Origin of the sequence: Acidovorax sp. DW039, assembly GCF_037101375.1 — a bacterium.
Taxonomy (GTDB): Bacteria; Pseudomonadota; Gammaproteobacteria; order Burkholderiales; family Burkholderiaceae_C; genus Acidovorax.
The window spans coordinates 2,070,922-2,128,033 of sequence record NZ_AP029019.1 but is presented as its reverse complement, the minus strand read 5'-3'; the positions used below and the strand labels follow the sequence as shown (position 1 = coordinate 2,128,033).

Genomic DNA, 57,112 nt, shown 5'->3' with positions numbered 1-57,112 from the left:
TGTGGATCGGTGTGTATGAGTTCATGCACTGCATGGATGTGCCATGGCGTGTGGTCCTCAACGAGTGCATCGAGCTTGCCAAGGAGTTTGGTGGCACCGATGGTCACAAGTACGTGAACGCCGTGCTCAATGGCCTGGCACCCCGACTGCGCGCCGCGGAGGTGGCGGCAGACAAGGCCGGTGGCAAGCCTCAGGCAGATACAGGCCCTGCATCCGGCAACGAAGCCTGACTGACTGACAACCAGGCCCCACGGGCCACTTGATTGCTCACCAGAGGAAGCCGACCACCCATGCGGTGGAAGGCACAAGCGCTCAGGTCCCGCCTGCTCGCAGTAGCTCTGCATGGACTTGCTCTCCCTCTCGGTCCACTCCCCCGCCGCGATGCGGCTACAGGATTCCCCAGCATGAAGTTCTCCAGCCGCGCCGAGCGCATTGAACCGTTTTACGTGATGGAGGTGGCCAAGGCTGCCCAGGCTTTGGCCCGAGAGGTGGCGGGCAGCCGCGAGCCCATGATCTTCCTGAACATTGGCGAGCCAGACTTCACTGCCCCGCCGCTGGTGCAAGAGGCTGCAGCCAAAGCCGTGCGCGACGGAGCCACGCAGTACACCAACGCGCTGGGGCTGGACGCCCTGCGCGAGCGCATCAGCGGCTGGTACCAAAGCCGCTTTGGCGTGGATGTGCCCGCGCGCCGCATCGTGGTCACTGCCGGTGCGTCTGCGGCACTGCACCTGGCGTGCCTCGCGCTGATAGAGCGCGGCGACGAAATCCTGATGCCCGACCCGAGCTATCCCTGCAACCGCCATTTTGTCAGCGCAGCAGAAGGCCGGGCCGTGCTGGTACCCACCACGGCCGCAGAACGCTACCAACTCAGCGCTGACAAGGTACGCGCTGCGTGGACTGACAAGACCCGGGGGGTGCTGCTGGCTTCCCCGTCCAACCCCACGGGCACCTCCATCGCCCCGGGTGAGCTGCGCCGCATCCACGACGTGGTGCAAGCCCACGGCGGCGTGACGATGATTGACGAGATCTACCTGGGCTTGTCGTACGAAGAAGAGTTTGGGCACACGGCCCTGGCCATCGACGACCACATCATCAGCATCAACAGCTTCAGCAAGTACTTCAACATGACAGGCTGGCGCCTGGGCTGGATGGTGGTGCCCGAGGCGATGGTGCCGGTAGTGGAGCGGCTGGCCCAGAACCTTTTCATCTGCGCAAGCACCGTGTCCCAACTCGCGGCACTGGCATGTTTTGAGGCGGAGAGCATTGCCGAATACGAGCGCCGCCGCGCCGAGTTCAAGGCACGGCGCGACTTCTTCATCCCCGCACTGCAGTCCATGGGGCTGCAGGTTCCGGTGATGCCCGATGGCGCTTTCTACGCCTGGGCTGATTGCACGGAGGCAGCCCAGCGCTTGGGCGTGCAAGGCAGCTGGGACCTGGCTTTTGAAGTCATGCGCCGCGCCCACGTAGCTGTGACACCAGGCCGTGACTTCGGCAGCTTTGAGCCTGAGCGGTTTGTGCGTTTCTCCACGGCCAACTCCATGGAACAATTGCGGGAGTCGGTAGCGCGCCTTCGCAAGTTGCTGGCCTGACCCGCACCGGAGAGTCAGCATGGCCTTTGAGTTTCCCATCCGCGTGTACTGGGAAGACACCGATGCTGGCGGCATCGTGTTCTACGCCAACTACCTGAAGTTCTTTGAGCGAGCACGGACCGAATGGCTGCGCTCGCTGGGCATCGGGCAGCACAGGTTGCGGGAACAAACCGGCGGGATGTTTGTCGTAACCGATGCGCAGTTGCGCTACCTGCGGCCCGCACGGCTGGACGACGAACTGATTGTTACCGCCAGCCTGCAAGACAAGGGCCGCGCATCCCTGACAATAATGCAGCAAGCGCTCCTGAAACCAGAGCACATGACCGAAGCCAAGCCCACGTTGCTGAGCGAAGGCACCATCCGCATCGGCTGGGTGGACGCCGCAACGATGCGCCCCGCAAGAATACCGAGCACCCTTCTGGAACAACTTTCATGAACCATCAAAACATGTCCATCTTGAACCTGGTGTTGCAGGCCAGCTGGGTGGTGCAACTGGTGATGTTGCTGCTGCTCACCGTCTCTATTGCCAGCTGGGCAGCCATCTTCCGCAAGCTGTTCGCACTCAAGCGGGTGAAGTCGCTCAACGAGGATTTCGAGCGGGATTTCTGGTCTGGCACCAGCCTGAATGACCTGTTTGCCAGCGCCGCACAGAACGCCAAGAACGCAGGTCCTATGGAGCGGATTTTTGCCAGCGGCATGCGCGAATACCAGAAGCTGCGCGAGCGCCGCATCACCGACCCGGGCACCCTGCTGGACGGTGCCCGCCGTGCCATGCGGGCGAGCTTTCAGCGCGAAATGGATGTGGTGGAGTCCAGCCTCTCCTTCCTCGCCTCGGTCGGCTCGGTCTCTCCTTATGTGGGCCTGTTCGGTACGGTGTGGGGCATCATGCATGCCTTTACCGGCTTCGCGGGCATGGAGCAGATCACCCTGGCCACGGTCGCCCCGGGCATTGCCGAGGCCTTGGTGGCCACAGCCATCGGCCTGTTTTCCGCCATCCCGGCGGTGATTGCCTACAACCGCTTTGCACGCGACATTGACCGCGTGGCGACGCATCTGGAGACCTTCATTGAAGAGTTCTCCAACATCCTGCAGCGCAATCTGGGCGCACAGCCTTCGCACTCGGCCTCTGGCCATTAAGGAGCCCGCATGCCCGCCATGGCGTCCCGCGGCCGAGGCCGCCGCACCATCAACGAAATCAACATGGTGCCCTTCATCGACGTGATGCTGGTGCTGCTGATCATCTTCATGGTGACGGCTCCCATGCTCACGCCGGGGATGATCGACGTGCCCAGCGTGGGCAAAGGCAAGAATGTCCCCAAAGTGGTGGCCCAGGTCATCGTGAACAAGGACGGAACGCTGGAACTGAAAACACCGGATGCCACGCGTACCGTCACCCAGCGCGAGGTGGGCGATGCGGCCCTGCGCTGGCAAAAAGACCAGAGCAAGGACACGGCAGTGATCATCACCGCCGACAAGGGCGTGCAATACGAAGCCGTGGTGAAAGCCATGGATGCCTTGCAAAAGGCCGGTGTCCAACGCGTGGGTCTCTCCGTCAAACAGGGCGGCTGAACCCGCTGCGCTACCAGGCCATCCATGCACGCTCACGACGAACGCGACCAGTTTTCTCCGCCCCAGCCGCCCGGCCGCATGCGCGCCGTGGCGCTGGCTGTGCTGGTACACGCGGCATTGATTGCGGCCCTTACCATGGGCGTGAACTGGACTACGACGGCAGACCAGCCCGCCGTGGAGGCGGAGCTTTGGTCTGCAGTGCCTCAGCAAGCAGCCCCTGCAGAGGTTGCGCCGCCTCCGCCACCCACGACTCCTACACCCGCGGAGCCCCCTCCTCCTCCGGTGGCAGTAGTGCCGCCGCCCCCACCTCCTCCGCCACCCCCGCCTCGGGCGCAGGAAAAGCCTGACACGCGCGAAGCGGATATCGCCATCGAGCGAGAGAAAAAGCGGCTGGAACAGGAAAAGCGTGAGCGCGCCGAACAACAGGAGCGCGAGAAGCGCGAACGTGAGCGCCGAGAAAAGCTGGAGGCTGAAAAGAAAGAACGCCTGGAGCAGGAGCGCAAGGAGCGCCTGCAAAAGGAAAAAGAGCGCGAAAAGGAACGCGAGCTGAAAGAAAAGCAGGCAGCTGAGCAAAAGCGTGCCGAGCAGAAAAAGCAGGCTGATGAGAAGCGCCGCGCCGAGGAGGCCGAGGCCAAGCGCAAGGCAGAGGCTGAAGCAGACGCCAAACGCAAAGCAGAGGCCGATGCCAAGCGCCGCGCCGATGCCCAGGCCAAGGAAATCGCAGCCCAACGCGAAGCCAATCTCAAACGCCTGCAGGGACTGGCCGGTGCGACGGGCGGCGAAAACGCTACCGGCAAGGACAAGGTTTCATCGGGCCCCTCGGGCAGCTATGGCGGCAAAGTGGCGGCCAAGGTCAAGCCTAACATCGTATACCCCGACGCAATCTCAGGCAACCCGCGCGCGGTGGTGGAAGTGCGAGCAGCCCCCGATGGAACCATCGTGGGCAAGAAGCTGATCCAGTCCAGCGGTAACAAGGCGTGGGACGACGCGGTGCTGCGTGCACTGGACAAGACAGAAACACTGCCGCGCGATGTGGACGGAAGGGTTCCCTCGTCTCTGGAAATCGGTTTCCGCCCGCAGGACTGAGCCACGCCACAGCCCGCCCCCAGCTCTGGCGTGAAGGGCTCTCTGCGGGAATACAGGCGACAGCGCAGCATTTGCCGATGCAGGCCCGGCAGTGCTGCGCCCACCAGATTTCGCCAAATTCGCCTGTAGCGCTTATGAATAAAGCGCAAGCAGCTACAAATTCAATAGCACACCAATCAAGGTATGGCCCCGTGCTGCCAGACAGTCAAGGCCATGGAGGGCGATGCCCGAGTAGCCACTGCTCTACATCCGCCTGTTTCCGAAAGCGCGCCCAATCCAGCACGTTTTTGCCCTGGGAGTCACACGCCCACAGGTCGACACCCTCGCGCTGCAGCCACTCCAGCACTGTCAGCTGGCCTTTGGATGCTGCCAGCATGGCAGGGGTCTCACCACGGCTTGCAAGTGCAGGCTCTGACAGGCTTTGGCCATGTGCCTTCAGCCATGCCAAACAGGGCACGCAGCCGCTTTGCGCGGCCATGTGCACCGGCCCCCAATCCCACCGGTTGTGCGCCTGAAGACTCGCCCCGGCTTTCACCAGACGTTGCGCCACCTCCAGATGCCCGCCATAAAAGGCTCGCAGCAGCGCAGTGTCTCCCCGCTCGCTGTCTTTCAAAGACTGACGCAGATCCACCTGCGCCCCCGCCGTCAGCAACAACTCCACATGCGCCATTTGCCCCCGGTGTGCAGCAAGCATCAACATGGAAGAGCCAGTGTCGGCAAGCAAATCGGGGTTGGCGCCGTCCCGCAGAGCGTGCCCCAGAGCCACTGGATCATGTGCGTTCTGCGCATCAAGCAGGCGTGCATCGGCGGCTGACCACACGCGAGCACTGGAACCGGCACGGAGTGGCTCTGGAGCCTTGCCCCAGCGCAAGGGATGAGGTCCATAAGCAAAAACTCCTGCCGCGACGAGGAGCAGCAGACAGCCCCAACCAGGGCGCACGTAAGAAGCGGGCAGTATCCGCTCTACCCCTGGTGAAAATGCCCCTTGGCGATCTCGCCAGGCGCGCGCCAGCGCATGGCCCACAGCCTGTGCAGACTCCGCCCCGGGCAGTCCGGGGGTCAGGCGCAGCAAAGCACCTGCTGCGTCCTTGGCATACACGGCGTGGTAAGCCTGCTCGGATGTCCCGCTGCCACTGGTGAAGAACAGCTTATGAACCAGGGCTTGGCTGGCGTCACCAGGTAGCAGCGCAGTGCTCTTCCATAACCATGAACAGCGCAGAACCACGATACCGTCATCCTGCACCCGCAAGAGCCAGCGGCGCGTAGCAGCATGCAGCGCCCAGGCCATCAAAGTGCAGGTAAAGAGGATGCTCCCCAAGGTATGAGGCCAAGCCACGACGCCACCCTGCAGGCGGTCATTGGCCCACCACTCCGCCATCAGCAAGAGCAAAGCGAATGCAGCCGACCAGCGCCAGTGGGTTTGAGAAAATTCCAGCGACCATGCTTCGCGCCCCTCGTTCAGCACGACCCCCGGGGGCAAAAAGAGTGGATGGGGCGAGCGCTCTTGCGGCTGCGATGCCGCGTCTGCAAAGGCATCAGGCAACGTTATCGGCGTTGCTTGTGTCCACTTCGCGCGCCGATCAAAGCGATCTTCCACAGGTGAAGATGAAGCCCAGGAGACCACTGCAGCTTGCACCGGCAGGCCATACGCCAACTCCAACCGACGGGCGTGCCATAACTCCACACGCCAATCCACACGCTCGCCGCCGCGCTTTGCGCCGTCGGCCGGTGCGTCATCAGGCAGGGTAAAGCGAGCCACCAGGCGCAAGCCGCCATCGGCCTGGGGGTACCGACGGGTCTCCGCATCCAACATTTCCACCGCTCGTTCAGGGGAGCCTGAAGCAGACTCGTCCACGCGGTAATGAACCAGGCGCAGTTGCAGGGTTTCCGCAAAATCCGGGTGCTCTTGGCGCGCAGCCCGTGGAGGCAGCAACAGAGTGATTTCCACGGGGTGGCCTGCCTTGGGCCGGGCGGGCAGCGCTGTCATGCCAAGCCCGTGGTAGAGCCATACCTTGCGCGACTGCTGGGCTGCGGCCCACACAAGCCCCAGACCGATCAAGATGAACACGCTGATGAAGGCCTTGCCCCACCAGGGTGCGTAGGCGTCAGACCAGAGCAACGCCGCCATGGGGAAAGAAATGCCACACCAGAACAGACTGAAGAACCACAGCCCCAGATGGCCCTTTGCAATCGAACTGACGGGTTGAACGTCTTCCGCAGGAGCCGCCCTCCCTATCAGGAGCCTCAGAAACATGACCCCGGCCACCAGCCCGATCGGCGTAAAAACCAGTGCAAAGGGCAAGCGCAAGGTTAGCAGCAGCCAGCGGATGGAGGGGTCCAGCAACGCCTGTTCTGGTGCTTGCGGATTGACCCAGGCGGTCACGGGCTGGCTCTGCTGCTGCGCTTGCAGCAGGGTACGGTACCAGCGCTCCTGCCAGTCTCCAATGTTGTCAGCGCCCCCTTTGGCGTCCAACCCAATCCTCTGCCCTTCGTATGGCTTGCCAGCGTATTCATAGCGATAACGGGTCAACGCCTGATAAGTGGTGCCTCCCTCGCTGTCCGCCATTTTGCGAAGCTGGGCATCCAGCACCTGTGCTGGCGCGGGCTGCCAGCCACGCACGGACCAGGCCGTGTAGAGGGTCTCCGCCAACGGCCGCAAACCAGCCCAATAGCCTCCCCCGATAAAAAGCACGGCAAACACTGCGCTGAAGACCAGCACCACGCCCCGGCCCAGCATCGAACTTTGACTCATTGCTCATCCCTCCTTCTTTTTGTTGTTGTGGATCGTTGTTATGACTGGGAGCATAGTGACGGATTGATGTCAGTTGCATGACAAATCCATCCAGGCAAAAAAAACGGCCCCGAAGGGCCGTTTCGTGTTGCGCAAAAGGTGCGCTCGTTCAGGCTCAGGCCGTCACGGTTTTGGCAGTTTCTGCGTACTCTTCGATCTGGTCGAAGTTCATGTAGCGGTACACACTCGCCTTGTCGCTATCAATCACGCCCATAGCGGCAAGGTACTCTTCCTTGGTAGGCAGCTTGCCCAGCTTGGAAGCGATGGCGGCCAGCTCCGCAGAGCCCAGGAACACGTTGGTGTTCTTGCCCAGGCGGTTGGGGAAGTTGCGGGTGGAAGTCGAGATCACCGTCGCACCTTCTCGCACCTGGGCCTGGTTACCCATGCACAGCGAGCAGCCGGGCATTTCGGTACGGGCACCGGCGGTGCCAAACGCAGAGTAGTGGCCTTCCTTGATCAGTTCGGACTGGTCCATCTTGGTGGGAGGTGCCACCCACATCTTGACGGGGATGTCGCGCTGGCCACCCAGCAGCTTGGCTGCGGCACGGAAGTGACCAATGTTGGTCATGCACGAACCAATGAACGACTCGTCGATCTTGGTGCCCGCCACTTCAGACAGGAACTTGGCATCGTCAGGATCGTTAGGGCAGCACACGATGGGCTCTGTGATGTCGGCCAGATCGATCTCGATGACGGCAGCGTATTCGGCATCCTTGTCTGCTTCCAGCAGGTTGGGGTTGGCCAGCCATGCTTCCACCTTTTCGATGCGGCGCTGCAGAGTGCGCGCGTCCTGGTAGCCATCAGCAATCATGTTCTTCATCAGCACCACGTTGCTGGTGAGGTATTCCTTGATGGGCTCTGGGTTGAGCTTGATGGTGCAACCGGCTGCAGAACGCTCGGCGGAAGCGTCAGACAGCTCAAACGCCTGCTCCACCTTCAGGTCTGGCAGGCCCTCGATCTCCAGGATACGACCCGAGAAGATGTTCTTCTTGCCAGCCTTGGCCACAGTCAGCAGACCCGCCTTGATCGCGTACAGCGGAATGGCATGCACCAGATCACGCAAGGTGACGCCGGGCTGCATCTCGCCCTTGAAACGCACCAGCACCGACTCGGGCATGTCCAGAGGCATGACCCCTGTAGCTGCGCCGAAGGCCACCAGGCCCGAGCCTGCGGGGAAGGAAATACCGATGGGGAAGCGTGTGTGAGAGTCACCACCAGTACCCACAGTGTCGGGCAGCAGCAGGCGGTTGAGCCAGCTGTGGATCACACCATCACCAGGACGCAGCGAGACGCCACCGCGGTTGCTGATGAATGTGGGCAATTCGCGATGGGTCTTCACGTCCACTGGCTTGGGATACGCAGCTGTATGGCAGAAGGACTGCATGACCAGATCGGCGGAGAAGCCCAGGCAAGCCAGGTCTTTCAGCTCATCGCGCGTCATGGGGCCCGTGGTGTCTTGCGAGCCCACAGTCGTCATCTTGGGTTCGCAGTACGTACCGGGGCGCACGCCCTGACCTTCTGGCAGGCCCACAGCGCGACCCACCATCTTCTGGGCCAGTGTGAAGCCCGCCTTCGATGCCGCGGGAGCGGAAGGCAGACGGAACAGGGTGGATGCGGTCAGACCCAGGAATTCGCGGGCCTTGGATGTGAGCGAACGGCCGATGATCAGGTTGATACGGCCACCAGCGCGCACTTCATCAAACAGCACGTCGCTCTTGAGCTTGAACTCGGCAACGGTTTCGCCGTTTTTCACAATCTTGCCGTCGTAAGGCAGGATGTCCACGACATCGCCCATCTCCAGCTTAGAGACATCGACCTCAATCGGCAGAGAACCAGAGTCTTCCTGTGTGTTGAAGAAGATGGGGGCAATCTTGCCGCCCAGGGTCACACCGCCGAAACGCTTGTTAGGCACAAAGGGGATGTCCTGGCCAGTTGCCCAGATTACGCTGTTGGTTGCGGACTTGCGGCTGGAACCTGTGCCGACCACATCACCCACATAGGCCACCAGATTGCCTTTTTTCTTCAGGTCTTCGATGAACTTGATGGGGCCGCGTTTACCGTCCTCTTCAGGCTTGAAGGCCGCATCGGGGCGGGTGTTCTTCAGCATGGCAAGGTAATGCAGCGGAATGTCTGGACGGCTCCAGGCATCGGGGGCGGGGGAAAGATCGTCTGTGTTGGTCTCGCCGGGCACCTTGAACACGGTCACGGTGATCTTCTTTTCCACTTCGGGGCGCGAAGTGAACCACTCGGCATCTGCCCAGCTCTTGATGACTTCCATCGCCTTGGCATTGCCAGCCTTGGCTTTGGCAGCCACGTCGTTGAAGAAATCGAACATCAGCAGGGTCTTTTTCAGACCTTCTGCAGCAACGCCAGCCACTTCTGCATCATCCAGCAGTTCAATCAGGGGGTGAACGTTATAGCCACCCACCATGGTGCCCAGCAGCTCAGTGGCCTTGGCTTTGGAAATCAGGCCTACCTGGATATCACCGTGGGCAACTGCCGCCAGAAAACTGGCCTTGACCTTTGCTGCATCATCCACGCCCGGGGGAACACGGTGGGTCAACAAATCCAGCAAAAAGGCTTCTTCGCCTGCGGGAGGATTCTTGATCAACTCGATCAGTTCTGCGACTTGCTTGGCTTCCAGCGGCAGCGGTGGGATACCCAAAGCTGCGCGCTCAGCAGCGTGTTCACGGTAGGCTTTCAACATGTTTTTCTCCGGTTGCGTTCTAAAGTGGGGCGAGAAACAGCCAGCCCGCTGGAGCGGGCATGCTGTATGTCAGCGCAGATTTATCGGCTGCCTTTGGGGGCTTCAAATACGCTGGGTGGCGGAGCCTTCTTGATGGCTTCAGCCACAACGTATTGCTCAGGGCTCATGCATTCATCGGCCATGCGCTGACCCAGCTTCTGGTTCATGAGCATGGATTTGTTGGCAATCTGCAGCCACACGGCACCGGCCTTCTGATCCTCCAGACGGACAGCGCCTGTGGTGGTGGCCACCGGGGTCATGCGGAACTTGAAGCCTTTGCCTTCGATGTTGAAGTGGCCGGGAGACGCAGGATCTGCGGTGACGTTGACTACAGCGCCCAGTTCGCAGGGAATACGGCCGACGTGCACGCGCTCCGCAATCGCCAACTCTTCAGGGGACAAGGCGGCTTCTGCGGCAATGATCCCTGTCGCTACCTGGTTGGCAGCGCTCTTGAGCTGCGTGCGGCTGCTGGTCTGCTGCGCTTTCGCAGTCGTTGTGGTTTTGGCAGGCGCTGCCGAGGCCTTGGCGGCGTTTGCATTACCGCTCTTGGTCGTGTTTGCGGGCTTGGCCTTCGCAGCGGTGTCCTGCTTGGAAACTGCAGGCTTGGCTTGGCTGTCTTGCGCCATCACCAGGGCAGGAGCCAGCAGCAAAAGAGCGGAGGCGATCAGGTTTTTCATGGGGTCATCCTGTCAAAGTTCAGGCGGGGGAAATAGTGGTCGACGCTTGTGCGTCAAACCAGTGGCTGACAGTGGGTGGCAACGCGACCCCGGTACGGAAGGCGCGCTCCAGCAACTGCCAGTAAAAACGGTAGCTGGCACGGTCATGCAATACACCATCATGGCTGATGGGTGCCCATTGCGCTGCATCTGCAGCCAGCAAAATATGTGCAGCTGTTTCTACCTCAGTCAGAGACGGCGCGAACGCGCGCAGGATGGGCAGAACCTGGGAGGGGTGAATGCTCCACATGCGGGTGTAGCCCAGCTCTTGCGCGGCGCGGGTGGCAGCGGCCTGCATGGCTGAAGCGTCGGTAAATTCCGTCACCACGCAGTGCGACGGCACCTTGCCATAGGCATGACAGGCTGCAGCGATGGCCAGTTTGGCCCGAACCACCAAGGGGTGAGAAAACTGCCCTTGGGAAGTCATGGCGCTTGCGGGTATGGCGCCGCCGTGGGCAGAAACGAAATCCATCAAGCCAAAGCTGATGCTTTTGACCCGAGGATGGGAGGCAATATCGAATGCCCGCTCTACAGCCAGGGGAGACTCGATGAGAACGTGCAAATCCAGATGTGACGCCCCGGCACGCTCCATGGCGCGCTCAGCTGCCAACACGTCGTCTAAGGACTCCACCTTCGGAACCATCACATGACAAAGCCTGTGCGCAGCCGTGCCCACAATGGTAGCTACGTCATTGAGAAATGCAGGATGCTCTACTGCATGCACACGGGCAGCTACTCGAGCGCCAGAAGGTGCATTGGCTGCAAGCTCACCCACAAGGCGAGCATGCTCTGCTTCCTTCCCTACCGGTGCACCGTCTTCGCAATCCAGAGTGACGTCGAGTACACAGGTCCCAAACTCCTGGGTCAGCTCAGCCTGCATCTGCAGACTTTTGCGCATGCGCGCCTCAACGCCACTGTAATGATCGCAAACAGGCAAAAAACCCGTCTGGGCTTGAGCTCCCAACAGGAGCGCGCGAGGGTGGGCCCGCACCAGACCAGCGCCAGCAGCTGGGGATGCCTGCATCGCAGGCGACTCTCGGTTAGCAATGGAAGGCACAGGACCCACTTGGACGATTACAGCAGGTGCTTGACGCCGTCTTGCTCGCCTTGCAGCTCAGCCAGCGTCTTGTTGATGCATTCTTGGCTGAATGCATCGATTTCCAGACCTTCAACGATCTTGTACTCACCGTTTTCGGTCGTGACAGGGAAGCCAAACACGATACCAGCAGGAATGCCGTACTCGCCATTGGAAGGCACGCCCATGGTGACCCATTCGCCCTTGGAGCCCAAGGCCCAGTCGCGCATGTGATCAATCGCTGCGTTGGCGGCAGATGCTGCAGAAGACAGGCCACGAGCAGCGATGATGGCTGCACCGCGCTTGCCAACTGTGGGCAGGAACACGTCCTTGTTCCAGGTCTGGTCGTTGATGGCGTCCTTGATGGACTTGCCGTCCACCGTGGCAAAGCGGTAGTCAGCGTACATCGTGGGAGAGTGGTTACCCCACACGGTCAGCTTCTTGATGTCACCCACCTTGAAACCACCCTTGGCGGCCAGTTGAGAGGCTGCGCGGTTGTGATCCAGGCGCAACATGGCCGTGAAATTCTTGGCTGGCAGGTCAGGTGCCGACTTCATTGCGATGTAGGCATTGGTGTTGGCAGGGTTACCCACAACCAGAACCTTCACGTTGCGCGAGGCCACTGCATTCAGCGCCTTGCCTTGGGCTGTGAAAATCTGAGCGTTAGCTGCAAGCAGATCAGCGCGCTCCATGCCTGGGCCGCGAGGACGGGCACCCACCAGCAGTGCATAGTCTGTGTCCTTGAATGCTTGCAGAGGATCGCTGTGGGCTTCGATACCAGCCAGCAGAGGGAAGGCGCAGTCTTCCAGCTCCATGATCACGCCCTTGAGTGCGTTCTGGGCCTTCTCGTCGGGGATTTCCAGCAATTGCAGGATGACTGGCTGATCCTTGCCCAGCATTTCGCCGGAGGCGATGCGGAACAGCAGTGCGTAACCGATTTGACCAGCAGCGCCGGTGACGGCGACACGGACAGGCTTCTTGCTCATGGTGAGAACTCCAGGGAAGTGACAAAAACAGGTAAAGGTGCAAACGCAAGCACCAGCGCCTGTTACCAGCAGCCCGTGCCCCGCAAACAGCCTTGGAGTTTACCCCTGTTTCAAGCCCTCGGTCAATTTGTCTTATGTCTTATATAAGATATGATTGGAGTACTGCAAGTTACATATTTCGCGTCTCAAAAATCCCATACGCAACAGGCAAACCATGTCTTCCCTGCCGCTCGCCGCCGACAATCCCGCTACGCCCCCTGGCAGCGCAGGCTTGTCCACGCCTGCATTCAGCCCGCTTTATCAGCAGATCAAGGGGCTGATCTTGCAAAGCCTGCAGCAAGGGGAATGGAAGCCCGGAGAGGCCATTCCCAGCGAAATGGAGTTGGCGGCGAGATTCAGAGTCAGCCAGGGCACGGTGCGCAAGGCGATCGACGAGTTGGCTGCCGAGAACTTGGTGATGCGAAGGCAGGGCAAAGGAACATTTGTTGCCACCCATGCCGAGCAGCACGTCCAGTACCGCTTCCTCAAACTTCTGCCCGATACCGGAGACGCGAGTGTAGAAGGCCCGGCACAGCGCACCATCATTGAATGTCGGCGGGTGCGCGCGAGCGCAGAGATCGCCCGCACGCTGGCACTGCGCACTGGCGATGCAGTCATGCAGGCGCGCCGTATCCTCGCATTTGCCGGCGTCCCCACCATCCTGGAAGACATCTGGCTACCCGGTCATGCATTCAAAGGCCTTACCAGTGAACGAATGGCCAGCTACCAGGGACCTACCTACGCCATGTTTGAGCTGGATTTCGGGGTGCGCATGGTACGGGCAGAAGAAAAAATAAAAGCGGTGCTCCCGGATGATGAACAAGCCACCCTCCTGAAAACTCACTCCAGCACACCACTGCTCAGCGTGGAGCGCATCGCCTTTACTTACAACGATGTTCCCATGGAGTTACGACGGGGCCTGTACCGTACAGATACGCACCACTACCGTAACGAGCTGAGCTGACAGCAAGCTGGCACCTGAGCGCAAAGATCAATAATTGAATCCGACACAAAACCGCGGTTGTTGCATTGCAATAGAATTTTGTGTTGTTTGCATCTTCCAATTACAGAGCAGTTACATCCACGAAAGCACTCAGTCATGACCGAACTAGCCAAAAAACGGCCTGAATTCCGCAACATCCATGCCATCAAGGATTTAACGACGTACCGACTGCCCCCAGCAGGCTGGGTTTCCATTCTGCACCGCGTCAGTGGCGTGATCATGTTCCTGCTGCTGCCATTCATCCTGTGGATGTTTGACACGTCTCTCTCATCTGAAATCTCTTTCGGGAAATTCAAGGCCGCCTTCAATGCAGGCCTGTTTTTCATCCCCGGCTGGTTCATCAAACTCGTGGCCCTGGCACTGATCTGGGCTTACCTGCACCACTTTGTGGCAGGCCTGCGCCACCTGATGATGGACATGAATCACGACGCAGTGACCAAGGAGTTCGGCAAGAGCTCTGCTGTGTTCACCCTGGTGGTCAGCATCTCGCTGGCTGTGGTTCTGGGCGCCAAGCTGTTTGGCCTGTACTGATTCAAACAAAACGGATGGTGTGAGCTGATCGGCCTGCCCCGTCCCCACGAGAAACAAGGAAACTGATATGTCCGTCAATTACGGTTCCAAGCGTACGGTGGTCGGCGCCCACTATGGCCTGCGCGACTGGCTGAGCCAGCGCGTGACTGCGGCCCTGATGGCCCTGTTCACAGTGATCGTGCTGGTCCAGCTGGTGGCCACCAAAGGCCCCATTGGCTACGACCTGTGGGCAGGAATCTTCTCCCAGCAATGGATGAAAGTCCTGACTTTCTCCGTGATCGTCGGTATGGCGTGGCACGTGTGGGTGGGTATCCGCGACGTGTTCATGGACTACATCAAACCCGTAGGCTTGCGTCTCGCCCTGCAAGTTTTCACGATTGTCTGGCTGGTCAGCTGCGCTGGCTGGGGTATCCAGGTTCTGTGGCGTCTCTGATTCCCGCTACTGAAGGCATAAAACAATGAGCTACACCAACGCAAATATCACCAAGCGCAAGTTCGACGTAATCATCGTCGGCGCCGGCGGCTCCGGCATGCGCGCGTCCCTTCAGCTGGCCCGGGCAGGTCTCAACGTGGCCGTGCTCTCCAAGGTATTTCCAACCCGTTCTCACACCGTGGCAGCCCAAGGTGGCATTGGGGCTTCTCTGGGCAACATGTCCGAAGACAACTGGCACTATCACTTCTACGACACCATCAAGGGCTCCGACTGGCTGGGCGACCAAGACGCCATCGAGTTCATGTGCCGCGAAGCTCCCAAGGTCGTTTACGACCTGGAGCACATGGGCATGCCTTTTGACCGCAACGCGGACGGCACCATCTACCAGCGCCCCTTTGGTGGCCACACCGCCAACTACGGTGAAAAGCCTGTGCAGCGCGCTTGCGCGGCGGCCGACCGTACCGGTCACGCCATGCTGCACACCCTGTATCAGCAAAACGTCAAGGCTAAGACCAACTTCTTTGTGGAGTGGATGGCACTGGACCTGATCCGTGATGCGGACGGTGACGTGGTGGGCGTGACGGCGTTGGAAATGGAAACCGGCGACCTGCACATCCTCGAAGCCAAAACCACATTGCTGGCCACTGGCGGTGCAGGCCGTATTTTTGCGGCCTCGACCAACGCCTTCATCAACACTGGCGACGGCCTGGGCATGGCTGCACGCGCAGGCATTCCGCTGGAAGACATGGAGTTCTGGCAGTTCCACCCCACCGGCGTGGCGGGTGCTGGCGTGCTGCTGACAGAAGGCTGCCGCGGCGAGGGCGCCATCCTGCTCAACAGCAACGGTGAACGCTTCATGGAGCGCTATGCGCCCACACTGAAGGACTTGGCCCCACGCGATTTCGTGTCCCGCTCCATGGACCAGGAAATCAAGGAAGGCCGCGGCTGCGGTCCTAACAAGGATTACGTGCTGCTCAAGCTGGATCACCTCGGTGCAGAAACCATCCACAAGCGCCTGCCCTCGGTGTACGAAATCGGCGTGAATTTTGCCAACGTGGACATCACCAAGGAGCCGATCCCTGTGGTTCCCACCATCCATTACCAGATGGGCGGCATCCCCACCAACATCAATGGTCAGGTGGTTGTGCAGCAAGGTGGCGAAGACAACCTGGTGGTCAATGGCCTGTACGCGGTGGGCGAGTGCTCCTGCGTGAGCGTGCACGGCGCCAACCGTCTGGGCACCAACTCGCTGCTGGACCTGCTGGTGTTCGGCCGCGCAGCCGGTAACCATATCGTTGAGTTCAACAACAAGAACAAGACGCACAAACCCCTGCCCAAGGATGCAGCAGACCGCACCTTGGAGCGCCTGAACCGCCTGCAAGGTGCGAGCAACGGCGAATATGCACAGAGCGTGGCCAACGACATGCGCGCCACCATGCAGCAGCACGCAGGCGTGTTCCGTACACAAGCCAGTATGGACGAAGGTGTCAAGAAGATTGCCGCCCTGCGCGAACGTGTGAAGAGCGTGGGCCTGAAGGACCACTCCAAGGTGTTCAACACCGCACGCATCGAAGCGCTGGAAGTGGAAAACCTGATCGAAGCTGCACAAGCCACCATGGTGTCTGCTGCTGCCCGCAAGGAATGCCGTGGCGCGCACACCGTGAGCGACTACGAGCGCCCCGCAGATGACCCAGTGGCGCCACTGGGCCGCGACGATGCGAACTGGATGAAGCACACCCTGTGGCACAGCGAATCCAACAGCCTGACTTACAAGCCCGTCAAACTCAAGCCCCTGACCGTGGACTCGGTTCCGCCCAAGGTTCGCACGTTCTAAACGGATACAGGAGATCACCCCACCATGGCAAAACGTACATTCCAAATCTATCGCTACGATCCTGACAAGGATTCCAAGCCCTACATGCAGACCGTTGAGGTGGAACTCGACGGTAGCGAACGCATGTTGCTGGACGCGCTCATGAAGCTGAAGGCACAGGATCCTTCCCTGTCCTTCCGTCGTTCCTGCCGCGAAGGCGTTTGTGGCTCTGACGCCATGAACATCAACGGCAAGAACGGTCTGGCTTGCCTGACCAACATGAACACGCTGCCCGGCACCGTGGTGCTGAAGCCGCTGCCAGGCCTGCCTGTCATCCGCGACCTGATCGTGGACATGACACAGTTCTTCAAGCAGTACAACTCCATCAAGCCCTACCTCATCAACGACAACGTGCCTCCAGAAACGGAGCGCCTGCAGTCGCCTGAAGAGCGCGAGGAACTCAACGGCCTGTACGAGTGCATTTTGTGCGCTAGCTGCTCGACCAGCTGCCCCAGCTTCTGGTGGAACCCTGACAAGTTCGTCGGCCCCGCCGGTCTGCTGCAGGCCTATCGGTTCATTGCCGACAGCCGTGACGAAGCCACTTCGCAGCGCCTGGACAACCTGGAAGACCCCTATCGTCTGTTCCGCTGCCACACCATCATGAACTGCGTGGATGTGTGCCCCAAGGGCCTGAACCCCACCAAGGCGATTGGAAAAATCAAGGAACTGATGGTGCGTCGCGCTGTCTGACCTTTTCCGAGCCCTCACCATGAGCTATACCGCCACCCTTGCGCCCGACGCAGCATCTCCCAAGCTCACCGAGCGCGAACTCAGCAAGCTGCACTGGCGTTGCCGGCGTGGACTGCTGGAGAACGATCTGTTCATCGAGCAGTTCTTCATGCGCTTCGAGCCTGAGTTGACGCAGCGCCACGCGCAAGGACTCACGGCGCTCATGGATCTTGCAGACAACGATCTTCTCGATCTATTGCTCTGCCGACGCGAACCAGACGAGACACTGGCAAGCGCCGAATTGAACGAAGTGCTCAGCATGCTCCGCCTCAGCGGCGGCACCCCTGCCCTGCGGACCTGACAAACGCAGGGCGCCCATAGACCGGATTGACATCGGCAAACCTAAGGAAAGTAACAATGAAGCTAGCTGACAACAAAGCCACCCTGTCGTTCAGTAACGGCAGCCCCAGCGTGGACCTGCCGGTCTATCAGGGCAGCATCGGTCCGGATGTCATCGACATCCGCAAGCTGTACGCGCAAACGGGCATGTTCACTTACGACCCCGGCTTCCTGTCCACAGCCGCTACGCAATCGGCCATCACCTACATCGACGGCGACAAGGGCGAGCTGCTGTACCGCGGCTACCCCATTGAGCAGTTGGCCGTGAACTGCGACTTCCTTGAAACCTGCCACCTGCTGCTGTACGGAAACCTGCCCAACGAAGCGCAGAAGAAAGACTTCACCAGCCGCGTGACCAACCACACCATGGTCAACGAGCAGATGCAGTTCTTCCTGCGCGGTTTCCGTCGTGACGCACACCCCATGGCAGTGCTGACCGGTCTGGTAGGTGGTCTGTCCGCCTTCTACCACGACAGCACCGACATCAACAACCCAGAGCACCGCGAGATTGCTGCGATCCGCCTGATTGCCAAGATGCCTACCCTGGTGTCTATGGCATACAAGTACAGCGTGGGCCAGCCTTACATCTATCCTCGCAACGAGTTGAGCTACGCAGGCAACTTCATGCGCATGATGTTTGCCACACCTTGCGAAGAGTACAAGGTGAACCCTGTGCTCGAACGCGCTCTGGACCGCATCTTCATCCTGCACGCTGACCACGAGCAAAACGCTTCCACATCCACCGTGCGTCTGTGCGGCTCGTCGGGCACCAACCCCTTTGCAGCCATCGCTGCTGGCGTGGCCTGCCTGTGGGGCCCTGCCCACGGTGGTGCCAACGAAGCCTGCCTGAACATGCTGGAAGACATCCAGCGCAATGGCGGAGTGGCCAAGGTGGGCGAGTTCATGGAGAAGGTCAAGGACAAGAACTCCGGCGTGAAGCTGATGGGTTTTGGCCACCGCGTGTACAAGAACTACGACCCCCGCGCCAAGCTGATGCAGGAAACCTGCAACGAAGTGCTGGCCGAACTGGGTCTGGAAAACGATCCTCTGTTCAAGCTGGCCAAGCAGCTCGAAAAGATCGCGCTGGAAGACGACTACTTCGTGTCCCGCAAGCTGTACCCCAACGTGGACTTCTACTCGGGTATCGTGCAACGTGCCATCGGCATCCCTGTCTCGCTGTTCACCGCGATCTTCGCGCTGGCCCGTACCGTGGGCTGGATTGCACAGTTGAACGAAATGATTGGCGACCCCGAGTACAAGATCGGCCGTCCACGCCAGTTGTTCACCGGTGCAGAGCGCCGCGACGTGCAGCCCATCTCGCAACGCTGATGATGGACCGGGTGGCAAGACACCCGGGTGCCGCAAAGCCCTCAAAAGCCCGCTGGCTCTCCAGCGGGCTTTTTTCATGGGCGTGTCATTCGTGCACTCGTGATTTCCGAAGCTCGCAGCTTCTGTCTTGCCCTTGCGCTCAGGGTTTTTACAAAGCCAGGAAATGGACCATCCCCCACAGAATGACAAGCAGAACGTGCCAGAGGCCCATCCCTTTGGCTCTGCTGCATCGCCATGCCGTGTCACTGTGGGAGATTGCAATGTCTGCTGGGGACTGGAAGCGTTTTTACCAAGCCGTATGCGAGGGCGACCTGCGCCTGGTGCAGCATTACATCGATGCGGGTATCGACGTGAACTACGCCCATCCGGAGTTTTTCTCCACGCCGCTGGTCGCTGCCATACGGCATCAGCAGGAGCAGGTGGCTTTGCTGATCTTTCAGCATGGAGCGGATCCGCAGCGGGTTTCAGACATCGACGGCATCTCGCCACTGGAGATGCTCCCCGCGGCGAACCTGCCAGCCTTGGCGCAGCAGATACGCGCAGCCGGATTCAGTCACCAGCCACGCGCGCGCTGGTGGAAGCGCTGGCTAGGCTGGTAACGCACGCGGTCCGATGTTCCGCCACTTGGGGCATGAGACTTGGTTGCACAGCTGCCCGGATGCCTCATGGACAGCCCTGCGTCTATCCAAGATGCAGGAATCAGTGCATGCCATCTCCCCAGCAGACACAAGCGCATGGACAAACACTTTCTGCCATACCCCCCTCCAGTAACCACACAAACCACCAGTCCAGCGCTTTATCCAAAAGCGTAATGAATTTATACTACCACCCAGTACATACGTAGTTGCGTAGCAACCCACGCCCACAGCACCCACGGCATGCCCCACTCCGCTGAAGACAAACAACGCGCCATCACGCGCCTGCGCCGCATCAAAGGTCAGGCGGAGGCACTGGAGCGTGCCGTAGAAGCAGGCAGCGATTGCGCGCCCATCCTGCAGCAATTGGCCGCCATGCGGGGGGCCGTGCATGGGCTGATGGCGGACCTGCTTGACAGCCACGTGCGTGAAACCCTGGCGGTGAAGCCCGCCCCCTCGCAGGAAGCCATTGATGAGACCTTGGCCCTGCTGCGCTCGTACCTGAAATGACGGAGACACCGGCGCTGCATTCACCAGCCCCCAACCTCTCACGTTGATTGACTCACCCCACCAAACTCTTGGAAAAAGGACCACCCCATGAAATCCCGTGCCGCCGTAGCCTTCAAAGCCGGAGAACCCCTGCAGATCGTCGAAATTGATGTGGCCCCACCCAAAAAGGGCGAAGTGCTCATCCGCATCACCGACACCGGTGTGTGCCACACCGACGCCTTCACCCTGAGCGGTGACGACCCCGAAGGCCTGTTCCCCGTGGTGCTGGGCCACGAAGGCGCGGGCATCGTGGTGGAAGTGGGCGAAGGCGTGACCAGCGTGAAGCCCGGCGACCATGTGATCCCGCTCTACACCGCTGAATGCGGCGAATGCCTGTTCTGCAAGAGCGGCAAGACCAACCTGTGCGTGAGCGTGCGCGCCACGCAAGGCAAGGGCGTGATGCCCGACGGCACCACGCGTTTCAGCTACAACGGTCAGCCCATCTACCACTACATGGGCTGCAGCACGTTCAGCGAATACACCGTCGTGGCCGAAGTGTCGCTGGCCAAGGTCAATCCCAAGGCCAACCCCGAGCAGGTGTGCCTGCTGGGCTGCGGCGTGACCACCGGCCTGGGCGCCGTCAAGAACACCGCCAAGGTGCAAGAAGGCGACACCGTGGCCGTGTTCGGCCTGGGCGGCATTGGTTTGGCGGTGATTCAGGGCGCCAAACTGGCCAAGGCCGGGCGCATCATTGCCATCGACACCAACCCCAGCAAATTCGACCTAGCCCGCACCTTTGGCGCAACCGACTGCATCAACCCCAAGGACTTCGACAAGCCGATCCAGCAAGTGATTGTGGAGATGACCACCTGGGGCGTGGACCACAGCTTTGAGTGCATCGGCAACGTCAACGTGATGCGCGCTGCACTCGAATGCGCGCACCGCGGCTGGGGCCAGTCGGTCATCATCGGCGTGGCGGGCGCAGGCCAGGAGATCAGCACCCGCCCCTTCCAGCTCGTCACCGGCCGCAAGTGGTTGGGCACGGCCTTTGGCGGCGTTAAGGGCCGCAGCGAGTTGCCCGGCATGGTCGAAGACGCCATGGCAGGCAAGATCCAGCTGGAGCCTTTCGTCACCCACACCATGGGGCTGAACGACATCAACCATGCGTTCGACCTGATGCACGAGGGCAAGTCAATCCGCTCCGTGGTCAAGTACGCGGCCTGATATCCGCTATCAAAACAGAAGCACCTTGCGCTGGCTTGGCGTCACTTGAGATTAAAAACCTCTCAAAACACTTTTAAAGCCAGCGCAAACAGCTATCAATTTGTGAGCACACCCATGTCCACTTCCCTCGAACTGGTCAGCAGCCACGCCTGCTTTGGCGGCGAGCAACGCTTTTATCGCCACGACGCAGCCACCATCGGCCTGCCGATGAAGTTTGCGGTCTACCTGCCGCCGCAGGCCAGCCAAGGCCCTGTGCCTGCGCTGCTCTATCTGGCCGGGCTGACTTGTACCGAAGAGACCTTCATCATCAAGGCCGGTGCACAGCGCCTGGCGGCTGAACTGGGCCTGGCCCTGATTGCGCCCGACACCAGCCCGCGCGGTGCCAACGTGCCGGGTGAGGCCGACAGCTGGGACTTTGGCGTGGGCGCAGGCTTTTACCTGAACGCCACCGCCCTGCCCTGGGCCACCCACTGGCGCATGGAAAGCTACCTGATGGACGAACTGCTGCCGCTGTGCACCTCGGCGCTGCCGCTGGACGCACAACGCCTGGGCATCTTCGGCCATTCCATGGGCGGGCACGGCGCGCTGACCCTGGCGCTGCGCCATCCGGGCCGCTTCCAGACCCTGTCGGCCTTTGCCCCCATCTGCGCCCCCACCCGCTGCCCCTGGGGCGAAAAGGCCTTCACCGGCTACCTCGGATCGGACCGCACCAGTTGGGGTGAGCACGACGCCACCGTGCTGATGGAAAACCAGCCCATGGCCCCTTACCCGGGAGGCATCCTGATCGACCAGGGGCTGGCAGACAAGTTTCTGGCCGACCAACTGCACCCGCATCTGCTGGAGGCCGCTTGCACTCAACTGGGCCAGCCGCTGACGTTGCGCAAGCATGAGGGCTACGACCACGGCTACTACTTCATCCAGACCTTCATGGACGATCACCTGCGGCATCACGCCAAGGGCTTGGGTCTGCTGAAGGATTAAGGCGACCTCGGCACTGCCCGATCCACCCCAAGAAAAAAGGGCTGCTTCATTTCGAGCAGCCCTTTTTTATCGACTTGGCGGGCAATCCCTGCCCACACCTGTCCAAACCAGAGATTCAGGTCCCGATCACGCCACCATCAGCCTTGCGGATCACCACAGTGGCCGAGCGAGGGCGTCCGTTGGCCTTCTTGTCGGGCCAGTTGGAGATGGCGCGGGGGTTCTTCGGGTCGCTGATCTCATCCGCTGGCTCACCTGGGTGCTGAATGTTGCAGAACATGGTGCGGCCGTCGGGCGTGGCGGTCAGGCCGGTGATCTCGCAGCCCGATGGACCGACGAGGAAGCGGCGCACCTCGCCCGTGTTCACATCGGCCGCCAGCATCATGTTGTTGCCAAAGTTCTTCAGGTCGCCCTTGCCCATGGCCGATGTGGACATGTCGCACTGGATCCAGAGCACGCCACGACCGTCCACCCACAGGCCATCGGGGCAGGAGAACATGTCGCCCTTGATGTTGCCCTTGGCATCGGCGCGCTCCAGCGATGGATCACCCGCCATGACGAAGTGGTTCCAGGCAAAGGTCTGGCCGCTGAAGTCGCCGTCTTCCTTCCAACGGATGATGTTGCCCTGTGTGTTGTTCACGCGGGGGTTGGCTGCATCCACGCCGGGCTGGTTGGCTGCGCCCCGGTTGCTGTTGTTCGTCAGGGTGGTGTAGACCCAACCCTGCTTGTCCACAGCAATCCACTCGGGGCGGTCCATCTTGGTGGCGCCCAGCAGGTCGCTGGCCTGGCGGGATTTGATGAGCACCTCGCCCTGGTCGGCAAAGCCGTTGGCGGCTGTCAGCGGGCCCTGGCCATGGGTCAGAGGAATCCAGCGGCCCTTGCCATCGGCATTGAACTGGGCCACGTACAGCGTGCCGTGGTCCAGCAAGGTGGCATTGGCGGTGGGGCCACCGGGCTTGATGGCATCGCGACTCACAAACTTGTAGATGTATTCAAAGCGCGAGTCCTCGCCCATGTACACCACCGCGCGGTTGTCGCGGGTGACAGCCACGGTGGCACCCTCGTGCGCAGCACGGCCCAGGGCAGTGCGCTTGATGGGCGTGGAGCTGGGGTTGTTGGGGTCAATCTCCACAATCCAGCCAAAGCGGTTGGGCTCGTTGGGGTTCTTGGTGGCGTCAAAGCGCGCATCAAACTCATGCCAGCGGTACCCCGCGCCGCCTTTCTTCAGGCCCCAGCGCTTTTCGTGCGCACTCAGCGTGTCGCCACCGCTGAAGTAGTTGATGAAGTTCTCTTCCGACGTGAGGTAAGTGCCCCAGGGCGTGATGCCGCTGGCGCAGTTGTTGAAGGTGCCCAGCACCTTGGTGCCCTGGGGGTCGGCAGCGGTCTTCATCAGCGCATGGCCAGCGGCCGGGCCGCTGAGCTGCATGGGCGTGTTGGCGGTGATGCGGCGCGCCCAGGGGGATGGCTTGACGACTTCCCACTTGCCATTGGTTTCCTGCACCTCGCACACCGACACGCCATGGGCGGCCTGCGACTTGCGCACTTTCTCCAGGCTCCAGTTGGCGGTGCCATCAGGGAACAGCAGGCCATGGTCCACGTACTCGTGGTTCATCACCAGCAGGCCGCTCTTGGAGCCTTCCTGCGCAAAGTAATGCATGCCGTCGTGGTGCATGCCAAACTGGGTTTCCTGCTGCGCGGTGGTGTTGCTGGCGTCGTCCTTGAATGCCGCGGTCTCGCCCGACATGCCGACCGGGTCACCCCAAGGGGCAATCACCTGCACGGTGTAGCCCTCTGGCACGGTCACCGTGTCTGCGGTGGAGATTGGCACGCTCTTGAAGCCCAGCACAGGGCCAGAGCTCGCACCCGCCGTGGCGCAACCCGTCAGGGCTGCAGCCCCGCCCACAGCAGCCAACGGTGCCAGAAAGCCCCCCGCCAGCGCCCCCAGACCACCACGCAACAAGGTGCGGCGGGCGGGGTCGGACACGTCATGAATGCTGGGGTTGGAGGAAGTATTGCTGTCTTCCATCAGCGAGAAGTCTTTGGCCATCGTGGTCTACTTGGTTGGTGTCTTAACGGATGTCCGCAGGGGACCGAACGCGTTACCGTTTGTAGAGGGAGCATGTGACGAGGCCGTGACATACGCGACTCTTGCGTTCCCCCCCTGCGATAGATAGGCGAAGAAATATCACATTTATTATTTATTTCCAATTAAATGATAAATTTGCTTGCCTAGCCGAGCAAAATCTCCATAATGGAGAAAAGCGGTGTACCGGTGTGCACCGCAGGAACTGCCAAGGGCTCATCCCGGAGACGGTCCCGAAAGGAACGCATGACAACGATCCCGTCCGCGCCGATCCGCCCCTCCACGGCTTCAGGAGGGATGTCTACTGCGCTCTCCGAAGCCGAGGTGGAACGACTCAAGCGGCAGATTTTCGATGCCACCCCCATGGGACTGTGCCTAATGCTGCACGGAGTGCCCCAACTCATCAACGCGCGGTTTGCCGAACTGCTGGGGGCGGGCGCGGAGGAATCCGAGCGCCCCGCCGAGTGGCTGCAGCAGCAATGGCCCGAGCTGTGGCCCCAATTGCAAGGGATTGGCCGCGGCCAGCGGCATGTGAGCTGCAACAACTCCAGCGGGCAGGTTTTCAATGGGCGCGCCTACGCAAGGCATCTTCCCGCTCTTGGCGAGGGTGCCGAGCTGATCACGCTGGTGGATGACCCGCAGCGGGCGCAGATTGCGTTTTCGTCGCACTGGCGCGCCCGCATGCTGGAGCAGACAGAGACCATGGGGCGCAGCGGGTCTGCCGAGCTGGACCTGGACGATGGCAAGGCCGTGCTCTCCAAAGGGCTGTATGGCCTGCTGGGCCTACCCTTCCAGCCCGACGCGCGGCCCAGTTGGCGCCTGCTGCACTGGCTGCCAGCCAAAGAGCGGGGCTACGCCGCCTCCATCTGGCGCGGGGCATTGCCCGACGAACCCTTTGAATTCCAGCACCGTTTGGTGCGCGCCGATGGCACCCGACTGGTGGTACTGCAGCGCGGCATGGTCGAGACCGACCCTTCTGGCCGCCGTCACGGCTACCTGATCGTGCAGGACATCACGGCCCAGCGCGAAGCCGAGCAACGCATTCAAGAGCTGGCCAACCACGACGAGGTGACCGGGCTGGCCAATCGCACGCAGTTGCTGGACCGCATTGATGCCGCCGTGCACAGCGCCAAGTGGAATCCGCAGCCCTTCCTGCTGCTGTCCATTCAGGTAGACCAGGTAGACCAGCTCAAGCAGGCCATGGGCTATGGCGCAGGCGATGCCATGGCCATGGCGGTCGCTGCCCGCCTGTGCGCCTTGGCCGAGCCTGGAGATATCGTGGCACGGCTGGACGGAGGTGAATTCGCTATTCTGCTCAGTACGGAAAGCAGCGCACTCGATCCACAAGGCTTCCGGCATGCCCGATCTGTGGTGCAAGCCATGTCGAAGTCTGAGCGCCTGGGCGCGGCAGAAATCGTGCCCGGCGCACGCGTGGGGGTTGCCCGCTTTCCGGAAGACTCTGACAACGCAGGCGGATTGCTGGAAGCAGCGCAGACCGCACGCATGGGCATCGACGCCAACGGTGAACAGGTGGCGGTGTACACCCCTGAAACCCGTACCCAGGCGCTGCGCAAGCTGGCCATAGAGTCGGGCCTGCGCCATGCTGTAGAGCGCAATGAGCTGACTCTGACGTACCAACTGCAGGCAGACCTGACCAGCGGTGACCTCGCTGGCATGCAGCTGAGCCTGCGCTGGCACAGCCAAGAGTTGGGTGAAGTGCCGGGCGCAGAGTTTGTACCCATTGCGATGCAGACGGGCCTGATCGTGATGCTGGGCGACTGGAAGCGCGACACCGCCTGCCGCCAGCTCAGAGCGTGGGACCAGGCAGGCGTGCGCGTGCCGCGCCTGGCGCTGCGCATTTCGCTGCTGGAGCTGCAACAGCCCGATGTCGTGGACAAGCTTCGCAGGTCATTGTCTAGCAACGGCCTCACGCCCCAGGCCCTGGGCATCGAGATCAGTGAACACGCGCTGTTCAATGCATCGCCCGCGCTGGTGCGCACCCTGTCGCAGTTGCGCAGCATGGGGCTGGAGATTTCGCTGGGCGACTTTGGCGCGGGGTTCACCAACCTGGGCCTGCTGCGCACCCTGCCGGTGGATGTGATCAAGGTTCACCGCTCGTGCGTGCCCGATGTCACCGCCGCCACAGGCGACGTCTCGCTCACCCGAGCCATCATCAACATGGCGCACAGCCTGCAGATGAAGGTGCTGGCCGACGGGGTGGAGACCACCGGACAGCTGACCTTGCTGATTGCCAATGGATGCGACCGCATGCAAGGCCCCGTGCTTGCCGAGCCCGTGGACGCTGACGGACTGGCCAAGATGCTGGCAGACAAGGTGCGCCTGCCCGCCCACCTGCTCACCCGCAGGCGCGAGCGCACGCTGCTGCTGGTGGATGACGAGCCCAACATCGTTTCCGCATTGCGCCGCCTTTTCCGCCGCGAGGGCTATCGCATCGTGACTGCCAGCAGCGGCGCGGAGGGCTTGCAACGCATGGCGGAATACGAGGTGGACGTGGTGCTGTCTGACCAGCGCATGCCCGGCATGACCGGGGTGGAATTTTTACGCCGCGCCAAGGAGCTGTACCCCGACACCGTGCGCATGGTGCTGTCGGGCTATACCGAGCTGCAGTCCATCACCGATGCTGTGAACGAAGGGGCCATCTACCGCTTTCTGACCAAACCCTGGGACGATGAGCGCCTGCTGGTGCATGTGCAGGAAGCCTTTGCCCACAAGGAGATGGGCGACGAAAACAAGCGCCTGGCCTCTGAGGTGATCACCGCCAGCGAAGCTCTGGCTGCCGCCAATGAGCGACTGGAGCTGGTGCTGAGTACGCAGCAACAGCAAATCGACCAGGAAAGTGCCCGCGCCAACGCGGTGCGCGACATGGTGGAGCTGCTGCCCGTGCCCCTGCTGGGCATTGACCCCGACGGCACCATCGTGCTGGCCAACCAGGAAGCCCAGCGCACCCTGGGCGTGGCCACACCGCTGCTGGGTGAAGCGGCAGCAGCCGTGCTGCAGCAAGACCTGCCCAGGGCAGACAGCGAGCAGCTATCGAAAGAAGCGGACACACAGACACCGCCCATGCATGTGCAAGGGCCGCACTGGAACATGAAGGTGCGCGCACTGGGCGAGACGCCCCCCCGGGGCTTGCTGGTAGTGCTGACCCAGCGCCACCGGCAGATGCCTCGTGGCGAAGGCTCAGACCTCGCAACGGAGCCTGCTGCCCTACAGGCCAGCCAGCCACACAGCATGAAATAAGCGGTCATACACAGGACTCAGCCCATGGAAACCTCACTGCCCCTCCCTCCTTCGCACCCAGGCACAGGTCCCGACATGCACCCTGCACCGGTTTCCCCACCTGATGCCCCACCACGCCCCGATGAGCAAGCCAAGGCGCAGCGCCTGCAGTATCTGTTCCGGCGCACATCGCAACACCCCCATGTGTTGCACAAGGCGCTCTTCACCTACCGGGGAGTTCCCCTGCCATGAGCACCATCCCTGCCCCGATCACGCTGGACCGCGAGTCGCTGGCGCGTGATATCCGGTCTCTGCCTTCTCTGCCCACCGTTGTGCAGGAGCTGATGCTGCTGGTGCGACAAAAAGAAGTCCAGCTGGAAGCTGTCTCCAACACCTTGCGGCTGGACCAGGCCCTGTCCATCAAGGTACTGCAGCTGGCGAACTCGCCGTTTTATGGTTTGTCAGGCCGCATCGGTTCGGTGCGCGATGCCATCAACATCCTGGGCATGCGGCAACTGGGCAGCCTGGTAATTGCAGCGGCATTGACGGTGCAGTTTGAAAAGCTGCACGGCAAGTCGCTGCACATGGATTCTTTCTGGCGCCACTCCATCTGCTGTGCAGCCGCGGCCCGCCAGCTGGCGTTGCATGTGGGGCTGGACAGTGCCGCAGCCTTTACCGCAGGCCTGCTGCACGATGTGGGCAGGCTGGTGGTAGACAGCCATTACCCCCTGGAGGCCGCGCAGGCCATTGCCTGGGCCGAGCAGAACGACATGCCGCACTGCGAGGCAGAACACAGCCTGCTGGGCATAGACCATACCGAACTGGGCGAATGGGTGTGCCGACATTGGCGCTTCAGCAGCGATGTGGTGGAAGCCATTGCAGGGCACCACAAGCCGCCGCCCGCAGGGGCCGTATCCCTTATTGATGTGGTGCATGCCGCTGACGCCATCACCCACGCGCTGGACATTGCAGGGGCCCAGAACGAAGCTGTACCCGGCGTGAACCCCATGGCCTGGGCACGGCTGAACCTGGCAGACGAAGACCTGCCAGCGCTGTTCGCCTGCATCGAGAGTGAATTCAACGACCTGCAAGCCGTGCTGCGCCCCGCGAAGGAGACAACATGACATCCACCGCCCTTTCCACACCGGTCCACGAGATGACGCTGTCCGAGATGTCAGACCAGCAAATCCGCTCCATCGTGGGTGAGCTGATCAAGGCCAACAGTGATCTCAAAGAGCTCAACACCAGGCTGTCGGATGCGCAAAACAAACTCATCCAGTCCGAAAAGCTCGCCTCCATCGGACAACTGGCTGCCGGGGTGGCCCATGAAATCAACAACCCCATTGGCTTCATCTTCTCCAACTTCGGCACCCTGGAGCAGTACCTGGACGACCTGTTCCAGATGCTGGACGCCTACGAAGAAGCCGAGGCGCACATTGGCAATGGCGACGCACTGGCACGCATCCGCACCCTCAAGGCCGAGCTGGATATCGAGTACCTCAAGGACGACATTCCAAACCTGATGCGCGAGTCGCGTGACGGTATCCAGCGTGTTCGCAAAATCGTGCAGGACCTCAAGGATTTTTCCCGGGTGGATGCACGCCAGGAATGGGAGAGCGTGGACCTGCACGCGGGGATCGACTCCACACTCAACATCGTCAACAACGAGATCAAATACAAGGCCGAAGTCGTCAAAAACTACGGGCCATTGCCGGAAGTGCAGTGCCTGCCCTCGGAAATGAACCAGGTCTTCATGAACCTGCTGGTCAATGCGGCCCACGCTATCACCTCAGAGCGCGGCACCATCACCATCACCACAGGAGTGGAAGGGCCTCAGGTGTGGGTAGAAATTGCCGATACCGGCAGCGGCATTTCCCCAGAGAACATGCAGCGCATCTTTGACCCCTTCTTCACCACCAAGCCGGTGGGCAAAGGCACCGGGCTGGGGCTGTCGCTGTCCTACGGCATCGTGCAAAAGCACGGTGGGCGCATGGAGGTGAGCAGCGAGATAGGCGTGGGCACGCGCTTTCGGGTCACCATTCCGATCGAGCATGAACCTGCGCCGCAGGCTGCGGCTTAGGCCTCCGGCAACTGCTGAACAACAGGTAACAGCATCACCGGGCACCGCACACAAGGGCCCCGAGTGACTTCAGGACATTACAGAACGAGAAGACGCCATGGATACGACAACCCTGCCACTCGCCGGGACAGATACGACAGATTCCGTGAGCAACGTTGCACCCGGCACGCCTGCGCCCCAGGCAGCAGCCCCTGCATCCGCGGGCTGGACGGTGCTGTGCGTAGACGATGAGCCCAGCATCCTCTCGGCCCTCAAGCGCGTGCTGCGCTCTGAAGACTGCAAGGTGCTGCAGGCAGGCAGCGGAGCAGAAGCGCTGACCCTGCTGGAACAGAACCCGGTCGATGTGGTGGTGAGCGACATGCGCATGCCCGGTATGGATGGCGCCGAGCTGCTGGCCCAGGTGCGCGCACGCTGGCCCGGCACATCGCGCATTCTGCTGACCGGCTATGCCGACATGAAGGCCACCATTGCAGCCATCAACGAAGGGCAGATTTACCGCTACATCCACAAGCCCTGGGACGAGACCGAGCTGCGACTGACCGTGCGACAGGCCGCCGAGCGCCAGATGCTGGAGCGCGAACGCAATGCACTGCAGGCCCTGACGCAGGTGCAAAACGAAGAGCTGCGCGGCCTCAACACCGGGCTGGAGTTGCGCGTGCAGGAACGCACCGCCGAGCTGCGCCAGGCCAATGACCAACTCAGACGCAACTACCTCACCAGCATCAAGATCTTCTCCAACCTGATGGAGCTGCGCAGCGGCGTGCTGGCGGGGCACGGCAAGCGCTGCGCACATCTGGCCCGCAAGGTCGCCACCGCCATGGGCATGCAAGAGGACGCAGTGCAAGACGTGTTTGTGGCGGGCCTGCTGCATGACGTGGGCTTCATGGCTCTGCCCGATGCCATTCTGAGCAAACCGGTGGGCAAACTGTCTGCGCAAGAAATGGCGGTGTACCAGCGCCATCCCGTGCTAGGAGCCCAGTCCTTCATGGCGCTGGATGATCACCAAGCCGTGGCCGTTCTGATACGGTCGCACCACGAGCGCTTTGATGGGTCCGGCTTTCCCGAACAACTGCAGGGCACCGATATCCCCCTGGGAGCCCGCATTCTGGCGGTGGTGGACACCTATGACGATCTCACCCATGGTCACCTCACAGGCGCGGCCCTGAACGAAGCCGAGGCCCGCACCCTGTTGCAGCGCGGGCGCGGCACCCAGTTTGACCCTGAGGTGGTGGACGTGTTCCTGCACATCACGCTGGAAGAAAAGCCCAAGCCTGTTCGCCTGGAAGCCATCACGCCTGAAAACCTGAAGCCCGGCATGACGCTGGGCAAAGACCTGCTGTCAAAAGAAGGCGTGCTGCTTTTGTCGGCGGGTCATGTGCTGTCTGCCGACATGATCAGTCGCATCCGCAAGTACGAAAAGACAGAGGCACTCAACCTGGCACTGGATATCCGCATGCCCCCCGAAGGATAGGCCCGGCGTATGCCAACAGGGGCGTATTCAAAGCCCTTCGACGCAGCAGCAAATCTTTACAAAAATATGACAACTGGATACAAAGCAAGAACATGGGGCCCGTATTGCCGCAGCGCCGGGGCCATATCGGAAGCTCTGCTTCCTTAATGTTGCTTTAAGTCACAGTTTCAACAATGCGCAGCATGCCCTCTCTCACGCAACGTTTGCTGCACTCGCTTCCTTTTCGCTCCAGCCCCCTTTCCCCCTCCCCTCACGCTGCTGAGCCTGGCCTAAGACACCCAGGCTGGGTGGTGCTGTGGATCAGCACCTGGATGGGCGTTGTCTGCAACGTGCCCCTGTGGCGCGAGTTGATGAATCTGAACGCTGACGGCGGTGCAAAGGCTTGGGCCTTCATGGCGGCCTTCCTGGTTGTCATCATTGCGGGCAACGCTGCCTTGCTGGCCTTGCTGGCATGGCGCTGGACTCTCAAACCCGCTGCAACGCTGCTGGTGCTGATGGCTGCATTTGGCGCCTACTTCATGCTTGCGTACGGTATTGCCATTGATGCCAGCATGCTCACCAACGTGCTGCAAACCGATGTGAAGGAAGCGGGCGACCTGCTCAACTGGCGGCTGCCAGTGACGGTGGGAGCGCTGGCCGTTCCACCGCTGGTGTGGCTGGCTCGGCAAAAGGTGCGCCCCCTGCCCGCCCTGAAGCAGGGCATGCACAACGGAGGCATGGTTCTGGGTGCGCTCGCGCTGGCGGTCTGCAGCATATTGCTGGTGTTTCAGACATTTGCGTCCACCATGCGCAACCACACCCAGCTGCGCTACCTCATCAACCCGCTCAACAGCGTGTATGCACTGGGCAATCTGGCCACCAAGCCCCTGCGCATGGACACGAGCAAGATCCTCCCGCTGGGGCGTGATGCGCAACTGGGTGCCAGCTATGCAGGCCAAAGCCAGCCACCGCTGCTGGTGCTGGTACTGGGCGAGACGGGGCGCGCAGGCAACTTTGCCATCAATGGCTATGGCCGCCCCACAACGCCTGAACTCTCTGCTCGCAAGGATCTGATCAACCTGCAAAACGCCTGGTCTTGCGGAACGAGTACGGCAGCTTCCGTGCCCTGCATGTTCTCGCACCTGGGCCGCAGTGATTACGAATCGCGCAAGGCCAACTATGAAAGTCTCATGGACGTGCTCCAGCATGCGGGCTTGGCCGTGCTGTGGCTTGACAACCAGTCGGGCTGCAAGGGCGTATGTGATCGGGTGACCAACACCAACACCTCAGGGCTGGATGACCCTGAGCTGTGCCCGTCCAAAGGCGAATGCCTGGATGCCATCATGCTCAAGGACCTGGACCAGCGTCTGGCCCAACTACCTGCAGAGCAGCGCCAGCGCGGCACGGTGATCGTGATGCACCAGATGGGCAGCCACGGCCCGGCTTACTTCAAACGCTCGGCCGCCGCGCGCAAACCCTTCCAGCCCGAATGCACATCCACAGCCCTGCAAGAGTGCGCGCGTGACACCGTGGTGAACGCCTACGACAACAGCATCGTGGAGACCGACCACTTCCTGGGGTCTGTATTGAAATGGCTGGAAGCCAAGGAAAAACAAGCGCAGCCAGCTATGATTTACGTAGCAGACCATGGGGAATCGCTCGGGGAGAACAACATCTACCTGCATGGCTTGCCGTATTCGATTGCGCCGGATGTGCAAAAGCATGTCCCATGGATCAACTGGCTTTCGCCCTCCCTGCAAACACGCATGGGCATGACCACCTCATGCCTGCAGCAGAAGCTGACCGATCAACGCATCACGCATGACCAGTACTTTCATTCGGTACTCGGCTTGATGGATGTGCAGACCAGCGCCTACAGGCCGGAGTGGGACATGTTTGCCAGTTGCAAAAGCCAAGCCAGTGCGGGAACGCCTGCCAAACAGGGCTGAGCAAACGTCCCACACGCAAAACTGCTACAGGCATATCCCTGTTGGGAAGCCTCCCCCGCAGAAGATTGCCCTGTCCGGGAGAGGCCTGAAAAACCTGAGAAGCGTGAGCTTATTGCCCGTTCACCAGCAACCGGGTCGCTTCCCAAGTCTTGACGCCGTCACCGTTGGCGGTGCGCACGATCAGGCCTTTGTAGCGGCCTGACGCAACTTGCCATCCATAACTGACTGTTGTGGGTGTGGATGCGGCGGAGACCTCCACCTTCAGCTTGCACGCCGGGAAGGTACCCGCCAGAACGTTGACTGTCTCCAGCGTGTAAGTGGTCGTGCTTGTCTGAGCCAATGCAGGTTGGGCCACGCCGTCCACCTCCGTGGTCGTGGAATAGCTCGCCACATAAGGCGTCGCCAAGGCAGGATTCACAGTTGCGCCCGTGTACGCATACGGGGTGAAGTAACTGCTGACGTTGTTCGTCTTTCCTTGGAAAAGCGTGGACACCGTAAGGCCGTAGGTCTGCCGCACATCTCCAACAACGCTGGAATAACTATTTTCAGTAGCGGTAATGACGCTACCCCCAAATGTCCCATTGACGGCTGCATTGGTGTAGGTGGTTGTGTTGACCTGATTCAGTTGAAAAAGGTTGGTCCGCCCGCGGAAACTCCCCGTGTTCGAAGTCGCATAACGAAGTTGCTGGGTCGAAATAATGGTGCTCCCATCTGTGTAATACACATTGCCATCCACTTGGGCGGTATTACCTGCAACAGTCAGCACACTACCCGCCTCGGCACAGCTTGCATCGTTTGATACAGGAGGCACAGTGGGGGCCGTCGGGTTGGTGGGAGACGGTGCCTCTGGTGTGGGCGTGGAGGGCCCCGTTCCGCCTGTGGAGTCGGTGCCAGAGCCTCCCCCTCCGCACGCTGCCAACACAGACAAAGCCAAAACACTGATGGCGAAAACCGACGATTTGAAAATCACAGGCTGAGCGACTGTGTTCAAAAATTTTCTGCTCTTTGGAGTATTCATGATGGACAAAAAAATCAAAAGGAGACCGAGCCTATGTGAACCCAACTCCGCTGATTTATTCATTTCACTCCGTTACATGCAACGTGACTTTAAGGCGACATGAACATGACACAGCCAATCGAGCGCTGGTCATTTTTCAGAATTTCGATTAGCCGTTGTAAAAGCTATATGAGGATATTTATCTCTGAAAATCAAACCAATTCCATCCATCCTTTCACCTCAGCCACCAGGTGCGCTCTGAACACCTCCGCAATCGGCGATAGCTGCTTGCCCTTGGGCCACACCAGGTGCCATTGAGAGTGAATGGGAAAATCCGGCACGTTCAAAATCGCAAGTCCCTCCTGATGCGGCCCCAGCGCATGCCGCGAGAGAACCGAGATACCCAGCTGCCCTTCTACGGACTCCTTGATCGCCTCGTTGCTGCCCAACTCCAGCACGTTTTGAGGCACAAACCCCAGCTTGCGCAAATGGGCATCGGTTGCCATGCGCGTGCCAGATCCTTTCTCGCGCAATATGAAGCGCTCGCCCTGTAGCTGCGCCAAAGTCACACGCTTTTTACCGGCCAGCCTGTGGCCTGCAGGCGCAATCACCACCAGGGGGTTGGGCATCAATATCTGGTCTTCCAGCGGCAAATCCCCAGGGGGCATGGACATCACATACAGGTCATCTTGATTGGCTCGCAGCCGGGTGATGACATGGTCACGGTTCAGCACTTCCAGCGATATGTCGATGTGCGGATGCAGCTTGCAGAAACTGCCCAGCAGCCGCGGAACAAAGTACTTGGCGGTGCTGACCACCGCCACCTTGAGGCGGCCGCGGGTCAGGCCCTTGGCGCCTGAAACCCGCTGCTCAAAGGCATCCCACTCCGCAGCAATGGAGCGAGCCGTGCGCGCCAGCGCCTGCCCGGCCTCGGTCAGGTACACGCGGCGCGAGACCACTTCGTACAACGGCAGGCCTACGGCCTGGGTGATTTCACGCAGCTGCATGGAGGCCGTGGGCTGCGTGACATGCATGACCTTGGCTGCCGCACTCACACTGCCAGTTTCGGCCAGGGCCAGAAATAGCCGTAGCTGACGGAAAGTGATGTTCATAGATTTTTATCTATACATAAGCCTTTTCGAATCGATTTTACTTGTGTGCACAAGGCACCTAGCATTCGCTCCATTGTTTGTAAGCACCGTGCATGCAAGCACTGTTTCTGGAGAATAAGAATGCAAAGTTTGCTGGACCCAGCCATCCTGTTTTTTGCCTTGGGCGTTTTTGCCGGGCTCGTACGTTCCAACCTGGAGATGCCTGCGGCCATTTCCAAATTTCTTTCCATCTATCTGCTGATGGCCCTGGGGCTGAAGGGAGGCTTCGCGCTGGCAGCGTCGGGCTTCACGCCCAGCGTGGCCAGCAGCCTGGGCCTGGCGGTGCTGCTCGCCGTAGTGGTGCCGCTGGTGGGTTATGCCCTGCTGCGGCGCATGCTGTCGGGCTTCAACGCTGCGGCTGTGGCCGCCACCTACGGTTCGGTCAGTGCGGTGACCTTCGTGACCGCAACCCAGTACCTGGAATCGCAGCACATTGCCTACGGCGGCTACATGGCCGCGGCCATGGCGCTGATGGAGTCACCTGCCATCATCCTCGCGGTGCTGCTGGCCAATGCCATGCGCCAAAAGCAGGCAGCTGCTGTGCAGACCCATCAGGTGGTGGGCATGACTAGTGGGGGCGCCGCAACTCTGGCAGGCCCTGGCATGGGGGCTGTGAGCACTGGGTCGGGCAAAGGGGGCCAGCATCTTTCCATCGGCAAAATCCTGCACGAATCCTTCACCGATGGAACCCAGCTGCTGCTGCTTGGGGCCATGGTGATCGGGCTGATCACTGGCGACGCAGGCAAGGCCGCCATGCAACCGTTCTCGGGTGATCTGTTCAAGGGAATGCTGTGCCTGTTCCTGCTGGACATGGGCCTGTCCACCGCCCGCAATCTACCTGCAGTGCGCCAACAGTCCCCTTGGCTACTGGCGTATGCCGTGCTGGGCCCCATCACCCACGCCACACTGGCGCTGGCTTTGACCTGGATGCTGCAAGTGCCCGCCGGAGATGCCGTGCTGCTGATGGTGCTGGCGGCCAGCGCCTCGTACATTGCCGTGCCTGCCGTGGTGCGTTACGCCATTCCAGAGGCTGACCCATCGCTGTATGTGAGCCTTTCGCTGGGGGTGACATTTCCGCTGAACATCGTCCTGGGCATTCCTGTGTACACCCAGGTGGTGCAGCGGATCTGGGCTGTGTAAGCCACATCACACTATAAAAACAATAGCTGCTTGCGCTTTATTCATAAGCGCCAGCGGCCTTTTTTACATATACCTTGACCTCAACGCGCCTTGGCTCGGGCAGATGTTCTGCGGCTTTGCGACACGGTTGGGGGCCCGCTCGTTGCGCAGGCCGCTTGCATCCCGGCAGCAATAAAGCCGACGAGTAGAGGACCGGCAACGGCTGCATCGCCCGGCGTGTTCTCACCCATTGAAAGGCGGCCAATGCGCTGGTCGTTGACGTGGTGAAGCAGCGCCCCAAGCGCAAACTGATAGCACCAGGCCGCCTGGCTGCGCGTGGCACCCGGTAAGGCGGCAGCAATGGCATCGATAAATGCATGGGCTAGAGGGTCAAACAGCTCACGGATGATGGCCTCATCCTCCGCCAGCTGATCGCTCATGCCTCGGGAAAGCAGACGAAGAAAATCCCTGCCCCCCGGCTGCGCGGCCAAATCCAGCACGGGCAGGACAAAAGCCCGCACGATATCCGTCAGAAGGGCTCCAGGGGCTGCTTCGATTTGCGCCCGCCGCAAGGACTCAAGGCGCACATCGATATACGCCGCATGGGCTTTGAAGATGGCGTGGTACAGCGACAGCTTCGGCCCGTAGTAGTAACCCACCAACGCCAGCGGCACACCTGCCGCATCGGCGATGTCGCGGATGGACACCCCGTGATATCCCTTGGCAGCAAACAGACGCTCTGCCGTCTGAAGGATGGTGGTCTTGCGGTCCACGATCTCCCCGGCCAACGATGGCGTAGCTGAATCCGGCTGCCCGTTGTGCGCGCGTTTTGCACGAGCTGCATTGGAGGCCCGCGCAGAGCGCTCGGTGCGCGTGGCATCGGTCACAGCCGAGGGAGATTGCTTTTTCAAAACCATGGCGAATTCTATCCAGGGCACATAGTACTTGTACGATCGTACAAAATAGCGCAAAATCAATCTTGTACGAACGTACAAAATCAAATGGATGTGAGCGGAGAAGCTGCACACAGAGGTGCCCCAGGGCCCGACGCAGCCAAGCCGCCATCGAAGCAGGAGACAAGACATGATTCAACGCCGCCACCTCATGCAACTCGCCAGCGCATCTGCCTGTGCCTGGCTCAGCCCCAGTGGGGCACAAGCCGCAAAAGCACCCATGCCCGATGTTGCAAAGATCATCACGGGCTTTCCCCCCGGAGGAACACTGGACGTGCTGGCAAGACGGGTTTCGGATCGCCTGCGGGGTCGATACGCGGGCTCCGTACTGGTAGAGAACAAGCCGGGCGCGGGAGGCCAGATTGGCGTGCTGACGCTCAAGAACAGCCCCGCCGATGGCACCAGCCTGCTCATCACGCCCTCGTCCATGCTGTCGATCTATCCGTACACCTACCCCAAGCTCCAGTACCAGGTTGACGACGTGGCCCCAGTATCCCTGGGCGCACTGATGGACCACGGCCTGGCCGTAGGCCCCGGCACCCCCGACAGCGTGCAGACCCTGGCAGACCTGCTGCAGTGGTGGCGCAACAACCCCAACAGCGCAAATTACGGCAGCCCCGGTGCAGGCTCCATGCCTCATCTGGTGGGCGTTCTTATGTCGCAGTTCTCCAAGCAGGAGCAACGGCATATTGCCTACCGGGGAACCGTGCCCGGAATGCAGGACTTGCTGGGCGGGCAGATTCCCGCCTTCTGGGGTCCGATTGGTGACTATCTTCAATACACCAAAACGGGCAAGCTGCGCGTGCTGGCCATCGCTGGTGCCAAGCGCTCCCCCTTTCTGCCCCAGGTGCCCACACTGCAAGAACTCGGCTACCCCCTCAAAGTCAGCGAGTGGTATGGGTTCTTCATGCCCGGCAAGACCGCAGGCGCGACGGTGCAGCAAGCCAATGAGGCACTGCGCTGGGCGCTGGCACAGGCAGACGTCATTGACGTTGGCAAGCAATATGGGCTGGAAGTGAAGTCCTCCACGCCAGCCGAACTAGGCGATTTGCTCAAGGCAGACGCACAGCAATGGCGCGGTCTCATCAAGCAGACGGGTTTTACCGCTGAATCCTGAGCCAGCATCGAAGAGCATTTTCATGACCCATCCTGTCACACCCGCCGAAGCCCATCGCCGTCTCGTAGACATCTCCATGCCGCTGGAAAACGATGTGGCATCGGACCCCCCGGGGCTGCGCCCACATATCCGCTACATCGATCACCAGATGAGCTTCGACGACCTAGCCCAGTTCTTTCCGGGCCTGCAGCGCGAACACCTGCCCGACGGTGAATCCTGGGCGGTGGAGGAGGTGCAGCTTAACACCCATAACGGCACCCATCTGGATGCGCCCTACCACTTTGCCTCCACCATGGACAAAGGACAGCGTGCCCTTTCCATCGACGAAGTGGACCTGAACTGGTGCTTTCAACCTGCAGTGAAGCTGGACTTCCGCCACCTGCCCGATGGCTACATCGTGCAGCCTGCTGATGTGGAAGCAGAGTTGCGCCGCATCGATCACCAGCTCAGCCCGCTGCAGATCGTTCTCGTCAACACCCGCGCAGGGGATGCCTATGGCACGCCAGAGTACCTGCGGGCGGGCTGCGGCATGGGGTATGAAGCCACCATGTACCTGCTGGAGCGCGGAGTGCGCCTTACCGGCACGGATGCCTGGAGCTGGGACGCCCCCTTTGCCTATACCGCGCAGCGCTACGCGCAGACCGGTGATGCATCTTTGATCTGGGAGGGCCACAAGGCAGGCCGGGACATCGGTTACTGCCACCTGGAGAAATTGCACAACCTGCAATCCCTGCCCAGCAAGGGCTTTTATGTGTCCTGCTTTCCGGTGAAGGTAAAAGGTGCCTCCGCGGGGTGGACAAGAGCGGTCGCCATTTTTGACCCACTACTCCCCACTGCATGACATGACCTAAAGCGACGCTCACTCCATCGCCCCCACGCAGCCCACACACAGCACCATGAGACTCGCAAGCCTGCACAACGGCCAGCCGGATGGCCATCTGGTCGTCGTTTCCTCCGACAACCTTCGCTTTGCCAGCGCAGCAAACATCAGCCCCCATTTGCGGGACGCTCTGGAGCGCTGGACGGAGGTGGAGCCCCAGTTGCGCGCGCTGCAAGCGCAGCTGGATGCCGAGCCCGGAAGCACCGCTTGCAACACCGCACCGTTCAACCCCGGGGACTGCGGGGCACCGCTGCCCCGCACCTTCCAGTGGCTGGATGGCTCGGCCTTTCTCAACCACGGCAGGTTGATGGAACGGGCATTCAAAGTCCCTGCGGTGCCGGATTTTGAAACCGTGCCCCTGATGTACCAGGGCGCTGCCGATGACTTTCTGGGCCCACACAATGACGTGCCCTTGCCTGCCGAAGCAGACCAGATTGACTGCGAGGGCGAGTTTGGTGTGGTGCTTTCAGAAACACCCATGGGTGTGTCTGCCCTGCAAGCACTGCAATACGTGAAGCTGGTGGTGCTGCTGAACGACTGGAGCCTGCGCGCCTTTGGCCCGCGTGAAGTGAAAAGCGGATTCGGCTTCATCCAGGCCAAGCCATCCACAGCCTTTGCCCCTGTTGCGGTCACCCCTGACGAGCTGGGAACCCATTGGCGTGATGGCCGGGTGCATTTGCAATTGCGCGTGCAACGAGATGGTCAATGGATAGGTCATCCCCACGCAGGAGAGATGCATTTCCACTTTGGTGAACTGATCGCGCATGCTGCACGCACGCGCAAACTGTCCGCTGGAACCATCATTGGATCGGGCACGGTATCCAACGCAGACCCGGCTGCAGGCTCCACCTGCCTGACCGAGGTGCGCATGCGCGAGATGCTGACCGATGGTGCGCCACGCACTTCATTCCTGCGCTTTGGTGAACGCATTCGAATGGAAGCTTTGAACGACGAAGGGTTGACCGCCCCCTTTGGCGTGCTGGATCAACAGCTGGTGCAGGCATGACCGGTTGCCGCTGAGAGGCTCTGGCTACCGAAAACTGCGTCATTCCATGGCAGGCAATACAAACAGTACGACAAGACGGTGCAACAACGCCAAATGATGCTAACCACGCCTAAAAAAGACTGCCCTGCCCCCGCGCCAGCCCTGGCCTGAACTGGGTCATGTCAAGCCCCTCGCGCTCACGGTTGAGCCCCAGTTTTCGGCACGTGGCAGCGAAACGCTGGCGCAGCAGGTCTGCCCACAACCCGCTGCCTTTCATGCGGGTGGCAAAGTCGCTCTCGTAGGTCTTGCCGGCGGCGCGCTGGACATCGCTCAGGTTATGAAGGTCCTGCACACGCGCCATCACGCGGGCGGCTCGTTGTGGGTAATGCAGTTGCAGCCATTCGCGAAACAGCGCGTCCAGCTCCCACGGCAGGCGCAGCACGGTATAGAACGCACTGGTTGCTCCAGCATCTCGCGCGGCTTCCAGCACCTGTTCCATGTCTTCCGTGATGAATGGGATCTGCGGAGCCACGCTCACCCCCACAGGCACGCCCGCCTCGGCCAAGGTGCGGATGGTGCGCAGACGCCGGTGGGGTGCGGCGGCTCTGGGCTCCATGCGGCGAGCCAGATCCGCATCGAGCGTAGTCACAGTGACGTACACAGCCGCAAGGCGTTGCGCGGCCAAGGGGACCAGCAAGTCCATATCCCGCTCCACCCCGCTGGACTTGGTGATCAGGGAGAACGGATGTCGCGCATCGCGCAAGACCTCGATCACACTGCGGGTGAGGCGCAGCTCACGCTCTACGGGTTGGTAGCAATCGGTGGCGGAACCGATGTTGAGCAACCGGGGCACATAACGCGGTTGCGCAAGCTCGTGCCTGAGCACTTCGGCAATGTTGTGCTTGGCCACGATCTGGGTTTCAAAGTCCAGGCCAGGGGAAAAGTTCAGGTAGCTGTGGGTGGGGCGCGCGTAGCAGTAGGTACAACCATGCTCACACCCCCGATAGGGGTTGACCGAGAGTTCAAAAAAGATGTCGGGGGAGTCATTTGCACTGAGCGCGCTGCGCGCCGTCTCCAGGTGCACGCGGGTGGCGGGTGCCTGGGGTGACAAGGGAGAAGCCCACAAGTCTTCATCATCGCCAGGGTCGCACCCATCCTCTTGTCTATCTCCAGCCTTCTCTGGATGAAGACGAGCTTGCGAATTCCACCCGTCGTCAGCCGCCTCTCGCACGTCGCGCTCAAACCTGTGCGGCACCGCGGTGGCAGCGCCCCGGCCACGTATGGCCTGGACAGGAATAGGCACCCATTCGGCCTCAGCGCCGTATACCACCGTGGGGTTCGCAGGAGTTTTCATAACTGTATAAATATACAGCATTCAAAAATGAGCTTGGCAAATCATTCACATGAAAAGGTCTGCAATGGCGGGCACGCTCATCGGCCAGAAGGGCCAGGCAATGACCGCGCGCGGCAGTGCGAGATTCGCAATCGCCTAGAGTCCCGGCCTTTCAACCACTCTCATGAGGTATCACAATGGCGCGCAAGCCCCAGATCGTTCTGTCTTCCCTGGATCTCGACCGTATTGAAGCCCTGCTGGCAGCCATGCCTTCCAGTGTGTTTCCTGGAAAGGCGGATCTGCAGGCAGAGCTCGATCGGGCGGACGTGGTGCCGCCCGAGGAGATCCCACCCCACGTGGTCACCATGAACTCCACCGTGAAGTTCCGAATCCAGGAAAGCGGAAAAGAGTTCTGCCTGACGCTGGTCTACCCACGCGATATCGACGGCAGCGCAGACAAGCTGTCCATCCTCGCACCAGTGGGCAGTGCGCTACTGGGGTTGTCTGTGGGTGACGAGCTAGCCTGGCCAGGCCCCGGCGGTAAGGCGATGACGGTGCAAGTCAAGGAGATCGTCTATCAACCCGAAAGCGCGGGCGAACTGCACCGCTGACTTGGTAGGCATCCAATGCCCCTCAAAGTGCCTCATCCGATGCGTGAGGCATTGCGTTGGTTTTGGGGCGGCTCCTAGCCCCAATTGCTGCCGAGCTGCACCAGCACGCCAGCCGCCACCAGGCTCGCCTGCCAGCGCAGCAAGGTGGGCAAGGAAGGGGTGCGCAGTTCTACCGTGCGATAGAGCCACTGGCCCGCGACCATGGCCAGAGAAAACGCCAGCAGCATGCCACCGGCGTTGAGCCATGGAGAGTCTGGCCACAGGCCACTCACCACCGCATTGACCAGCAGGCACACCGCGAAGTGGATGAGAAACACGGAATACGACATTTGCCCAAGCCGCACCAGAGGACCCACTCCACGCCACTGGCGGACCGCTGGCGTACGCATGGCCCACACCAGCAGCAGCGCCGTCACCAGCGCCAGCGCGATACGGGCGCGGTATTCCAGCCACAGGCCCACCAAGCCCAGCAGGGCCATGCACACCACCCAACCCGAGGCGCGAGGCGCGCGGCTGGCCCAGAACGCCATCATGCCCAGACCGTAGGCACCGAAGAAATAGACGGCCCACACATCCCAGTGGGCATCGCGATTGAAACCCCAGAGCGATGCAGCCACGCCGGCCACCACCACCGCGCGCCCCAGCCAGGAGGCCCACTTCTGCGCAGCCGCGGAGGGCAATGCACGCACCGCAGCGAAGATGAGAACACTGAGGGTGAAAAGCTGGAAGTCGATGGCCACGTACCAGACTCCCGCAGACAGCGATTCATGCTCCACCACACTGTGCAGCAGCAACGCGTGGGTGATGAGCTGTGCAAGGCTCGGGTCTCCGGGCACCGAAGGATGCTCCATCCAGGGGCGCACCAAGGCGCTGATCAGCACGGTGACCAACAGTGCCACCACATAAGGGACCACCAGCCGCACAAAGCGCTTGCCCACCTGCTGGCCCGCTTGCCCAAAGCGGGCAACGCCTTCAGGAGCCAGGCTGGCTGCAGCAAGGTAGCCGCCCAGCACCAGGAAGATCTGGACTGCCATGCGCGCGTAGTCGTACAGCCAGGCCATCAAATGGGGCGCCAGCGGCTGGGCGATATCAGACATAGGGCCGTAGAAGGCCAGATGGTGGGCCACGATGGCCGCGCAAGCCGTGCCTTTGACAGTGTCCAGCAACGGCAGCCGGGATGTGTTTTGAGACATGCAGAGAACCGGATTGACCTGGGCGCTCTGGCGAAGCGAATTCGCAGGCGCAAAAGCAAAGCCTTCTATTGTCCTCTTTCTGTGTAAATCTTGCCAGGCATGCGAGAGGCAGGGCAGAAGCAAGCTGGAAATGCTCGACTTTGTAGTGTCCATTTGCAAAGCATTCTGAATTTTCAAGAATTTCTGAAAATTCAAGAAAAAAGGCGCACAATGCGATTCCTATGACCTATGTCAAAAACCTTCCCCCTCTGAACCGCCAGTTCGTCGCCCACTTTGGTGAGATGGGTAGCCGCTGGGGTATCAACCGCACCGTGGGCCAGATCTATGCATTGATCTTTCTCTCGCCCCGCCCCATCAATGCCGACGAAATTGCAGAGGCACTGGAGTTCTCCCGGTCCAACGTCAGCATGGGCCTCAAGGAGCTTCAGTCCTGGCGACTGGTCAAGCTCAGCCATCTGCCCGGTGACCGCCGCGAATACTTTGAAGCACCCAAGGACGTGTGGGAGATCTTCCGCGTGCTGGCAGAAGAACGCCGCCGCCGCGAGATAGAACCCACGCTATCCATGCTGCGCATGGCGCTGCTGGAGGAACCCTCGTCCGACGAAGAGCGCTATGCGCAGCAGCGCATGCGCGAAATGCACGAGCTGATCGACCGGCTGATGACATGGTTTGACGATGTGCAGCGTCTGGCACCGGAGACGGCACTGCAGCTCATGGGCATGGGGGCGGCCGTGACACGGGTGCTTGAACTCAAAGACCGACTGACCGGCAAGGCACCCGCCCCCAAAACCCAGGAGGACTGAGCCATGGACACCTTCATGCTCTCGCGCATCCAGTTCGCAGCCAACATCAGCTTCCACATCCTGTTCCCCACCATCACCATCGCCCTGTGCTGGTTTCTGGTGTTCTTCCGGCTGCGCCATGCGGCCACGCGCGGCACCCCGGCTGCTGCGGGCTGGGAGCAGGCGTATTACTTCTGGACCAAGGTATTTGCACTGACCTTCGCGCTGGGTGTGGTCTCGGGCATCACCATGAGTTTCCAGTTCGGCACCAACTGGCCAGGATTCATGGAGCGTGCGGGCAACATTGCAGGCCCATTGCTGGGCTATGAAGTGCTCACCGCCTTCTTTCTGGAGGCATCGTTCCTGGGCATCATGCTGTTCGGTCGCGGTCGGGTGTCAGACCGTGTGCACATGGCCGCCACCCTGCTGGTCGCTTTTGGCACCACGCTGTCCGCCTTCTGGATTTTGAGCCTCAACTCATGGATGCAGACCCCTGCGGGCTACGAAATCATCGACGGCAAGTTCCACGCGGTGGACTGGCTGGCCATCGTCTTCAACCCGTCTTTCCCCTATCGCCTGGGGCACAAGTTGCTGGCTTCCACACTCACGGCAGGGTTCCTGATCGCGGGGGTCAGCGCCTGGCAGCTGCTCAAGGGCAGCGCCACCGCTGGCACGCGCCTGGCATTGCGCACGGCGGTCGTCACCGTGGCAGTGGCCGTGCCCCTGCAGATCTTGATGGGGGACATGCACGGGCTGAACACGCTGGAGCATCAACCCGCCAAGATTGCAGCCATTGAAGGGATTTGGCACACCGAAAAGGGGGCGCCCCTCACCCTCTTTGGCATCCCCAACGAAAAAGAAGGCCGCACCGACTACGCACTGCAAATTCCCAAGGCAGCCAGTCTGATTCTTGCGCACGATATGGATGCAGAGCTGAAAGGGCTGAACGAGTTTGCAGGAGCCCATCCGCCCGTTGCACCCGTGTTCTGGAGCTTTCGGATCATGGTGGGCGTGGGCCTGCTGATGCTGGCCGTGGCCTGGGTTGCAGCCTGGCTGCTGTGGCGCAGGCGTGTTCAGCCAAGGGCTGCGCTCCCCCGCCCCTTGTTGTGGACACTGGTGGGCATGACCTTCTCCGGCTGGGTCGCCACCCTGGCGGGCTGGTATGTGACGGAAATTGGCCGCCAGCCCTACCTGGTCTACGGCCTGCTCAAGACGGCAGACGCTGTGGCACCCCACGGCAGCGGCATGGTAGCGGGCACGCTGGCCGCGTACCTGACGGTGTACGTGTTGCTGCTGGCGGCCTATGTGGGCGTCATCAAATACATGGCCGAGCACCCTGCGCAGCCGGTGCCTGACGCAGCGCCCCCCACTGCCCATACCGTGTAACCGCACCAAGGAGCCCTCCATGCTGGACACCCTGAACTGGGCCACCGCCCTGCCCCTGCTCTTCATGGCCGTCATGGGGCTGGCCCTGCTGGCCTATGTGATTCTGGACGGCTACGACCTGGGCGTGGGCATGCTGCTGCCCCTGGCCACCCCTGCAGAAAAAGACGTGATGGTGGCCAGCATCGGCCCCTTCTGGGACGCAAACGAGACCTGGCTGGTGCTGGGGGTGGGCGTGCTGCTGGTGTGCTTTCCCATGGCGCATGGTGTAGTGCTGACTGCGCTGTACCTGCCGGTGGCAATCATGCTGATCGGGCTCATCGTGCGCGGCGTGGCGTTCGACTTTCGCGTCAAGGCACGCGATGCGCACAAGGCCACCTGGAACCACCTCTTCGCACTGGGCTCTCTGGTCACCACCTTGGCCCAGGGCTGGATGCTGGGGGCTTACGTCACCGGCTTTCAAGCAGACCTGTGGAGCCGCATGTTTGCTGCAGGCATCGCCCTGACCCTGCCCGCCGCCTACGCCATGCTGGGCGCAGGCTGGCTCATCATGAAGACCGAGGGACCGCTTCAAGGCAAGGCGCTGCGCTGGGGCCAGGGCGTGCTGTGGCCCATGGGCTTTGCGCTGGTGGGCATCTCGCTGGCGACTCCTGTGGTCAGCCAGACCGTGTTCCACAAGTGGTTCGCACTGCCAGGATTCTTTGCCTTGCTTCCCATCCCGCTGGCGTGCGTCGCGTGCTTCTTTGCCATACGGCACGTGCTCAGCTCCCCGCGTGTGGTGGCCGCAGGCTATGGCTGGGTGGTGTTCGCGGCCACAGTCACCATTTTTGTGCTGGCCTTTTTCGGTCTGGCCTACAGCCTGTACCCCTACATCGTCATTGACCGACTCACGGTGTGGGAAGCTGCCAGCGCCACCAACTCGCTCATCGTGATCGGCGTGGGGGTGGCCATCACCCTGCCCATGATCGTTGCCTACACCTTGTTCATGTACCGGGTGTTCTGGGGCAAGGCGCGGGAATTGACGTATGGGCTTTGATCAAAAGTGGCCATGGCGCTTTCTACACAAGCGCAGGCAGCTACGCAATCCATAGCAAAAGCGGGCCCTGAGGCCCGCTTTTTTCGCTTTCGTTGTGCTGACGCAAGAGGTCAGCGGTGTTTACAGCTTCAGTCGCGCGCGCGCCGCTTCGTATTCGCTGCGGAACTTGGCAACCAGCTCGGCCGTGCTGGTCACTGCGTTGATCGCGCCAATGCCCTGGCCGCAGCCCCAGATGTCCTTCCAGGCTTTCTTGGCATCGCCGCCAAAGTTCATCTTGCTGGGGTCGGACTCGGGCAGGTTGTCGGGGTCCAGGCCTGCTGCGCGGATCGACGGTGCCAGATAGTTGCCATGCACGCCGGTGAACAGATTGCTGTAGACGATATCGTCCGAGTTGCTGTCCACAATGGCTTGCTTGTAGGCGTCTACTGCACGGGCTTCATGCGTGGCAATGAAGGCCGAGCCGATATAGGCAAAGTCTGCCCCCATGGCCTGCGCCGCCAGGATGGCACCGCCCGATGCAATGGAGCCTGACAGCGCCAACGGGCCATCGAACCACTGGCGGATTTCCTGGATCAGCGCAAACGGGCTCTTGGTGCCAGCGTGGCCGCCCGCCCCCGCCGCCACGGCGATCAGGCCGTCTGCGCCCTTTTCAATCGCCTTGCGCGCAAACTTGTTGTTGATGACGTCATGCAGCACCACGCCACCCCAGCCGTGCACGGCCTGGTTCACGTCTTCGCGCGCACCGAGCGATGTGATGATGATCGGCACCTTGTACTTGGCGCACACCTGCATGTCGTGCTCCAGGCGGTCGTTGCTCTTGTGCACGATCTGGTTGATGGCAAAGGGCGCTGCGGGCTTGTCGGGGTGGGCCTTGTTGTAGGCAGCCAGCGTCTCGGTGATCTCGGCCAGCCACTCGTCCAGCAGCTCGGCAGGACGGGCATTGAGCGCGGGCATGGAGCCCACCACCCCGGCCTTGCACTGCTCGATGACGAGCTTGGGGTTGCTGATGATGAACAGCGGTGAGCCAATGACAGGCAGCGGCAGGTTTTGCAGCACGGGAGGCAGTTTGGACATGGCAACAACTTCCAGGAACAGGTTTTGATTGAAACAGCCCTCTAGCGCTTATCCATCAAGCGCAAGCAGCTATTATTTTTATAGTAAAGGCCTGTACCCTGCACAGGCCTTTTCTCACTCTCTTGTCTCGCTCTCTTTCACTCCTCAAAGGGCAGGCTCTGCCCTTTCAGAATGGGTTGGACTTCAGAATGCTTCCAGCGCCAGCTCCGTCACGCTGGCAGCGCCTTCCACAATGCTGTCGCGCAGGCCGGGGGCCTTCACCAGAATGTGGTCGGCATAGAACTGGGCCGTGGTGATTTTTGCGCGCATGAAGGCTGCGTCCTGTCCCTTTTGCAACAGGTCTTGCGCCACCAGCAGGCTGCGCGCCAACTGCCAGCCCGCCACCACATTGCCCGCCAGCATCAGGTAAGGCACGCTGCCCGCAAACACAGCGTTGGGCTGGGCCTTGGTGCCACCGGCCACAAAGTCAATCACGTCCAGCAGCGCCTTGCGTGCGGCTGTGAGGCGCTTGGCCACGGCCAAGGCAGCGGGCGTGCCGCTGGCCAGCAGGTCGGCCTCGGTCTTCTCGATTTGCGCAGCAATGCCCTTGGCCACCTGGCCGCCATCGCGCGCCGTCTTGCGGCCCACGAGGTCGTTGGCCTGGATGGCGGTGGTGCCTTCGTAGATGGTCAGGATCTTGGCGTCGCGGTAGTACTGTGCTGCGCCGGTTTCTTCAATGAAGCCCATGCCGCCATGCACCTGCACGCCCAGGCTGGTCACTTCCAGGCTGGTCTCGGTGCTGTAACCCTTGACCAGCGGCACCATGAATTCATAGAACGCCTGGTTCTGCTTGCGCGTATCGGCATCCGGGTGGTGGTGCGCGGCGTCAAACGCAGCCGCAGCCACGGTGGCCATGGCACGGCAGCCTTCCACGGTGGCGCGCATCGTCATCAGCATGCGTTTCACATCGGGGTGGTGAATGATGGGTGCGCTGGCGGCAATGCTGCCGTCCACAGGGCGGCTTTGCACGCGGTCTTTGGCGTACTGCACGGCCTTTTGGTACGCCCGCTCAGAGATCGCAATGCCCTGCATGCCCACCGCATAGCGGGCGGCGTTCATCATGATGAACATGTATTCAAGGCCACGGTTTTCTTCGCCCACCAGGTAGCCCACAGCGCCACCATGGTCGCCAAACTGCAGCACGGCCGTGGGCGATGCCTTGATGCCCAGCTTGTGCTCGATGCTCACGCAATGCGCGTCGTTACGCGCGCCCAGGCTGCCGTCCTTGTTCACCAAAAACTTCGGCACCACAAACAGGCTGATGCCCTTCACGCCTTCGGGCGCGCCCTGCACGCGGGCCAGCACCAGGTGCACGATGTTCTCGGCCATGTCGTGCTCACCGTAGGTGATGAAGATCTTGGTGCCGAAGACCTTGTAGGTGCCGTCGGGCTGGGGTTCGGCGCGGGTGCGCACCAGGGCCAGATCCGAGCCCGCCTGGGGTTCGGTCAGGTTCATGGTGCCGGTCCATTGGCCGGTCACCAGCTTTTCCAGATACGTCGCCTTGAGTTCGTCGCTGCCTGCGGTGAGCAGTGCTTCAATCGCGCCATCGGTAAGCAAGGGGCACAGCGCAAAGCTCATGTTGGCGCTGTTGGTCATCTCGATGCAGGCGGCGCCAATCGTCTTGGGCAGGCCCTGGCCGCCAAAGTCGGCAGGGTGTTGCAGCCCTTGCCAGCCGCCCTCAGCGTACTGACGGAAGGCCTCTTTGAAGCCGGGGGTGGTGGTGACCACGCCGTCTTTCCAGCTCGACGGGTTCTTGTCGCCTTCCCAGTTGAGCGGAGCCAGCACGCCCTCGTTGAACTTGGCGCACTCTTCCAAAACGGCGGCAGCGGTGTCCAGGCCTGCATCTTCAAAGCCAGGAATCTGCGCAATCTTCTCAATGTTGGCCAAGTGTTCAATGGCGAACAACATGTCTTTGACGGGGGCCGTGTAGCTCATTTTTGTCTCCGGAAAATCAAAAAATCGTCAAAAAAAAGGCATCGCAAGCGATGCCTTTGTGCAAGCCTCAGGGCTTCCAATTGCCTCAGAGAGCCTTGACCAGCTCAGGCACAGCCGTGAACAGATCAGCCTCCAGGCCATAGTCCGCCACGCTGAAGATCGGCGCCTCTGGGTCCTTGTTGATCGCCACGATCACCTTCGAATCCTTCATCCCAGCCAGGTGCTGGATCGCACCCGAGATACCGGCCGCGATGTACAGCTGCGGCGCCACGATCTTGCCGGTCTGGCCCACTTGCAGGTCGTTGGGGGCGTAGCCTGCATCCACCGCTGCGCGGCTGGCTCCAATGGCGGCTCCCAGCTTGTCGGCCAGGGGGGTGATGACTTCGGTGAATTTCTCGGCACTGCCCAGCGCACGGCCACCGGAGACGATGATCTTGGCGGCTGTGAGTTCGGGGCGGTCGCTCTTGGCGATTTCGCTGCCCACAAAGCTGCTTTTGCCGTTGTCGGCTGTGGCGGCGGCGGCTTCAACAGCGGCTGCGCCACCGGTGGCGGCTGCAGCATCAAAGCCGGTGGTGCGCACGGTGATGACTTTGACGCTGTCTGCGCTTTGCACTGTGGCAATGGCGTTGCCTGCGTAGATGGGGCGCTCGAAGGTGTCTGCGGACACGACTTTGGTGATGTCGCTGATCTGGGCGACGTCGAGCTTGGCGGCCACGCGGGGGGCTATGTTCTTGCCGCTGGCGGTGGCGGGGAAGAGGATGTGGCTGTAGTTGCTAGCCGCATTTCCCTGAAGTGCCAGCACTTGCGCAGCGACGTTTTCTGCAAGGCCGTGCTCCAAGCCTGCGGCGTCGGCGTGGATCACCTTGCTCACACCGGCGATCTGGGCGGCGGCTTGTGCGGCTGCGCCTGCGTTGTGGCCCGCCACGAGGACGTGCACGTCGCCTCCGCAAGCTGCGGCTGCGGTGACGGTGTTGAGGGTGGCGCCTTTGATGGAGGCGTTGTCGTGTTCAGCAATAACGAGTACCGACATTTAGATCACCTTCGCTTCGTTTTTGAGTTTTTCGACCAGTGCCGCCACGTCAGCCACCTTCACACCTGCGCCGCGCTTGGCGGGCTCGGTCACCTTCAGGGTCTTCAGGCGAGGGGTGACGTCCACTCCCAGGTCTTCGGGCTTGACGGTGTCCAGCTGCTTTTTCTTGGCCTTCATGATGTTGGGCAAGGTGACGTAGCGGGGTTCGTTCAGGCGCAGGTCGGTGGTGATTACGGCTGGGAGTGTCAAGGCCAGGGTTTCCAGGCCGCCGTCCACTTCGCGGGTGACGTTGACCTTGTCTGCTGCGAGTTCAACCTTGCTGGCAAAGGTGGCCTGGGGCAGATCGGCCAAAGCAGCCAGCATCTGGCCGGTCTGGTTGGCGTCGTCGTCGATGGCTTGTTTGCCCAGGATGATGAGCTGGGGTTGTTCTTTGTCCACCAGGGCCTTGAGCAGCTTGGCCACGGCCAGGGGCTGCAGTTCGGCGTCGGTCTCGACAAGGATGGCGCGGTCAGCGCCAATGGCCATGGCGGTGCGCAGGGTTTCCTGGCACTGGGCTACGCCGCAGGAGACTGCGATGACTTCGGTCACCAGGCCTTTTTCTTTCAGGCGCACTGCCTCTTCAACGGCGATTTCGTCAAAGGGGTTCATGCTCATCTTCACGTTGGCGATGTCCACACCCGTGTTATCCGACTTGACTCGAACCTTCACGTTGTAGTCCACCACGCGCTTGACAGGGACCAAGACCTTCATTGCTGCGGCTCCTAGAGTTGGTTGAATTGACGTTTACGTAAACCAGATGATTCTATGACGCACCGCAGCACCCTCTGGCGGGCAACCGCATGGACACATCAAATATTCAAAAACGAACGACCGTGCTTTTCTTGCATTATAGGGCAGCAAAAGCACTTTGCCGCAAGCCCCGCGTGTGCTGATGGACTTGCATGCCAGCATGGCTGCCCCGCGGTCCTTCAATGCGCTCCGCTCCCCTCCACCGAAGCAGGCGAGGCCGCCTGAACAGCCCGCACTCCAGAAGGCAAAGCGTCCGACTCCACCTGCACATGCATGACACGCTGGGGGAACGGAATCTCGATGCGGTGAGTACGCAGTGCCGCCAGAATGGCCCGGTTGATGTCGGAGCGCAATCCCAGCGTGCCGTTTTCCGGATCTGCGATCCAAAAACCGACCGTGAATTCCAGCCCATCAGCCCCAAAGGCCGACAGCGCGGCTGAAGGCGCAGGTTCACGCAATACGCGGGGGCAGGACAAGGCAGATTCGGTCAGCAGCCGTATGACCAGATCTACATCACTGTCATAGGCCACACTGACCACGGTGGAGAGCCACACTTTGGGATCGGCCAGTGAGAGGTTTTCCACCCGCTGGGTGATCAGCATTTCGTTGGGCACGATGGACTCGCGCCCCGCTGCCGAACGCACTACGGTGTAACGCGCATTGATGTTGGTGATGCGCCCCTCAAAGTTGTCGACCCGCACGTTGTCACCAATGCGCATGCTGCGCTCGGTGAGGATGACGAAACCGCTCACATAGTTGGCGGCCAGCTTTTGCAGGCCCAGGCCAATACCCACCCCTACCGCACCGCCCAGCACCGACAGGGCAGTGAGATCAATACCCACAGCGGACATGGCCACGATGAGACCAAAGAAGATCATCAGCGCACGCAGCGCATTGCTTACCGCCTTGCGCAAAGACAGGTCTGCACCGCCAGTAGCCGAGCGCAACAGACGTGTCTCGATTGCGGCAGATACCCACAGCGTGACCAGCAGGACACCGCAAGCTGTCACCGCGCCCTCCACCATGGTGCGCAAACTCATGCTGACGCTGCCCACCTTCCAGTGAATCTGCTCCATCTCCGTGAGCACCAAGGGCAGCAGGCCCGTCACCCACAGCACCATGGCAAGCCAAGCCAGCCACGAGATGGTGCGCTCAATCGGCTTGACCCAGGCGGACTGCGGAAACGCCACCTGCAGCACTTTGGCTCCGAGTCTGATGACGGCTAATGACACCAGCACCGGCAGCGCCACCCGAAAGACGGCCAGAGGCACCCAGTTCACAAGCACGGTGCGCGCCACATACCCCAGCCCCAGCAGCACCATGGGGAACAGCGCCCCATCCACCACCTTCTCGCCAAACAGGATGGAACGGTGGCTGTCGTGCCGCAACCCACGCGCCAGCACGGCCACAATGGCCCAGGCCAGACCCAGACAGGTCAGCAGGCCCGCCAGCTCAATCCAGACGGTGGGGGCGGCGAATGCACGCAACCATTGCCCCACGTCCTCAAACATCGAAACATCTGCAGAGCCAGCCATCAACGCTTCCACTCCGGTGTGCGTTTCTCGGCAAACGCCCGCGCGCCCTCTTGCGCGGCAGGGTCCATCATGTTCACCGCCATGGTCTGACCGGCCAACTGGTAGGCCGCTTCGATGCCCAGTTCACGTTGCTGGTAGACCAGCGCCTTGCCCATGGCAATGGCCGTGCGGGGCTTTTCAAGGATGGAGCAGAGAAGCTTTTCCACCTCCGCATCCAGCTCGCCAGCAGGCACCACACGGTTGAGAAGGCCTTGCGCCTGCGCCGTGCGGGCGTCGATGAAGTCGCCCGTCAACAGCATCTCCATGGCCCGCTTGGCGGGCACATTGCGCACCAGGGGAACGCTGGGCGTTGCGCAAAACAGCCCGTAGTGAATGCCACTGGTGGCAAAGCTGGCTTCGTCCGCAGCCACCGCCAGATCGCATTGCGCCACCAGCTGGCAACCCGCAGCCGTGGCCATGCCCTGCACCTTGGCAATCACAGGCACCGGCAGCTTGTGAATGCTGAGCATCACGCGGCTGCACTGGGCAAACAGTTTCTGGTACCAGGCCTGATCGGGATGCGCAGCCATGTCCTTGAGGTTGTGGCCCGCACAGAAAGCTTTGCCTTCTGCGGCAAGCACCACCGCGCGTGCCGATGCGTCTGCAGCAACCGCATCCAGCGCTTGCTGCAAAGCCGCCAACATGTCAGAGCCCAGGGCATTGAATCGCCCGGGGTCGCTCAGGGTCAGGGTCACCACGCCGCGTGCGTCCCTGTCCACCCGCAGCGGGGAGGTAGCTGCTTCAGAAACCGTCATCCGTTCATCAACCTTTCAACACGTCAACCAGGGCCCGGCCCCAGACCTGACGTCCAATCCATCTCAAAAATCACAAATCAGCCAGCACGCGCAGATGGGCTTCCACACTGCGCGACAAGGGGCCCATTACGTAACCGCCTTCCAGGCACGACACGATGCGGCCCTTGGCGTAGCGGCGGGCAATGTCTTTTACCCGCTGGGTGATCCAGGTGTAGTCCTGCTCCGTCAGGCCCAACTGCCCCATGTCGTCTTCGCGATGGCCGTCAAAACCGGCGCTCACAAAAATCATCTCGGGCTTGAAGGCTTCCAGCCGGGGAATCCACATCATTTCAATGATCTCGCGGATCTCCATGCCACGGGTGTATGCCGCCACAGGCACATTCACCATGTTGGGGGCCGGGTCCACGTCTCCGCTGTAGGGGTAGAACGGGTGCTGGAAGATGCTCACCATCAGCGCACGCGAGTCTCCGGCCAGGATGTCTTCCGTACCGTTGCCGTGGTGCACATCAAAGTCCACCACGGCCACGCGCTGCAGGTTGTAGCGCTGCAGCGCATATTTGGCAGCCACCGCCACGTTGTTGAAAAAGCAGAAACCCATGGCCTTGCTGCGGGTCGCATGGTGCCCTGGGGGGCGCACCGCGCAAAAGGCGTTTTCCAGCTCACCGGCCATCACGGCATCGGTGGCTGCCAGTGCTGCGCCTGCAGCACGCAGGGCGGCTTTCCAGGTGTGGGCGTTGATGGAGGTGTCGGTATCCAGTTGTGTGTGGCTCGGGCCACCCGCCAGCATTTCTTCGTTGAGCCGGTCTGACAGCCCCCTGAGGGCCGCGATGTGCATGCGGTCATGGGCCAGTTCAATGTCGGCCAGGGCCGCCTCGGGGGCTTCAAACCGCTCCAGGGCATCACCCACGCCAGTGACCAGCAGGCGGTCCTCAATCGCATCCAGCCGCTCCGGGCACTCGGGGTGGCCAGGGCCCATCTCGTGTTTCCAGCAGTCCCTGTGCGTGAAATAGCCCGTCTTGCTCACAGTCTTGTCCCCACGTGTCGATTTTTTCAGAGTTTTTCGGATAACGTTGCGCCATGGATGCACAGCACAAAATCAAATCGCTTCTGGATCAGCTTAACACGGTGATCGTGGGCAAAAAGGCGCAGGTTCAGGACTGCGTGGCCTGCCTGCTGGCGGGGGGGCACCTGCTCATTGAAGACGTGCCCGGCGTGGGCAAGACAACCTTGGCGCATGCGCTGTCACGCACCTTCGGGCTGCAATTCTCGCGCGTGCAGTTCACAGCCGATCTGATGCCCAGCGATCTGACAGGTGTATCGGTCTATGAGCGCGGCAAGGAAGGCTTTGTATTCCACCCAGGTCCCGTGTTTGCCCAGGTGTTGCTGGCCGACGAAATCAACCGCGCCAGCCCCAAAACGCAAAGCGCGCTGCTCGAAGCCATGGAAGAAAAGCAGGTGTCGGTCGAAGGTGCCACGCGCCCGCTGCCCCTGCCCTTTTTCGTCATCGCCACACAAAATCCCCAAGACCAGCTCGGCACCTTTGCTCTGCCCGAGTCGCAGCTGGACCGCTTTCTCATGCGCATCTCCATCGGCTACCCCGACCGTGCCGCCGAGCGCCTGCTGCTGGCGGGCTCGGACCGGCGCGACATGGTGGACACCCTGCCCGCCCTGCTGGACGCGCACGAGCTGGCAGAACTGCAGCGCCAGGTGCTGGCAGTGCACACGTCAGACGCCTTGCTCAACTACGTGCAGGACCTTGTGGCCGCCACGCGGTCGGGCAAGTGGTTCCTTCAAGGGCTGTCGCCGCGTGCGGGCATTGCGCTGATGCGCGCCGCCAAGGCGCAGGCGCTGATCAGCGGGCGCGACTACGTGGCCCCGGACGATGTGCAGGCAGTGCTGCCGCAAACCATTGCCCACCGACTGGTGCCGGTGGGCGACGCCGGGCGCGGCTCCGTCGAGCAGGTGCGCGCCATGGTAGACGCCACGCCGCTTGCGTGACGGCACCACCCATGGCCCGCCTGACGCTTTCTGGCCTCTCGCCCCTGGCACCGCTGCGCAGCAAGTTCCGCGCCTGGTGGCAAGGCCGCCTCAAGCTCACCGACACGCTCACCCTCACCCAACGCAACGTCTACATCCTGCCCACCGGCTCGGGCTGGATGCTGGCGCTGACACTGCTGGTGCTGCTGGTGGCATCCATCAACTTCCAGCTCAATCTGGGCTATCTGCTTACCTTCATGCTGGCGGGCAGTGCCGTGGTGGGCATGCACATTTGCCACGCCACCCTGCGGGGCACCACCCTGCACCTGAAGCCACCCCAACCGCAGTTCATGGGCAACAGTGCTGCGCTGGAAGTGCAACTCTCCAGCACACGCACCAGCCCGCGCTACGGCATTGGCGTGGCCGTGCATGAGCCCGAGGGGCAAAGCGCGCACCACTGGGTGTGGACCGATGTGCCCGCCCAAGGCCAAGCCCTGGTACATGTGGCGTTCAAACCGCACCGGCGTGGGCTGCACCAGGTGCCTACGCTCACGGCAGAAACCCGTTTTCCGCTGGGCACCTTCCGGGTCTGGACCTACTGGCGTCCGGCCTCTCAAATGCTGGTGTATCCAGCCCCTGAAGTGCCAGCACCACCGCTGCCCCCGGGAGAGCCCAGGGCTGCGGGCAAAGGCAGCGCCACCGCGCAGGGTGTGGGCGAATTTGACGGGGTGCGCGCCTACCGGCGGGGCGACCCGCTCAAGCAGGTGGTGTGGAAGAAGGCCGCCAAATCCCTGGGCAGCGGCACGGACGATCTGGTCAGCCGCGACACGCAGCAAAGCCAGCGGCAGGAGCTGTGGCTGGACGTGTCCAAAGCCAACCTGCCCGACCCGGAGGCCCGTATCTCCCGCGTGACAGCCTGGGTGCTGCAGGCCGACCGGCTGGGCCTGGACTATGGCCTGCGCGTGCCAGGTCGCACCATTGCCCCGGGCAGCGGTGCCGCGCATCGACTGCAGTGCCTGGAAGCCCTGGCCTTGTGCTGACCATGAAGCCCTCTCGCTCCAGCCTCATGCCCCAATTGACCTCCAGCGCAATATACATAAGCGCAAGCAGCTACTTTTTTCATAGCACACCTCTACACGCGTGCATTCGCCCCTCCCCCACAGGAGCCCCCGCATGAACACCCGCACCACAGCCCCCGCGCCGCAGCGTGTGCCGTTGCGGCAAACGCTGGCCAACTTGCCCAGGGACACGCGCGATACGCTCTTTCTGCTGGCCGTCATCGGTTGGATCGTTGCGCCCCAGGTGCAGTGGCTGCCGGTGTGGACCAGCCTCATGGTGGCGGGTGTGCTGCTGTGGCGTGGCTGGCTGGCCTGGCACAGCCGCCCTCTGCCGCCGCGGTGGGCCACCTCCATCATCCTGGGACCGCTGGCGTTTGGCGGC

52 protein-coding genes (2 of these 52 running past the window's edge) are annotated in these 57,112 nt (G+C 61.3%); 34 read left to right on the top strand and 18 right to left on the bottom strand.

The window, feature by feature from the left end; all coding sequences use genetic code 11:
• From nusB to tolA, 6 genes are all read left to right on the top strand, one after another.
• On the top strand, positions 1-230 hold the final stretch of the coding sequence (nusB, locus tag AACH87_RS09480) for a transcription antitermination factor NusB (RefSeq protein ID WP_338798569.1). Its footprint begins 337 nt before the window's first position; only the last 230 of its 567 coding nucleotides appear in the window; its start codon lies beyond the left edge, outside the window; the stop codon is at positions 228-230.
• A gap of 174 nt (positions 231-404) precedes the next feature.
• Positions 405-1,589, top strand: coding sequence for a pyridoxal phosphate-dependent aminotransferase (locus AACH87_RS09475; RefSeq protein ID WP_338798568.1), 1,185 nt, complete (start codon positions 405-407; stop codon positions 1,587-1,589).
• Between the two features lie 19 nt (positions 1,590-1,608).
• Positions 1,609-2,025, top strand: coding sequence for a tol-pal system-associated acyl-CoA thioesterase (gene ybgC / locus AACH87_RS09470; RefSeq protein WP_338798567.1), 417 nt, complete (start codon positions 1,609-1,611; stop codon positions 2,023-2,025).
• Positions 2,022-2,726 carry a protein TolQ gene (gene tolQ, locus AACH87_RS09465; RefSeq protein WP_338798566.1) on the top strand — a complete coding sequence of 235 codons (705 nt, stop codon included), beginning with the start codon at positions 2,022-2,024 and terminating at the stop codon, positions 2,724-2,726. Before ybgC ends, tolQ begins: the two co-directional genes overlap by 4 nt.
• Positions 2,727-2,735: 9 nt before the next feature.
• Positions 2,736-3,158 carry a biopolymer transporter ExbD gene (locus tag AACH87_RS09460; RefSeq protein WP_338798564.1) on the top strand — a complete coding sequence of 141 codons (423 nt, stop codon included), beginning with the start codon at positions 2,736-2,738 and terminating at the stop codon, positions 3,156-3,158.
• Positions 3,159-3,182: 24 nt separating this feature from the next.
• The gene (gene tolA / locus AACH87_RS09455; RefSeq protein ID WP_338798563.1) at positions 3,183-4,244 is read left to right on the top strand and encodes a cell envelope integrity protein TolA; all 1,062 of its coding nucleotides are present in this window, start codon (positions 3,183-3,185) and stop codon (positions 4,242-4,244) included.
• Positions 4,245-4,449: 205 nt separating this feature from the next.
• Here tolA and AACH87_RS09450 read toward each other — a convergent pair whose 3' ends face one another.
• The 5 genes from AACH87_RS09450 to AACH87_RS09430 all read right to left on the bottom strand — a co-directional run bounded on the left by AACH87_RS09450 (position 4,450) and on the right by AACH87_RS09430 (position 12,558).
• The gene (locus tag AACH87_RS09450; RefSeq protein WP_338798562.1) at positions 4,450-6,996 is read right to left on the bottom strand and encodes an ankyrin repeat domain-containing protein; all 2,547 of its coding nucleotides are present in this window, start codon (positions 6,994-6,996) and stop codon (positions 4,450-4,452) included.
• A gap of 154 nt (positions 6,997-7,150) precedes the next feature.
• A complete protein-coding gene (acnB, locus tag AACH87_RS09445; protein ID WP_338798561.1) occupies positions 7,151-9,742 on the bottom strand; it encodes a bifunctional aconitate hydratase 2/2-methylisocitrate dehydratase in 2,592 nt (863 codons plus the stop codon).
• A gap of 80 nt (positions 9,743-9,822) precedes the next feature.
• Positions 9,823-10,458, bottom strand: a complete 636-nt coding sequence (locus AACH87_RS09440; protein WP_338798559.1) for a hypothetical protein — start codon at positions 10,456-10,458, stop codon at positions 9,823-9,825.
• A gap of 19 nt (positions 10,459-10,477) precedes the next feature.
• A complete protein-coding gene (locus AACH87_RS09435) occupies positions 10,478-11,521 on the bottom strand; it encodes an aldolase/citrate lyase family protein (protein ID WP_338798557.1) in 1,044 nt (347 codons plus the stop codon).
• 50 nt (positions 11,522-11,571) lie between these two features.
• Positions 11,572-12,558 (bottom strand): malate dehydrogenase, encoded by a 987-nt coding sequence (locus tag AACH87_RS09430; RefSeq protein WP_338798556.1) that lies wholly within the window; start codon positions 12,556-12,558, stop codon positions 11,572-11,574.
• A 214-nt stretch (positions 12,559-12,772) separates the two neighbouring features.
• Here AACH87_RS09430 and AACH87_RS09425 point away from each other — a divergent pair, with 214 nt between their 5' ends.
• From AACH87_RS09425 to fghA, 11 genes are all read left to right on the top strand, one after another.
• A complete protein-coding gene (locus tag AACH87_RS09425) occupies positions 12,773-13,561 on the top strand; it encodes a GntR family transcriptional regulator (RefSeq protein WP_338798555.1) in 789 nt (262 codons plus the stop codon).
• Positions 13,562-13,696: 135 nt separating this feature from the next.
• Positions 13,697-14,131 (top strand): succinate dehydrogenase, cytochrome b556 subunit, encoded by a 435-nt coding sequence (gene sdhC / locus AACH87_RS09420; RefSeq protein ID WP_338798554.1) that lies wholly within the window; start codon positions 13,697-13,699, stop codon positions 14,129-14,131.
• Between the two features lie 67 nt (positions 14,132-14,198).
• Complete coding sequence (gene sdhD / locus AACH87_RS09415) at positions 14,199-14,564, top strand: succinate dehydrogenase, hydrophobic membrane anchor protein (RefSeq protein ID WP_338798553.1); 366 nt, start codon at positions 14,199-14,201, stop codon at positions 14,562-14,564.
• A 25-nt stretch (positions 14,565-14,589) separates the two neighbouring features.
• Positions 14,590-16,398, top strand: coding sequence for a succinate dehydrogenase flavoprotein subunit (gene sdhA, locus AACH87_RS09410; RefSeq protein ID WP_338798552.1), 1,809 nt, complete (start codon positions 14,590-14,592; stop codon positions 16,396-16,398).
• 24 nt (positions 16,399-16,422) lie between these two features.
• Positions 16,423-17,127: a succinate dehydrogenase iron-sulfur subunit gene (locus AACH87_RS09405; RefSeq protein WP_338798551.1), complete on the top strand. Its 705-nt coding sequence runs from the start codon at positions 16,423-16,425 to the stop codon at positions 17,125-17,127.
• Between the two features lie 19 nt (positions 17,128-17,146).
• Positions 17,147-17,467: a succinate dehydrogenase assembly factor 2 gene (locus AACH87_RS09400; protein ID WP_338798549.1), complete on the top strand. Its 321-nt coding sequence runs from the start codon at positions 17,147-17,149 to the stop codon at positions 17,465-17,467.
• A gap of 56 nt (positions 17,468-17,523) precedes the next feature.
• Entirely contained in the window at positions 17,524-18,834 is a 1,311-nt protein-coding gene (locus AACH87_RS09395) for a citrate synthase (RefSeq protein ID WP_338798548.1), read from the top strand.
• A 260-nt stretch (positions 18,835-19,094) separates the two neighbouring features.
• A complete protein-coding gene (locus tag AACH87_RS09390; protein WP_338798547.1) occupies positions 19,095-19,433 on the top strand; it encodes an ankyrin repeat domain-containing protein in 339 nt (112 codons plus the stop codon).
• 279 nt (positions 19,434-19,712) lie between these two features.
• Positions 19,713-19,979 (top strand): metal/formaldehyde-sensitive transcriptional repressor, encoded by a 267-nt coding sequence (locus AACH87_RS09385; protein WP_338798546.1) that lies wholly within the window; start codon positions 19,713-19,715, stop codon positions 19,977-19,979.
• Between the two features lie 87 nt (positions 19,980-20,066).
• Positions 20,067-21,182, top strand: a complete 1,116-nt coding sequence (locus AACH87_RS09380) for an S-(hydroxymethyl)glutathione dehydrogenase/class III alcohol dehydrogenase (RefSeq protein WP_338798545.1) — start codon at positions 20,067-20,069, stop codon at positions 21,180-21,182.
• Positions 21,183-21,296: 114 nt separating this feature from the next.
• Complete coding sequence (fghA, locus tag AACH87_RS09375) at positions 21,297-22,163, top strand: S-formylglutathione hydrolase (protein WP_338798544.1); 867 nt, start codon at positions 21,297-21,299, stop codon at positions 22,161-22,163.
• A gap of 115 nt (positions 22,164-22,278) precedes the next feature.
• On the opposite strand, the gene AACH87_RS09370 is transcribed toward fghA, so the two are convergent.
• Positions 22,279-24,207, bottom strand: coding sequence for a PhoX family phosphatase (locus tag AACH87_RS09370; protein WP_338798543.1), 1,929 nt, complete (start codon positions 24,205-24,207; stop codon positions 22,279-22,281).
• Between the two features lie 333 nt (positions 24,208-24,540).
• Between AACH87_RS09370 and AACH87_RS09365 the strand changes: the two genes are divergently transcribed.
• From AACH87_RS09365 to AACH87_RS09340, 6 genes are all read left to right on the top strand, one after another.
• Entirely contained in the window at positions 24,541-27,501 is a 2,961-nt protein-coding gene (locus AACH87_RS09365; RefSeq protein WP_338798542.1) for an EAL domain-containing protein, read from the top strand.
• Positions 27,502-27,525: 24 nt separating this feature from the next.
• Complete coding sequence (locus AACH87_RS09360; protein WP_338798541.1) at positions 27,526-27,732, top strand: hypothetical protein; 207 nt, start codon at positions 27,526-27,528, stop codon at positions 27,730-27,732.
• Positions 27,729-28,604 carry an HDOD domain-containing protein gene (locus tag AACH87_RS09355; protein WP_338798540.1) on the top strand — a complete coding sequence of 292 codons (876 nt, stop codon included), beginning with the start codon at positions 27,729-27,731 and terminating at the stop codon, positions 28,602-28,604. Before AACH87_RS09360 ends, AACH87_RS09355 begins: the two co-directional genes overlap by 4 nt.
• A complete protein-coding gene (locus AACH87_RS09350; protein WP_338798539.1) occupies positions 28,601-29,560 on the top strand; it encodes an ATP-binding protein in 960 nt (319 codons plus the stop codon). The genes AACH87_RS09355 and AACH87_RS09350 overlap by 4 nt, the downstream gene beginning before the upstream one ends.
• Positions 29,561-29,657: 97 nt before the next feature.
• Positions 29,658-31,031, top strand: a complete 1,374-nt coding sequence (locus AACH87_RS09345; protein ID WP_338798537.1) for an HD domain-containing phosphohydrolase — start codon at positions 29,658-29,660, stop codon at positions 31,029-31,031.
• A gap of 182 nt (positions 31,032-31,213) precedes the next feature.
• Positions 31,214-32,959: a phosphoethanolamine--lipid A transferase gene (locus tag AACH87_RS09340; RefSeq protein ID WP_338798536.1), complete on the top strand. Its 1,746-nt coding sequence runs from the start codon at positions 31,214-31,216 to the stop codon at positions 32,957-32,959.
• A gap of 109 nt (positions 32,960-33,068) precedes the next feature.
• On the opposite strand, the gene AACH87_RS09335 is transcribed toward AACH87_RS09340, so the two are convergent.
• Both AACH87_RS09335 and AACH87_RS09330 read right to left on the bottom strand, forming a co-directional pair.
• Positions 33,069-34,040, bottom strand: a complete 972-nt coding sequence (locus AACH87_RS09335; protein WP_338798534.1) for a hypothetical protein — start codon at positions 34,038-34,040, stop codon at positions 33,069-33,071.
• A gap of 128 nt (positions 34,041-34,168) precedes the next feature.
• Positions 34,169-35,068, bottom strand: a complete 900-nt coding sequence (locus tag AACH87_RS09330) for a LysR family transcriptional regulator (RefSeq protein ID WP_338798533.1) — start codon at positions 35,066-35,068, stop codon at positions 34,169-34,171.
• A 120-nt stretch (positions 35,069-35,188) separates the two neighbouring features.
• On the opposite strand from AACH87_RS09330, the gene AACH87_RS09325 reads away from it, so the two are divergent.
• The gene (locus AACH87_RS09325) at positions 35,189-36,247 is read left to right on the top strand and encodes a sodium-dependent bicarbonate transport family permease (protein WP_338798532.1); all 1,059 of its coding nucleotides are present in this window, start codon (positions 35,189-35,191) and stop codon (positions 36,245-36,247) included.
• An 80-nt stretch (positions 36,248-36,327) separates the two neighbouring features.
• On the opposite strand, the gene AACH87_RS09320 is transcribed toward AACH87_RS09325, so the two are convergent.
• Complete coding sequence (locus AACH87_RS09320) at positions 36,328-37,143, bottom strand: TetR family transcriptional regulator (RefSeq protein WP_338798531.1); 816 nt, start codon at positions 37,141-37,143, stop codon at positions 36,328-36,330.
• Positions 37,144-37,309: 166 nt separating this feature from the next.
• On the opposite strand from AACH87_RS09320, the gene AACH87_RS09315 reads away from it, so the two are divergent.
• From AACH87_RS09315 to AACH87_RS09305, 3 genes are read left to right on the top strand one after another with little or no spacing between them, the layout of a single operon-like run.
• Positions 37,310-38,296 (top strand): tripartite tricarboxylate transporter substrate-binding protein, encoded by a 987-nt coding sequence (locus tag AACH87_RS09315; protein ID WP_338798530.1) that lies wholly within the window; start codon positions 37,310-37,312, stop codon positions 38,294-38,296.
• Between the two features lie 22 nt (positions 38,297-38,318).
• Complete coding sequence (locus AACH87_RS09310; RefSeq protein ID WP_338798529.1) at positions 38,319-39,137, top strand: cyclase family protein; 819 nt, start codon at positions 38,319-38,321, stop codon at positions 39,135-39,137.
• A gap of 55 nt (positions 39,138-39,192) precedes the next feature.
• Positions 39,193-40,182, top strand: a complete 990-nt coding sequence (locus AACH87_RS09305; RefSeq protein ID WP_338798528.1) for a fumarylacetoacetate hydrolase family protein — start codon at positions 39,193-39,195, stop codon at positions 40,180-40,182.
• A gap of 109 nt (positions 40,183-40,291) precedes the next feature.
• On the opposite strand, the gene AACH87_RS09300 is transcribed toward AACH87_RS09305, so the two are convergent.
• Positions 40,292-41,515 (bottom strand): PA0069 family radical SAM protein, encoded by a 1,224-nt coding sequence (locus AACH87_RS09300; RefSeq protein WP_338798527.1) that lies wholly within the window; start codon positions 41,513-41,515, stop codon positions 40,292-40,294.
• A 176-nt stretch (positions 41,516-41,691) separates the two neighbouring features.
• On the opposite strand from AACH87_RS09300, the gene rnk reads away from it, so the two are divergent.
• Complete coding sequence (rnk, locus tag AACH87_RS09295; RefSeq protein WP_338798525.1) at positions 41,692-42,105, top strand: nucleoside diphosphate kinase regulator; 414 nt, start codon at positions 41,692-41,694, stop codon at positions 42,103-42,105.
• A gap of 74 nt (positions 42,106-42,179) precedes the next feature.
• On the opposite strand, the gene AACH87_RS09290 is transcribed toward rnk, so the two are convergent.
• On the bottom strand, positions 42,180-43,298 hold the full coding sequence (locus tag AACH87_RS09290; RefSeq protein WP_338798524.1) for an acyltransferase: 1,119 nt from the start codon (positions 43,296-43,298) through the stop codon (positions 42,180-42,182).
• Positions 43,299-43,519: 221 nt separating this feature from the next.
• Between AACH87_RS09290 and AACH87_RS09285 the strand changes: the two genes are divergently transcribed.
• From AACH87_RS09285 to AACH87_RS09275, 3 genes are read left to right on the top strand one after another with little or no spacing between them, the layout of a single operon-like run.
• Complete coding sequence (locus tag AACH87_RS09285) at positions 43,520-44,101, top strand: GbsR/MarR family transcriptional regulator (RefSeq protein ID WP_338798523.1); 582 nt, start codon at positions 43,520-43,522, stop codon at positions 44,099-44,101.
• Positions 44,102-44,104: 3 nt separating this feature from the next.
• Entirely contained in the window at positions 44,105-45,466 is a 1,362-nt protein-coding gene (locus tag AACH87_RS09280) for a cytochrome ubiquinol oxidase subunit I (RefSeq protein WP_338798521.1), read from the top strand.
• Between the two features lie 19 nt (positions 45,467-45,485).
• The gene (locus AACH87_RS09275) at positions 45,486-46,499 is read left to right on the top strand and encodes a cytochrome d ubiquinol oxidase subunit II (RefSeq protein ID WP_338798520.1); all 1,014 of its coding nucleotides are present in this window, start codon (positions 45,486-45,488) and stop codon (positions 46,497-46,499) included.
• Positions 46,500-46,619: 120 nt separating this feature from the next.
• Here AACH87_RS09275 and AACH87_RS09270 read toward each other — a convergent pair whose 3' ends face one another.
• From AACH87_RS09270 to AACH87_RS09240, 7 genes are all read right to left on the bottom strand, one after another.
• A complete protein-coding gene (locus AACH87_RS09270) occupies positions 46,620-47,573 on the bottom strand; it encodes a nitronate monooxygenase family protein (protein WP_338798519.1) in 954 nt (317 codons plus the stop codon).
• Between the two features lie 183 nt (positions 47,574-47,756).
• Complete coding sequence (locus AACH87_RS09265; RefSeq protein WP_338798518.1) at positions 47,757-49,547, bottom strand: acyl-CoA dehydrogenase; 1,791 nt, start codon at positions 49,545-49,547, stop codon at positions 47,757-47,759.
• 85 nt (positions 49,548-49,632) lie between these two features.
• Entirely contained in the window at positions 49,633-50,577 is a 945-nt protein-coding gene (locus tag AACH87_RS09260; protein WP_338798517.1) for an FAD-binding protein, read from the bottom strand.
• Positions 50,578-51,327 (bottom strand): electron transfer flavoprotein subunit beta/FixA family protein, encoded by a 750-nt coding sequence (locus tag AACH87_RS09255; RefSeq protein WP_338798516.1) that lies wholly within the window; start codon positions 51,325-51,327, stop codon positions 50,578-50,580.
• Positions 51,328-51,545: 218 nt separating this feature from the next.
• A complete protein-coding gene (locus tag AACH87_RS09250; RefSeq protein WP_338798515.1) occupies positions 51,546-52,901 on the bottom strand; it encodes a mechanosensitive ion channel domain-containing protein in 1,356 nt (451 codons plus the stop codon).
• Positions 52,901-53,695: an enoyl-CoA hydratase gene (locus AACH87_RS09245; RefSeq protein ID WP_338798514.1), complete on the bottom strand. Its 795-nt coding sequence runs from the start codon at positions 53,693-53,695 to the stop codon at positions 52,901-52,903. Before AACH87_RS09245 ends, AACH87_RS09250 begins: the two co-directional genes overlap by 1 nt.
• A 70-nt stretch (positions 53,696-53,765) precedes the next feature.
• The gene (locus AACH87_RS09240; RefSeq protein ID WP_338798513.1) at positions 53,766-54,671 is read right to left on the bottom strand and encodes a histone deacetylase family protein; all 906 of its coding nucleotides are present in this window, start codon (positions 54,669-54,671) and stop codon (positions 53,766-53,768) included.
• Between the two features lie 101 nt (positions 54,672-54,772).
• Between AACH87_RS09240 and AACH87_RS09235 the strand changes: the two genes are divergently transcribed.
• The 3 genes from AACH87_RS09235 to AACH87_RS09225 all read left to right on the top strand — a co-directional run.
• On the top strand, positions 54,773-55,693 hold the full coding sequence (locus AACH87_RS09235; protein WP_338798512.1) for a MoxR family ATPase: 921 nt from the start codon (positions 54,773-54,775) through the stop codon (positions 55,691-55,693).
• A gap of 11 nt (positions 55,694-55,704) precedes the next feature.
• On the top strand, positions 55,705-56,712 hold the full coding sequence (locus tag AACH87_RS09230) for a DUF58 domain-containing protein (protein ID WP_338798903.1): 1,008 nt from the start codon (positions 55,705-55,707) through the stop codon (positions 56,710-56,712).
• Positions 56,713-56,845: 133 nt separating this feature from the next.
• Positions 56,846-57,112: the 5' end (the start) of a DUF3488 and transglutaminase-like domain-containing protein gene (locus AACH87_RS09225; protein ID WP_338798511.1), read on the top strand. Its footprint extends 1,818 nt past the window's final position; 267 of the gene's 2,085 nt are visible here — the first part of the coding sequence; its start codon is at positions 56,846-56,848; the stop codon falls past the right edge of the window.

Coding starts and splice junctions, on each gene's coding strand:
- AACH87_RS09475 (WP_338798568.1), top strand. CDS start 405: ATGAAGTTCTCCAGCCGCGCCGAGCGCATTGAACCGTTTTACGTGATG.
- ybgC (WP_338798567.1), top strand. CDS start 1,609: ATGGCCTTTGAGTTTCCCATCCGCGTGTACTGGGAAGACACCGATGCT.
- tolQ (WP_338798566.1), top strand. CDS start 2,022: ATGAACCATCAAAACATGTCCATCTTGAACCTGGTGTTGCAGGCCAGC.
- AACH87_RS09460 (WP_338798564.1), top strand. CDS start 2,736: ATGCCCGCCATGGCGTCCCGCGGCCGAGGCCGCCGCACCATCAACGAA.
- tolA (WP_338798563.1), top strand. CDS start 3,183: ATGCACGCTCACGACGAACGCGACCAGTTTTCTCCGCCCCAGCCGCCC.
- AACH87_RS09450 (WP_338798562.1), bottom strand. CDS start 6,996: ATGAGTCAAAGTTCGATGCTGGGCCGGGGCGTGGTGCTGGTCTTCAGC.
- acnB (WP_338798561.1), bottom strand. CDS start 9,742: ATGTTGAAAGCCTACCGTGAACACGCTGCTGAGCGCGCAGCTTTGGGT.
- AACH87_RS09440 (WP_338798559.1), bottom strand. CDS start 10,458: ATGAAAAACCTGATCGCCTCCGCTCTTTTGCTGCTGGCTCCTGCCCTG.
- AACH87_RS09435 (WP_338798557.1), bottom strand. CDS start 11,521: ATGCAGGCATCCCCAGCTGCTGGCGCTGGTCTGGTGCGGGCCCACCCT.
- AACH87_RS09430 (WP_338798556.1), bottom strand. CDS start 12,558: ATGAGCAAGAAGCCTGTCCGTGTCGCCGTCACCGGCGCTGCTGGTCAA.
- AACH87_RS09425 (WP_338798555.1), top strand. CDS start 12,773: ATGTCTTCCCTGCCGCTCGCCGCCGACAATCCCGCTACGCCCCCTGGC.
- sdhC (WP_338798554.1), top strand. CDS start 13,697: ATGACCGAACTAGCCAAAAAACGGCCTGAATTCCGCAACATCCATGCC.
- sdhD (WP_338798553.1), top strand. CDS start 14,199: ATGTCCGTCAATTACGGTTCCAAGCGTACGGTGGTCGGCGCCCACTAT.
- sdhA (WP_338798552.1), top strand. CDS start 14,590: ATGAGCTACACCAACGCAAATATCACCAAGCGCAAGTTCGACGTAATC.
- AACH87_RS09405 (WP_338798551.1), top strand. CDS start 16,423: ATGGCAAAACGTACATTCCAAATCTATCGCTACGATCCTGACAAGGAT.
- AACH87_RS09400 (WP_338798549.1), top strand. CDS start 17,147: ATGAGCTATACCGCCACCCTTGCGCCCGACGCAGCATCTCCCAAGCTC.
- AACH87_RS09395 (WP_338798548.1), top strand. CDS start 17,524: ATGAAGCTAGCTGACAACAAAGCCACCCTGTCGTTCAGTAACGGCAGC.
- AACH87_RS09390 (WP_338798547.1), top strand. CDS start 19,095: ATGTCTGCTGGGGACTGGAAGCGTTTTTACCAAGCCGTATGCGAGGGC.
- AACH87_RS09385 (WP_338798546.1), top strand. CDS start 19,713: ATGCCCCACTCCGCTGAAGACAAACAACGCGCCATCACGCGCCTGCGC.
- AACH87_RS09380 (WP_338798545.1), top strand. CDS start 20,067: ATGAAATCCCGTGCCGCCGTAGCCTTCAAAGCCGGAGAACCCCTGCAG.
- fghA (WP_338798544.1), top strand. CDS start 21,297: ATGTCCACTTCCCTCGAACTGGTCAGCAGCCACGCCTGCTTTGGCGGC.
- AACH87_RS09370 (WP_338798543.1), bottom strand. CDS start 24,207: ATGGCCAAAGACTTCTCGCTGATGGAAGACAGCAATACTTCCTCCAAC.
- AACH87_RS09365 (WP_338798542.1), top strand. CDS start 24,541: ATGTCTACTGCGCTCTCCGAAGCCGAGGTGGAACGACTCAAGCGGCAG.
- AACH87_RS09360 (WP_338798541.1), top strand. CDS start 27,526: ATGGAAACCTCACTGCCCCTCCCTCCTTCGCACCCAGGCACAGGTCCC.
- AACH87_RS09355 (WP_338798540.1), top strand. CDS start 27,729: ATGAGCACCATCCCTGCCCCGATCACGCTGGACCGCGAGTCGCTGGCG.
- AACH87_RS09350 (WP_338798539.1), top strand. CDS start 28,601: ATGACATCCACCGCCCTTTCCACACCGGTCCACGAGATGACGCTGTCC.
- AACH87_RS09345 (WP_338798537.1), top strand. CDS start 29,658: ATGGATACGACAACCCTGCCACTCGCCGGGACAGATACGACAGATTCC.
- AACH87_RS09340 (WP_338798536.1), top strand. CDS start 31,214: ATGCCCTCTCTCACGCAACGTTTGCTGCACTCGCTTCCTTTTCGCTCC.
- AACH87_RS09335 (WP_338798534.1), bottom strand. CDS start 34,040: ATGAATAAATCAGCGGAGTTGGGTTCACATAGGCTCGGTCTCCTTTTG.
- AACH87_RS09330 (WP_338798533.1), bottom strand. CDS start 35,068: ATGAACATCACTTTCCGTCAGCTACGGCTATTTCTGGCCCTGGCCGAA.
- AACH87_RS09325 (WP_338798532.1), top strand. CDS start 35,189: ATGCAAAGTTTGCTGGACCCAGCCATCCTGTTTTTTGCCTTGGGCGTT.
- AACH87_RS09320 (WP_338798531.1), bottom strand. CDS start 37,143: ATGGTTTTGAAAAAGCAATCTCCCTCGGCTGTGACCGATGCCACGCGC.
- AACH87_RS09315 (WP_338798530.1), top strand. CDS start 37,310: ATGATTCAACGCCGCCACCTCATGCAACTCGCCAGCGCATCTGCCTGT.
- AACH87_RS09310 (WP_338798529.1), top strand. CDS start 38,319: ATGACCCATCCTGTCACACCCGCCGAAGCCCATCGCCGTCTCGTAGAC.
- AACH87_RS09305 (WP_338798528.1), top strand. CDS start 39,193: ATGAGACTCGCAAGCCTGCACAACGGCCAGCCGGATGGCCATCTGGTC.
- AACH87_RS09300 (WP_338798527.1), bottom strand. CDS start 41,515: ATGAAAACTCCTGCGAACCCCACGGTGGTATACGGCGCTGAGGCCGAA.
- rnk (WP_338798525.1), top strand. CDS start 41,692: ATGGCGCGCAAGCCCCAGATCGTTCTGTCTTCCCTGGATCTCGACCGT.
- AACH87_RS09290 (WP_338798524.1), bottom strand. CDS start 43,298: ATGTCTCAAAACACATCCCGGCTGCCGTTGCTGGACACTGTCAAAGGC.
- AACH87_RS09285 (WP_338798523.1), top strand. CDS start 43,520: ATGACCTATGTCAAAAACCTTCCCCCTCTGAACCGCCAGTTCGTCGCC.
- AACH87_RS09280 (WP_338798521.1), top strand. CDS start 44,105: ATGGACACCTTCATGCTCTCGCGCATCCAGTTCGCAGCCAACATCAGC.
- AACH87_RS09275 (WP_338798520.1), top strand. CDS start 45,486: ATGCTGGACACCCTGAACTGGGCCACCGCCCTGCCCCTGCTCTTCATG.
- AACH87_RS09270 (WP_338798519.1), bottom strand. CDS start 47,573: ATGTCCAAACTGCCTCCCGTGCTGCAAAACCTGCCGCTGCCTGTCATT.
- AACH87_RS09265 (WP_338798518.1), bottom strand. CDS start 49,547: ATGAGCTACACGGCCCCCGTCAAAGACATGTTGTTCGCCATTGAACAC.
- AACH87_RS09260 (WP_338798517.1), bottom strand. CDS start 50,577: ATGTCGGTACTCGTTATTGCTGAACACGACAACGCCTCCATCAAAGGC.
- AACH87_RS09255 (WP_338798516.1), bottom strand. CDS start 51,327: ATGAAGGTCTTGGTCCCTGTCAAGCGCGTGGTGGACTACAACGTGAAG.
- AACH87_RS09250 (WP_338798515.1), bottom strand. CDS start 52,901: ATGGCTGGCTCTGCAGATGTTTCGATGTTTGAGGACGTGGGGCAATGG.
- AACH87_RS09245 (WP_338798514.1), bottom strand. CDS start 53,695: ATGACGGTTTCTGAAGCAGCTACCTCCCCGCTGCGGGTGGACAGGGAC.
- AACH87_RS09240 (WP_338798513.1), bottom strand. CDS start 54,671: ATGGGCCCTGGCCACCCCGAGTGCCCGGAGCGGCTGGATGCGATTGAG.
- AACH87_RS09235 (WP_338798512.1), top strand. CDS start 54,773: ATGGATGCACAGCACAAAATCAAATCGCTTCTGGATCAGCTTAACACG.
- AACH87_RS09230 (WP_338798903.1), top strand. CDS start 55,705: ATGGCCCGCCTGACGCTTTCTGGCCTCTCGCCCCTGGCACCGCTGCGC.